Source organism: Paraburkholderia diazotrophica, assembly GCF_038900755.1.
Taxonomy (GTDB): Bacteria; Pseudomonadota; Gammaproteobacteria; order Burkholderiales; family Burkholderiaceae; genus Paraburkholderia; species Paraburkholderia diazotrophica_A.
Map to the genome: position 1 here is coordinate 115,343 of NZ_JBBPEN010000005.1, position 56,275 is coordinate 171,617.

Below are 56,275 nucleotides of genomic sequence, written 5' to 3' on the forward strand. Positions count from 1 at the left end.
ATCGATGCCGAGTTTCGGCGCCGCTTCCAGCGAAGCCGCAAGCAGTTTCCTGCCCAAGCCCTTGCCGCGTGCCGCTTCGTGCAGATAGATGCTGACTTCTGCCGTACGCTGATAGGCTGGACGGCCGTAGAAGTCAGAAAAACTCAACCATCCGATGATGCGCCCCTCGTCTTCGACCACCCACAGCGGACGCTTCTCGGGGCCATGCGCATCGAACCACGCGCGGCGGCTGTCGATGCTAACGGGCTCCAGATCGGCCGTGACCTGCCGCGACGGCACGGTCGAGTTGTAAATGGCGACGATTGCGGGCAGATCGTCGAGCGTAGCGTCGCGGTACTGAAAGGTCATGTCGATATCGTTCAATGAAATGGAACAGGAAGCACGGCGAAACGACTGGCGTGCGCCGCTCCGTGAAGGCTACGCGAACAGGTCGCGATAGCCGAAAAACAGTTCCTCGAACACGAGCCGCGCGTTGAGCGGATGGTTTTCGACGGCGCGCTGCCGCGTGACCGTCCGCATGAAACGCGCGAATGCGTGCGCATCGGCCAGCGACGCGCAGCGCGCGAGCGCCGACGCAGCCGCCGGAAAATAGCGCGGCGTGCCCGCCGTGGACTGCGCGAGCAGATCGTACATCCAGCGCTGCAGCCAGCCGAGCACGAGCGGCACGGGCAGCTTCTGCAGCGTCTCGCCGCACGCGAAAGCATCGCAGTCCGGACCGGCCGCCAGTTGCTTCAGCGTCCAGTCGCGCAGCGGCCGGTTTTCGTCGCTTGCCAGCGCAAGCGCAGTGAGCGGCGCGCCGCCCACTTCCGCGAGCAGGCCCGGCGCATCGTCGATGCCCTGCGCCGCGAGCCAGGCCGTGGCGGCTTCGGGCGAAGGCGTGGTCATCGGCCACTGACGACAGCGGCTGATGATGGTCGGCAGCAGGCGATCGATGCGCGCCGACACCATCAGGAACACGACGCCCGCAGGCGGCTCTTCGAGCGTCTTGAGCAGCGCATTGGCGGCGGCGACGTTCAGCGCCTCCGCGGGATACAGGACGACGACGCGCATGCCGCCGCGATGCGAGCCGACGCCGCAAAAGTCCAGCAGCGCCCGCACCTGCTCGATCTTGATTTCCTTGCTCGGCGCGCGCGTTTTCTTCCCGCCGTCGTCGCCATCGGCCTTGTCGGCTTTTTCCGCTTTTTCATCGGCTGCGGCATTGACGAAGCCCGCTTCGGCTGCAAGCGCCTCGGGCAGCACGATCCGGTAGTCCGGGTGATTCCCTTGGCTGAACCAGTTGCATGCCGCGCACTTGCCGCACGGCTCGCCGTTCGGCAACGCCGATTCGCACAACAGCCCCTGCGCGAGGTGCTGGGCGAAGCGCAGCTTGCCGATTCCGGCTCGCCCGTGAAGCAGCAACGCGTGCGGCCAGTGGGCGCGCAGCTGCTGCAGGCGGGTCCAGTCGTCGGTTTGCCACGGATAAATCATGGTTTGTCTTTTAATTCAGCAGGTTATTGAGACTTTCTTAAGTATCGGCCGAACTTTTTCATCGGCTATACGAAAAACTTATAACGCTTAAAAATCAAAGCGCTGCGATCAATTCGTCAAGTTGTTTCTGAATCTCCGCAATACTGCGCGTCGAGTCGATGATAGCGAATCGATAAGGCGCCTCCTCGGCGCGGCGCAGATATTCGGCGCGCGTGCGCGTAAAGAACGCGTCCGATTCGCTCTCGAAGCGATCCGGCGCGCGCGCAGCGCTGCGACGTTCGCTGGCGGTATCGGGCGGCACGTCGAACAGCACCGTCATGTCCGGCTGGAAACCGCCTTGCACCCAGCGTTCGAGCGTCTCCAGCTTGTCGCGCGGCAGGCCGCGGCCACCGCCCTGATACGCGAACGTTGCATCGGTGAAGCGGTCGGACAGCACCCAGTCGCCGCGCGCGAGCGCCGGCTCGATCACCAGGGCGAGATGCTCGCGACGCGCCGCGAACATCAGCAGCGCCTCGGTTTCGAGATCCATCGGCTGATGCAGCAGGATGTCGCGCAGGGTCTCGCCGAGCTTCGTGCCGCCCGGCTCGCGTGTCATGACGACGGAACGGCCCGCCGCTGCGACCTTCTGCTCGAGCCGGTCGCGGAACCAGCCGAGATGCGTGGTCTTGCCCGCGCCGTCGATGCCCTCGAACGTGATGAATTTGCCCCGCGCCATCATTGCCCTCGAATGTATTTGTCGACGGCCTTGTTGTGATCGCCGAGCGTGTCAGAAAAAATGCTGCTGCCGTCGCCGCGCGAGACGAAATACAGCGCGCTGGTCGGCGCGGGGTTGAGCGCGGCCTGCAGCGACGCGACACCCGGCAGCGCGATCGGCGAAGGCGGCAAACCCATCCGCGTGTAGGTATTGTAGGGAGTGTCCGTCTGCAGATCCTTTTTGCGCAGATGGCCCGCGTAGCTGTCGCCCATTCCGTAGATGACAGTCGGGTCGGTCTGCAGCGGCATGCCCGCGCGCAGACGGTTCGCGAACACGCCCGCGACCATCGCCCGGTCGGACGCCTTGCCGGTTTCCTTTTCGACGATCGACGCCATGGTCAGCGCCTCATACGGCGTCTTGTACGGCAGGCCCGGCGCGCGCCCGGCCCACGCCTCGTCGATGCGCAGCTTCATCAGCCGGTACGCGCGGCGGTAGACGTCGAGATCGCTCGTGTCCTTGTCGAACAGGTAGGTATCGGGGAAGAACAACCCTTCGCCCGTGCCTGTCGGCGTTTCCGGCGCGCCGATTGCTTTCAGGATGTCGGCGTCGGACATGGTCGCCGTGTCGTGCTTCAGCGCCGGATTCGAATCGAGTTCCGAGCGCATGTGCCTGAACGTCCAGCCTTCGATGATCGTCGCGACGTACTCGTTGACGTCGCCGCGCGCGATCTTCTGCAGCACTTCGTACGGCGTGATGCCCTGCTTGAACTCGTAATTGCCCGATTTGAGCGCCGTTTGCAGGCGGAGCACGCGCGTCATGATGACGAAGAGCTCAGGCTCGACGGGTACGCCGCCCCGGTTGAGTTGCGCCGTGACGCTGCGCAGGCTGCTGTGCGGCTTGATCGTGACGTCGAGTTGCGGGTTGGCGAGTTGGACGGGTGTGGTGGCCCAGTGGTACGCGCCGAAGGCCGCGGCGACGGTCAGCATCGCGAGCACGACGCAAGCGATGAGGCATTTCTTCAAGAAGGTCATGAAAACATGGCTGGAGTGAAGCCAATATAATACTTGCTTGCCTCCGCCAAAGTCAGATTTGACTGTTCACCGAATCCATGAACGCACCGCTCGCAGCACCCGGCACTGCTGTCCCCGCTTCTGTTTCGCTTCCCGCGTTCCCGCGACCCGCGCGCGACGAATTCGACGCCGTGCTCTCGCGCGGCGCTTTCATGCCGCTTCCGCAGTTCGGCGTGATCGATGCGAAGGGCGACGACGCCGCTTCCTTCCTGCATTCGCAACTCACCAACGACACGCAGCATCTCGACGCCGCCACCGCGCGCCTCGCCGGCTACTGTTCGCCGAAGGGCCGCCTGCTCGCATCGTTCCTCATGTGGTGCAGCGGCGAGTCGATCCGGATGCTGGTGTCGAAGGACGTGCAGGCCGCCGTGCAAAAGCGTTTGTCGATGTTCGTGCTGCGCGCGAAGGCGAAGCTCTCCGACGCGACGGGCGACACGCTCGCGATCGGCCTCGCCGGTGATGTCCGCGCCGCGCTTTCCGGCGTGTTCGACGCGATTCCGGACGGCGTGCACGTGAAGGTCGACGGCCCGGCGGGCTCGCTCGTGCGCGTGCCGGATGCGGCGGGACGCCTGCGCTACGTGTGGGTCGGCCCGATCGCCGAAGTGCAAGCGCGCCTGCCCGCGCTCGAAGCGAAACTCACGCGCGTGTCGCCTGCCGTGTGGGACTGGCTTGACATCCGCGCGGGCGAGCCGCGCATCACGCAGCGCGTGGCCGAGCAGTTCGTCCCGCAGATGGTCAATTTCGACGTGCTCGGCGGCGTCAATTTCCGCAAGGGGTGCTATCCGGGTCAGGAAGTGGTCGCGCGCAGCCAGTATCGCGGCACGATCAAGCGGCGCATGGCGCTCGCAAACGTCGCGGGCGAAACGGAAAGCGTCGTGCCGGGCGCAGAGCTGTTCCATTCGGACGATCCGGGCCAGCCGTGCGGAATGCTCGTCAATACGGCGGCGGCGCCCGACGGCGGCGTCGATGCGCTCGTCGAGATCAAGCTCGCCGCGCTCGAAAACGGCTCCGTGCATCTGGGCGCGGCGGACGGTCCGGCGCTCGCTTTCCTGCCGTTGCCTTACGCGCTGCCGGCGGAAATCTGAGCCAAAACGATACCCGCATGCTCAACGCGCCGCGCCTTTTTGTTCGGGCGCGGCGTGGTCCCGCCGTGTTCACGCCCCCTCGTTACGTAAACCTTTTCCGATGTGTCTGATCGTGTTCGACTGGCGCCCCGATGCGTCCGACGGGCCGCTGTTCACGCTCGCCGCGAACCGCGACGAATTCCTGAAGCGCACAGCCGAGCCGATGCACTGGTGGGACGACGCACCCGATCTGCTCGCGGGGCGCGATCTCGTCGGCGGCGGCACGTGGCTCGGGATGACGCGCGACGGACGCTTCGCCGCGCTCACCAACTATCGCGCGCCGAGCGAAATGCGCGCCGACGCGCCGACGCGCGGCACGCTGGTCAGCAACTGGCTGTCGAACGGCCACGGGATCGAACGCGGCACGGCGCCGCTGGACTATCTGCAGCAAGTCGCGCAAGACGGCGATATGTACAACGGCTTTAATCTGCTGGTGGGCGACTGGAAGCGGCGCGAACTCGCCTGGTACTGCAACCGCTCGCCCGCCGCGCCGACGCTGCTCGCGCCGGGCACGCACGGCATCTCGAACGCGGTGCTCGACACGCCGTGGCCGAAGCTCGTGCACAAGCGCGCAGAGCTCGCGCAGCTGCTCGCCGGCGACGCGCGCGCGCCACTTGAGACGCTGGTTGGCCTGATGCGCGATCCGCGCGTCGCGCGCGACGACGAACTGCCGGCGACGGGCATTTCGCTCGAGCGCGAACGCGCGCTGTCGGCGGCCTTCATCGATACGCCCGAGTACGGCACGCGGGGCACCACGGCACTGCGGGTGCTTGCGCGGAATACCCGCCTCAGCGTGTCGGCGCTCGAACGCAGCGACGACAACGGTTCGCACCGCGTCGTACGTCCCGGCGATTACGAGCGCTGCTTCACATTCGACATCGCGTAACGCAAAGCCGCGCCAACACGAAGCACGCAGCAAGCAGCACGCGCCCTATTCGACGCCGAACGCGGCGCGCAATGCCGCCGCTGCGTCCGCGTGCGCGCGGGCGACGTCGGGCACGTAGCCGCCCATCTTGAAGAACTCGTGGATCATGCCGGCGTAGCACTTGAACGCGACGGCATTGCCCGCCTCGCGCAGCTTGTGCGCATAGGCCTCGCCTTCGTCGCTCAGCGGATCGTATTCGGCCGTCGCAATCCACGCGGGCGCTACGTGATGAAAATCCGGCGCGCCGCGCGTGCCGTCGAGCGGCGCGAAACGCCAGTCGTGACGATCGTCGTCGTTGCGCACGTATTGTTCGAAGAACCATTGAATCGTGTCGCCCGACAGCAGATAGCCGTCCGACAGACGCTCGTGCGAATCGGTCTGCTGGTGGCCCGTCGTGCCCGGATAGATCAGCAGTTGCAGCGCAAGGGGAATATCCGCGTCTCGCGCGAGCACGGCGCAGACGGTGGCGAGCGTGCCGCCCGCGCTATCGCCGCCGACCGCGATGCGGCGAGCGTCGATGCCGTACAGCGCCGCGTTGTCGTGCAGCCATTCGAGCGCGTCGAACGCATCGTCGACGGCTGTCGGAAACTTGTGCTCCGGCGCGAGCCGGTAATCGACCGACATCACGACGCACTGCGCGTCGCGCGCGAGCATCCGGCAGATCGCATCGTGCGTGTTCACGCTGCCGACCGTGAAACCGCCGCCGTGATAGTAGACGAGCGCAGGCGCGGGGTTCGCCCACTGCGGCTCGGCGGGATGATAGAGACGCACGCGGATCGGCACGCCGTCGCGCATCGGCACGTCGATGTCTTCGACGGAAAACATCGGCGCGGCAGGCACTTCGAGTATCGGCGCGCTCTTTTCGTACGACGCGCGCGCCTGCTGCGCGGTCAGATCGTGATACGCGGGGCGCTTCGCGCGCGCGATCATGTCGAGCACCTGCTCGATCTTCGGGTTCAACGGCATGTTCGGTCGGCGGCGCATCGGCGCCCGTCGGTTGAGTGAGCGCCGTATGATGCCACGCGATGCCACGAAGCGCTTACGTTGCCCATGCCGGTCATGCGCGCGCTAACGGGCTTCCTTGACCTCGGGCTTCAGCGACAGCGGATCGGTCGGATTGCGCTGCTGCTCGATGTCCTCGTGACGCAGCCGCACCGTCGCGAGAATGGCGGGATGCGTGAGGATATAGAAGCGCCGTTCGGCGATCGCGTCGAAGGTCAGGCTCGCGACGTCCGCCGCGCTCAGCTTGCCGGAACGCACGGCGCGCTGTAGCTGCTTGTCGGCGGCGAGTTGCGAGCGCGTCGGTTGCGCACCGTTGCGCAGCGATTCGGGACGCGTGCGCTCGGCGTCCGCGATGCTCGTCGGCACGAATGCGGGACACAGCAGCGAGCAACCGACTTCGCCGCCCGCGTTCTGCAGATCGTGATACAGCGTCTCTGTCAGCGACACGACCGCGTGTTTCGACGCGTTGTAGATGCCCATCGACGGCGGCGACAGCAAACCCGCCACCGACGCCGTATTGACGATATGCGCGGGCTCGTTCTGCGCGAGCATGATCGGCGTAAACACGCGCACGCCATGCGCGACGCCCATTACGTTGACGCCGAACACCCACGCCCAGTCGTTCGCCGAGCTTTCCCACAGAAAGCCGCCCGCGCCGACGCCGGCATTGTTGAAGAGCAGATGGACCTTGCCGAAGGCCGCGAGCGCCGCATCGGCCAGCGCCTGAACCTGCGCGCCATCGGAGACGTCCGTAGGCACCCCGATGACTTCGGCGCCCGATGCGCGCAGCGCGTCGACCGTTTGCGCGAGCGCACCCGCGTCGACATCCGCGAGCGCGAGCCGCATGCCGAGCGACGCGCCCTTTTCCGCGAATGCGCGGCCAAAGCCGCTCGCCGCGCCGGTGATAACGGCAACCTTGCCGTCGAACTGGAACATGCAGACTCCCTTGGTGGACCATTGTGCGCAGTGAGTGCCTGACGATGCCCGCCCTCAGATCAGCTTGACGAGTTGCTTGCCGAAGTTGCGCCCCTTCAGCATGCCGAGAAACGCTTCGGGCGCATTCTCCAGACCGTGCGCGATCGACTCGCGATAATGCAGCTTCTTTTGCGCGACGAGTGCACCTAGTTCCTTCAGCGCAGCGGGCCACACGTCCAGGTGTTCGGTGATGATAAAGCCCTGCACGAGCAGACGCTGCGTGAGGATCAACGACGGATGCTTGAGCGGCACGGGCACGCCGTCGTAACCGGCGATGTAGCCGCACACCGCGATGCGGCCCAACGCGTTCATCCGCGCGAGCGTCGCATCGAGCCCGTCGCCGCCCACGTTCTCGAAGCACCCGTCCACGCCGTTGGGCGTCGCCGCCTTCAGGTCCTGATAGAGATTGCCCGCCTTGTAATCGACGCATGCATCGAAGCCGAGTGTCTCGACGACGTAGCGGCATTTCTCGGCACCGCCCGCAATGCCGACGGCGCGCGCGCCCGCGAGCTTCGCCAGTTGCCCGACGACGCTGCCGACGGCCCCGCTCGCCGCGCTGACGACCACCGTCTCGCCCGCCTTCGGCGCGATGATCCTGTTGAGCCCGTACCAGCCCGTCGCGCCCGGCATGCCGACAGGCCCCAGATACGCGGACAGCGGTACGTGCGTGTCATCGACCTTCTTCAAACCCGCGCCGTCCGATGTGCCGAACTCCTGCCAGCCGAACATGCCGACCACCTTGTCGCCGGGCTTGAACGCCGCGTTCTTCGACTCGACTACTTCGCCCACCGTGCCGCCGATCATCACTTCATTCAACGGCTGCGGCGGCGCGTACGACTTCGCATCGTTCATGCGGCCGCGCATGTACGGATCGAGCGACAGGTAGTGATTGCGCACGCGCACCTCGCCGTCTGCGAGCGGCGCGAGCGGCGTTTCGACGAGCTTGAAATTGTCCGCGGATGCCGCGCCCTGCGGACGCGACACGAGGAGGATCTGACGATTGACTTCGGCCATGACGGTTGTCTCCGTAGTTTTTCGATCATCGATGTAAAAGCGCCGGGCCGCGCGTTCAGCCGTCGCTGGGGCCGGGTCTCGCGGATGGATCGCTGCGCAGCCGCTGCTGCCTGACCTGGCGGCCGACGGCGAGCCGCCGCATGTACTTGAACGTGCCGAGCGCCTTCGCGACGAAGTGGCCTTCGCTGTCGCGAATCTCGCCTTCGCAATAGGCCATCGTGGTCGAGCGATGCAGCACGCGGGCCGTCGCGCGCAGCTCGCTGCTGCCGGGCTGCATGAAGTTCACTTTCATTTCGACGGTGACGACGCCGATGCCGTCTGCGGCGAGACTGCGCGCGGCCATCGCGAGCGCGCAATCGGCGAGCGTCATCGTGATGCCGCCGTGCGCGACGGCCCATGTGTTCAGATGCTCGGGGCGCAACGTCAGCACGACTTCGCTTGCGCCGTCTGTTGCCGACACAAGCTGCGCGCCGAGATGATCGATGAACGGACTCTCGATCATCATTTGATTGGCTTGATGGGTCATCGGTACTCAGATTTCGTAGTCGACGGCCTCGCGCGATTCGCGGATGGGCGCAAGAAACGCCTTCACGAGCTGGTGCGCGGGATGAACCTGATACGCGTCGAGGGCCGCCTTGTCGATGAAGTCGCAAACGAGCACGACGTCGCACGTCGAGTCGAGGCCGGGCGTCGCGATGCCTACGTCGAGACGCACGATGCCCGGCACGGCATCGCGACATGCCTCGAGCTTTTCCTTCAGCAGCAGTGCGTTCCGCTCGCGCGTCGCGCCCTCTGCGGCCTTGAGCTTCCACATCACGATATGACGAATCAAGAGGACCACCTTTGCTGTTGACTGCATGAAAGACGCGTCGTCAGATGATACCCGCACTGTGCGCATGCATGGATCGGGCTGCACGGCATAGGACAAAAGTACATCGGCGCTTGCAATTGGCTCTTTCGGACGCGCCGCGTCGCCTATACTTTTCAGGCAATCAGCCCGGCCGTGCGCAGTATCTGCAAGGCAGTCGCAACGCAGTCGCACCAATCGCACAGCAGTCGACAGCAGCGCGCAACGCGAAACCGGGCATCAACGTTCCGCGGCCTTCCCTCTTCCGGGCGCCCATCCTCTCGGGCCGCGGCCGCCTTGTCTTCCTTTCTCTTTGCGTCTTTATGCACGCATAGAAAACGGCCCGCGCGCCGTGTCGCGTTCGTTCGTCGATCCGTCGCGAACGGCGTCACGGCACACGCGCGGCAGTTCCACTATCGCATCACGAGGACAACATGGCCACTTACATCATGCTCGCCAACTGGACCGATCAGGGCGTGCGCACCGCGAAAGACACGGTCAACCGGGCGCGCGCATTCCGCGAAACCAGCAAGGCGATGGGCGTAACGATCGGCACGGTGAACTGGACGCTGGGCGCATACGACCTGGTGATCTCGTTCGACTCGCCCGACGACGAAACCACGACCCGTCTCGGCCTCGCGCTCGCCGCGCTAGGCAACGTCCGCACGGCGACGCTGCGCGCGTTTGGCGAAGACGAGATGGAGCGAATCGTCGGCGGATTGAAGTAGGCTCGCGACGCGATAGCGAGCCGGAAGGCGTGGCGCTCGGGGTCATCGATCGATGCACGGGCGCTGCGCCGCCTGTCGTGCCGACGCTTGACGTTTGCTTTCGACGTTTGCTTTCGACGTTTGCTTTCGACGTTTGCTTTTGATGCCTGCGATTCGCGTCGGTCGTGCAGACTGCGCTCAGATCCTCGCGCGCGGCAGATGCCATCCATGCGTGGCCGCGACGACGCGTAGCAAGAAGCACGCAACACCACCCGCCAGGCCCGCCATCGCGGGAGACAGCCCCAGGCGACGTGCGATCAGGACGACCACCGCGCCAAAGAACGCCGCCGTAGCGTAGATATCGGCGACGAGCACGGACGGGATGCGCGTGAGAAGCACATCCCGGATGACGCCGCCGCCGACGCCCGTCACGGCGCCCATCAGCGCTGCCACGAACGGTCGGATTCCGAACAGAATCGCCTTCTCGACGCCCGCGACGGCGAACAGCGCCAGCCCCGCCGCGTCGAGCACCATGAGCCAGAACGCCGGAAAGCCTTCGGCGTCGGAATGAAAGAGGAACGTGAGCAGGCCGGCGACGAAGGTCAGCGCCGGATAGCGCCAGTCGCGGATCGCATTGGGCGGCGTCGCGCCGATCAGCAGATCGCGCGTCACGCCGCCGCCCAGCGACGCGACGAATGCGATCACCATCACGCCGAGCAGATCGAGGCCGCTATGCATCGCCGCAACCGCGCCCTCGATCGCGAAGATGAACGTGCCGACGAGATCGGCGGCAAGGACGATGGTTTCCATTTTTGGTTTCATGCGGATCGTTGCAATCGAGATGAGCCGGCGGCATGGCGTCGTTCGTGGGTGCCGTTCATGGAAGCCGCCTTCGGCATCGAGACAGGTCGACGTAAAACGCGGCGCGCGACGGGCGGCGCGATTGTCTCATCGCGGCTGCGATCGGAAAAGCGGGAGCGTCGACGCGCGTCGTACCGCTCGCCGCTTCATTCGCCGTTGCGCCGTGTCGCCGTTGTGTTGTGCCGTTGTGCCGTTGTGCCGTTGTGCCGTGTCGCCGTTGTGCTTGCGCGGGCGCGCCGGCCGCCGTGCGCCCCGCTAGAATTCATCCGATGCACGCCGTTTCGCGTGCTTCCTTGATGAGGTGCATGATCATGGCAATTCACCGCGTCTGGCGCTTCGTTCGCGTGTTGTTCTTCGCCGTCGCGATGCTGCCGGTGGCCGGCTGCGCGGGCATGTTCGGCCATGATCCGTTGCGCGTGAACGTCGCCGGCATCGAGCCGCTCGCAGGCCAGGGCATGGAAATGCGCTTCAGTCTGAAACTGCGCGTGCAGAACCCGAACGACGCGCCCATCGACTACAACGGCGTTTCTGTCGAACTCGATCTCAACGGCAAGCCGTTCGCGAGCGGCGTCAGCGATCAGGCGGGCACCGTGCCGCGTTTCGGCGAAACAGTGATCAGCGTGCCGTTGACGGTGCCCGCGTTCGCCGCGGTGCGTCAGGCGTTCGCCTTCGCCGACAGCGCGCAGTCGGGCAACCTGCCTTACGTGCTGCGCGGACGTCTCGCGGGCGGCATCACGGGCGGCACGCGCTTCATCGATCAAGGCACGCTGTCGCTGCCGATGGGCAATATGAGCGGGCTGTAGCTGTCACGGCGGGTTCGGGTTCGCGCTCGCCCGCCGGTCGGGCCTGACGTCATGTACCGCGCATTCGCCGTTGGCCAAACGGGGTGAATGCGGCGCGAACGCACGGCGATTTGCGACCGATGAGTGCGGTTCAGTGCCGTGAGCCGCTCAGTGATTCGACATGGACGGACCTTGTCCCGGCGTCGCGCCTGAAGGCCTCGGCGCATTGTGTTCCCCTTGTCCCGGGGGCGGCCCGGTTGGACGCGCCACCGCTTGCCCGGGCGGCGGCCCTGGCGGATGCCCACCGCCTTGCGCAGGCGGCGGGCCTTGTGGACGCCCACCGCCCTGAGCGGGCGGCGGTCCGCCCTGCATCTGCGGTTGCTGAGGCCGAGGCCCACCGCCCTGCATCTGCGGCTGCTGTGGCCGGGGTCCGCCGCCCTGCATCGGCGGCTGCCCCGGTTGCGGGCCACCGCCTTGCATCGGCGGCGGGCCACCTTGCGGCGGCCCCGCCCGATGTCCATGTTCGGCGCCAGGCGGCCGCGGACCTTGCTCGGGCGGTGGCGGCTGGTTCGGCGATGGTGGAGGAGGCCGGTTCGCGCCCTGCGGCGGGGGCGGCGGCCGGTGTGGCGGCGGCGGATGATGCTCCCAGCGCGAGCGATCCGGATACCATGGGCGCTCGCGATAGTAATGGTCCCAGTACGTTCCCAGCGAGAACGTGACGAGGGGCAGACCGATCACTGCGCCGTAGTTCATGATGGGGACGCTGTTGCCCTGATACGGATACGTCAGATAGCCGCCATAGACCCAGCCGCGCGCGCCCGCGATCTCGACATCGCACCATGTGTAGCCGCTCACGCAGCCGTAGACAGTCACGGGTTGCCCCGATGGCAATTGCGCGACGACGGGATAGTCCTGTGCCGGTCCCGCGTACAGATAGACGGGCTCGTTCGTGTAAGCCTCCGATTGCGCCGACGCAGCACCCGATGCGATCGACAGCGCCACCGCCTCCGCGACGGCAACGCAAGCAACCCGCATTCGCATGATCCCCCTCCTGTGTCGACCCGAGTTGGCGCTTCAGCGCCTTACTTGGATCCCATGCAAAGCTGTCGACTCGAGTTGGCGCTTCAGCGCCTTACTCGGGTCCCATGCAAAGCTGTCGACTCGAGTTGGCGCTTCAGCGCCTTACTCGGGTCCCATGCAGAGCTGTCGACCAGAACTGGCGCTTCAGCACCTTACCCGGCCCCATGAACCCTCTAGCTCATATAGTTGGAGCCTTAACGCCTTGCTCTGTTCCCAAGCAACGTTGTTTGCGGTCAATTTGGCTGCCCATCTTCGATGATGATGGCCGAAGCCTCCACCACGTATGCATCGTGGACCAGTCCACGCCAGCAGCGCGTCGACGATCGCGAGCGAATCCTGTGCCTGCCTGCAGCATCATTGTTATCGACATGCGTTGCACGACCACTGGCCCAATCGCCGGACGCTCGAAAACACGCAAAAAACATCGACAACAAAAAAAGCCCGCATGCTTTCACACGCGGGCTTTCCAGCAGCCGATTCAACCGCGATCAGGCGATTTCGAACAATCCCGCCGCGCCCTGGCCGCCGCCGATGCACATCGTCACCACGACGAACTTCGCGCCGCGCCGTTTGCCTTCGATCAGCGCATGGCCCGTCAGCCGCGCGCCCGATACGCCGTACGGATGTCCGACGGCGATCGCGCCGCCGTTGACGTTCAGGCGTTCGTTCGGAATACCGAGCTTGTCGCGGCAATACAGCACCTGCACGGCGAACGCTTCGTTCAGTTCCCACAGGCCGATATCGTCGACCTTGAGTCCCGCCTGCTTCAGCAGTTTCGGCACGGCGAATACCGGGCCGATACCCATTTCATCCGGCTCGCAGCCCGCGACCGCGAAGCCGCGGAAAATGCCCAGCGGCTGCAGCCCTTCGCGCTCCGCGATCTTCGCGTTCATCACCACGCACGCCGACGCGCCGTCCGAAAACTGGCTCGCGTTGCCCGCCGTGATCACGCCACCCGGCACCGCCGTGCGGATCTTCGACACGCCTTCGAGCGTCGTGTCCGCGCGAATGCCTTCGTCGGCGGCGATCGTCACTTCCTTCGTGAACATGCGCCCGCTCGCCTTGTCGGCGACACCCGCGAGCACCGTCATCGGCACGATCTCGTCGTTGAAGCGCCCTGCCTCCTGCGCCGCCGCCGCGCGCTGCTGCGACTGCACGCCGTATTCGTCCTGACGCTCCTTCGAAATCGAATAGCGTTTCGCGACGTTTTCGGCCGTCTGCAGCATCGGCCAGTAGACCTCCGGCTTGTGCTCCATCAGCCAGCCTTCGCGCAGCATGTGCAGGTTCATTTCGTTCTGCACGCACGAGATCGACTCGACGCCGCCCGCGACGAACACATCGCCCTCGCCGACCATCACGCGCTGCGCGGCCAAGGCAATCGTCTGCAGCCCCGACGAGCAGAAGCGGTTCACCGTCATGCCGGGCACCGTCACGGGCAGGCCGGCGCGCAGCGCAATCTGCCGCGCGATGTTCGAGCCCGTCGCGCCTTCGGGATTCGCGCAGCCCATGATCACGTCCTCGACGCGCGCCGGGTCGATTTTCGCGCGCTCGACGGCGGCCTTCGTCGCGTGTCCGCCGAGCGTCGCGCCATGCGTCATGTTGAAAGCGCCGCGCCACGATTTGGCAAGACCCGTGCGGGCAGTCGATACGATTACGGCATCAGTCATCTACGTCTCCAACTTTCCAAAAAGTGTGTGAGGTTTGCGTCGTGCGCTGGACGGCGCACGCGGTTCAGGCCAGCACGTCCGTCGATTGCACGCGTTCGGCACCGGCGGCGCGCAGGTCGCGCCATGCGTTGTCGAGCGAACCGTTCAGATCGATCGCGCGGGTCGCGTCTTCGATGACGGCGGCCTCGAAGCCCGCCGCGCGCGCGTCGAGCGCGGACCACGCGACGCAATAGTCGGTGGCCAGCCCGCAGCACCACACGCGCGTCACGCCCGTGTCGCGCAAATAGCCGGCAAGTCCCGTCGGCGTCTTGCTGTCTGCTTCGAGAAACGCCGAGTAGCTGTCGACGTCCGCGTGATGGCCCTTGCGAATCACCGCGCGCGCATGCGGAATGTCGAGACCCGCATGCAGCGCGGCGCCTGGCGTGTCCTGCACGCAATGCGTCGGCCACAGCACCTGCTCGCCATACGGCAGCGTGATCGTCTCGAACGGCTGGCGCCCCGCGTGGTTCGCCGCGAACGAAACATGCGACGGCGGATGCCAGTCCTGCGTCAGCACGACATGGCTGAAACGCCGGGCGAGCCGGTTCACGAGCGGCACGATTTCATCGCCGCGCGCGACCGCGAGCGCGCCACCCGGCATGAAGTCGTTCTGCACGTCGATGACGAGCAGAACTTCGTTGGCACTTTTCATCGCAGTTCCTTCCGCGCTATTGCTGACGCCGTTGCTTCGACGCCGTTGCTTCGACGCCGTTGCTTCGATGCCGTCAGCGGCCAGTCCGCGTTCAGCCGTTGAAGCCGCGCCCTTGCGCCGCGCGTTCGGCGATGCCGGGCGCGATCTGCCAGGCGTCGCCGTTCGCTTGCGTCGCATAACGGCGGATCGCGCGCTCGACGTTGTAGAGCCCGACGGTATCCGCGTAGAGCATCGGACCGCCGCGCCACACCGGGAAGCCGTAGCCCGTCAGATAGACCATGTCGATGTCCGACGCCTTCGACGCAATGCCTTCCTCGAGAATCTTCGCGCCTTCGTTGACGAGCGCGAACACGAGACGCTCGACGATCTCATCGTCGGAAATCTTGCGGCGCTCGACGCCGAGTTCCTTCGAATACGCGACGATCATCTCGTCGATCTGCTTCGACGGATACGCGTTGCGGTCGCCCGCCTGGTAGTCGTACCAGCCGCCGCCCGTCTTCTGCCCGAAGCGGCCCGTCTCGCACAGGCGGTCGGCGATCTTCGAATAGTGCATTTCAGGACGTTCCTGATAACGCCGCTTGCGAATCGCCCAGCCGATATCGTTGCCCGCCAGATCGCTCATGCGGAACGGGCCCATCGCGAAGCCGAATTTCTCGATCGCCTTGTCGACCTGAGCGGGCAGCGCGCCTTCTTCGAGCATGAAGAGCGCCTGACGGATGTACTGCTCGATCATCCGGTTGCCGATGAAGCCATCGCACACGCCCGAGACGACCGCCGTCTTCTTGATTTTCTTCGCGACCTTCATCACGGTGGCGAGCACGTCCTTCGCGGTCTCCTTGCCGCGCACCACTTCGAGCAGCTTCATCACGTTCGCGGGGCTGAAGAAGTGCATGCCGACCACGTCCTGCGGACGCTTCGTGAACGCAGCGATCTTGTTCAGATCGAGCGTCGACGTATTCGACGCGAGGATCGCGCCCGGTTTCGCGATTTCGTCGAGCCGTCCGAACACCTGCTCTTTCACGCCAAGCTCTTCGAACACGGCTTCGATGATCAGATCGGCGTCCTTGAGATCGTCATACGACAGCGTCGGCGTGATCAGTGCCATCCGCGCTTCGAGCGATTCCATCGTCAGCTTGCCTTTCTTGACAGTCGTCTCGTAGTTCTTGCGGATCGTCGCGAGGCCGCGATCGAGCGCTTCCTGCTTCGTTTCGAGCAGCATCACGGGCAGGCCGGCGTTGACGAAATTCATCGCGATGCCGCCACCCATCGTGCCCGCGCCGATCACGGCCACTTTCCTGATATCGCGCGCGGGCGTATCGGACGGCACGTCGGGAATCTTGCTCGCCGCGCGCTCGCCGAAGAACGCGTGACGCAGCGCCTTGCTTTCGGGCGTCTGCACGAGCGCGAGAAAGCATTCGCGCTCGACTTTCATGCCTTGTTCGAAGCCCTTCAGTACGCCCGCTTCGATCGCGTCGATACACTTGTGCGGCGCCGGGAACTGCTTCGCGACGGCCGCGACGCTGTTGCGCGCAAACTGGATGAAACCCGCCGCATTCGGATGCTCGATCTTGCGGTCGCGGATCTTCGGATGCGGGCCGCTTTGCGCGCCGACCTTGCGCGCAAACGCGAGCGCGCCTTCAAGCAGATCGCCTTCGACCAGCTCATCGAACAGACCCGTGCCCGCAAGCTTCTCCGACATCACAGGCGTACCCGACACGATCATGTTGAGCGCCGCTTCCAGCCCCAATGCGCGCGGCAGACGCTGCGTGCCGCCCGCGCCCGGCAGAATGCCGAGCTTCACTTCGGGCAAGGCGATCTGCGCGCCGGGCACCGCAACGCGATAGTGCGCGCCGAGCGCGAGCTCCAGCCCGCCGCCCATCGCGACGCTGTGAATCGCGGCGACAACCGGCTTCGCGCTGCCTTCGACGGCCTTGATGACCGTCATCAGCGTCGGCTCCTGCAGCGCTTTCGGCGTGTTGAATTCGGTGATGTCGGCGCCGCCCGAGAACGCTTTGCCCGCGCCCGTCAGCACGATCGCCTTGATGGCGGGATCGTGCTGCGCGCGGTCGATGCCTTCGATGATGCCCGTGCGCGTCGACAGGCCGAGGCCGTTGACGGGGGGATTGTTCAGTGTGATGACGGCAACGCCGTCGTGTGTCGTGTAGTCCACTGCCATCTGCCTGCCTCCATGCCATGCGGCCGCGATTCGGGTACGCGGCCATGATCGGAACATGCGAACCATTGTCCGCCGTTTTAACGTTCCTTAACGATAGCAGGCAGAATACACAAAAAAGCACGCTCGTTCAATTCGTGAGATGCGCCTTTTCTGTGGGGGTAAACCCGGCTCTACGACGGATCGCTTTTCTCGCGCGCTTCGTCGTCGAACGGGCAGTTTTCGATTGCGAGCGCGGACGGCAGCACGTGATCGCGAAACCGTTCGCGCAGCTTGAGCTTTTGCAGTTTGCCCGTTGCCGTGTGCGGCAGTTCATCGACGAATACGACGTCATCGGGAATCCACCATTTCGCGATCTTGCCTTCGTAGAACGCGAGCAGTTCGTCGCGCGTCACGCCGGCATCGGGGCGCTTCACGACGACGAGCAGCGGCCGCTCCGTCCACTTCGGATGCGCACATGCAATACACGCCGCCTCTGCGACGGCGGGGTGCGCGATCGCGATGTTCTCGACGTCGATCGAGCTGATCCATTCGCCGCCCGACTTGATCACGTCCTTGCTGCGGTCGGTGATGTTGAGGAAGCTGTCCTTGTCGATCGTCGCGACGTCGCCCGTCGGGAACCAGCCGTCGACGAGCGGCGATGCTTCGCCGCGGAAATACCGGTCGATCACCCACGGCCCGCGCACGTGCAGATCGCCGAACGCGACGCCGTCCCACGGCAGTTCGCGGCCGTCGTCGCCGACGATCTTCATGTCGACGCCGTACATCGCGTGCCCCTGCTTTTCGCGCAGCTTGCGCTGCTCGTCAGGCGAGCGCTGCGACTGCTCCCACGTGAGCTTGGACAGTGTGCCGAGCGGCGACATCTCCGTCATGCCCCACGCGTGGATCACCTCGACGCCATACGTGTCCTGGAACATCCTGATCATCGCGGGCGGGCACGCGGAACCGCCGATCACCGTGCGCTCCAGCGACGAAAACCGCACGCCCGCTTCGCGCACGTGATTCAGCAGCCCGAGCCAAACGGTGGGCACGCCCGCCGAATAGGTGACGCGCTCGGCCTCCATCAGCTCATACAGCGACTTGCCGTCGAGATCCTTGCCCGGAAACACGAGCTTCGCGCCCGTCAGCGGCGCGGCGTGCGGAATGCCCCATGCGTTCACATGGAACATCGGCACGACGGGCAGCACGCAATCGCGCGCGGACAAACCCATCGCATCCGGCAGCGACGCGCCGAACGCATGCAGCACCGACGAACGATGCGAGTACAGCGCGCCCTTCGGATTGCCCGTCGTGCCCGAGGTATAGCAAAGGTTGGACGCGCAACGTTCGTCGATGAGCGGCCAGTCGAAGTTGCCGTCATGCTGCGCGAGCAGCGCTTCGTAGCTCGATGCGGCCGTCGACATGCGCGGCATGTGCGCCTCGTCCGTCATCGCGATCCAGCCGCGCACGTTCGGACACTGCGGCGCCAGCGCATCGACGAGCGGCGCGAACGTGATATCGAACAGCACGTAGCGGTCATCCGCGTGATTGATGATCCACGCGATCTGATCGGGAAAGAGGCGCGGATTGATCGTGTGACATACGGCGCCGAAGCCCGTCGTGCCGTAATACGCTTCCAGGTGCCGGTAGCCGTTCCATGCGAGCGTGCCGATCCGGTCGCCCATTTCGACGCCGAGCGCGATCAGCGCCTGCGCCAGCTGCTTCGCGCGCTTCTCGCAGTCGCGGTACGTGTAGCGATGCACGTCGCCCTCGATGCGCTTCGACACGATCTCCGTCGTGCCGAAGTGGCGTGACGCATGCGCGAGCAACGAAGAAACCGTCAGCGGCACGTCCATCATCTGTCCATAGAGCGGCGTCGTCATACGCGGGTGTCTCCCAGTTTGTGTATTCGTTCGAGTGCGTAACCGCGGCCGCGCCGTCGAATGACGAGGCATTCGATATGCGCCGCAGACGTGCGCCCTGCAGCGCGGCAGGCGCGCAATTACAATATCGGTTAATAAAGAGGCGCTCAACATGTCGTTTTCCCCATGCAATAAAGGGCTATCCGCCGGCTTGGCCGGTCCCATGTCGACGGCGGCAGGCACCATCGACAACCAGCGTGAAGGCGGCTTCGCAGCACTCGGCACCGTCTTTCTGACCCGTTTGCCCGCGGCGCCGTTGCCTGCGCCGTATGTCGTCGGCTTCGCGCCCGATGTCGCGGCCATGCTCGGCTTCGATCCCGCGCTCGCCGGCACGCCGGGCTTCGCGGAATTCTTCTCGGGCAACACCACGCGCGACTGGCCGTCCGACTCGCTGCCGTATGCATCGGTGTATTCGGGGCATCAGTTCGGCGTGTGGGCCGGTCAGCTCGGCGATGGCCGCGCGCTCACGCTCGGTGAAGTCGAGCACGCGGGCGAGCGGTTCGAGCTGCAACTGAAGGGCGGCGGACGCACGCCCTATTCGCGCATGGGAGACGGCCGCGCGGTGCTGCGCTCGTCGATCCGCGAATATCTGTGCTCTGAGGCGATGCATCACCTGGGCATTCCGACGACGCGCGCGCTTTGCGTGACGGGCTCCGATCAGCCCGTGCGCCGCGAAGAAATGGAAACGGCGGCCGTGGTCACGCGCGTGTCGCCGAGCTTCGTGCGCTTCGGGCATTTCGAGCACTTCTACGCGAACGACCGCGTCGATGCGTTGCGCGCGCTCGCCGATCACGTGATCGACCGCTTCTATCCGTCGTGCAGGCAAGCCGAAGACCCGTATCTCGCGCTGCTGAGCGAAGCCGTGCTGTCGACGGCCGATCTGATCGCGCAATGGCAGGCCGTCGGCTTCTGCCACGGCGTGATGAATACCGACAACATGTCGATCCTCGGTCTCACGATCGACTATGGTCCGTTCGGCTTCATGGATGGCTTCGACGCGAATCACATCTGCAATCACTCGGATTCGCAGGGCCGCTACGCGTACCGGATGCAGCCGCAAATCGCGTACTGGAACCTCTTCTGTCTCGCGCAAGGGCTGCTACCGCTGTTCGGTGAGCGTTACGACGAAGCGCAGCGCAGCGAGCGCGCGGTGCAGGATGCGCAGCGCGTGCTCGAAGGCTTCAAGGCGCGTTTCGCGCCCGCGCTCGAAGCGCGGATGCGCGCGAAAGTCGGCCTCGAAACCGAACGCGAAGGCGACGATGCGCTCGTCAACAAGCTGTTCGAGATCATGCATGCGAATCGCGCGGACTTCACGCTGACGTTCCGCAATCTGTCCAGGCTGTCGAAGCACGATGCGAGCGGCGATGCGCCCGTGCGCGACCTGTTTCTCGATCGCGCAGCGTTCGACGCATGGGCGAGCGACTATCGCGCGCGCCTGTCACATGAAACGCGCGACGACGCCGCGCGCGCCGAAGCGATGAACCGCGTGAACCCGAAATACGTGCTGCGCAATCATCTGGCCGAAACGGCGATCCAGAAGGCGAAGGAAAAGGATTTCTCCGAAGTCGAGCGCCTTGCGAACGTGCTGCGCCATCCGTTCGACGAGCAGCCCGAATACGACGCGTATGCACGGCTGCCGCCCGATTGGGCTTCGTCGCTGGAAGTCAGCTGCTCGTCGTGACGGCCGGCTTGCGCGACTGCATCAACCGGCCTGCGTTACAATTCGAGCCCAGATAGCGTCGCTCGCGTTGCGCTTTTTCCTGTATGCGCGCGAGCGCGGGCCCATGCACGCAGTCGCGGACAAGATCGACGGCAAGCGTTTTTCGGACTGCCCGGACTGGCCTTTGCCGCCATCACGTCACGTCACCCGAAACGATCACCGACTGCGCGCATAGTGCGCCCCACTTTCCCCGGATTCCGCCCCGACAATGAAATTCCTGTTCGATCTGTTCCCGATCATCCTGTTCTTCGTTGCGTACAAGGTGTGGGGCATTTTCACGGCGACGGCCGTCGCGATCGCCGCCACGCTGGTGCAGATCGCCTGGGTCGCGTTCCGTCACCGGAAGGTCGATCCGATGCTGTGGGTGAGCCTCGGGGTCGTCACCGTGTTCGGCGGCGCGACACTCGTGCTGCACAACGACACCTTCATCAAGTGGAAGCCGACCGTGCTCTACTGGGCGTTCTCGGTCGTGCTGGTCGTATCGGCGATCGCGTTCAACAAGAATCTGATCGAAGCGATGATGGGCAAGCAGATCGAGTTGCCGCATCGCGTGTGGGGGCAGCTGAATATCGTGTGGGCCGTGTTTTTCGTGCTGCTCGGCATCCTCAATCTGTTCGTCGCGTACAACTTTTCCACCGATGCGTGGGTCAACTTCAAACTGTTCGGCGCTACCGGCTGCCTTGTCGTGTTCATTGTCGGGCAAAGCCTGTGGCTGTCGAAGTATATGAAGGAAGAGTGACATGAGCGACGACGTTTCACCTGACGTATTCCTTCGAGCGAGCGCCGCCGAGCGCATCGCGCTGATCGAGTCGCGCATCGCGGCCGCGCTCGCGCCCGTCGATTCGATTACCGTGCGCGACGACAGCGCGCAGCATGCGGGCCACGCCGGCGCGTCGGCGGGCGGCCATTACGCGGTGACGATCGTGGCAGCCGCGTTCGCCGGCAAGGCGCGCGTGGCGCGACATCGCATGGTGTATGATGCGCTGGCCGATGCCATGCAACGCGGCATTCACGCTCTCGCCATCACGGCTTACACGCCAGAAGAATTCAATTTGCTGTCCCGTTAGGAAACTTCCGATGACCTTGAAAAAAACCCGCTATTGGGTCTTGCTGGCTGCTTGCGCGGCCGCGCCTGCATTCGCACAGAACATCGCCGTCGTAAACGGCACGCCGATTCCCAAATCGCGTGCCGATGCGCTGATCCAGCAACTCGTGCAGCAGGGTCAACAGGATTCGCCGAAGCTGCAACAGGCCGTGCGCGAAGAACTGGTGAACCGCGAAATCCTGATGCAGGAAGCGGTCCGCGAAGGCATTCCGTCGAAGCCCGACGTCAAGGCGCAAGTCGCCGTCGCGCAACAGACGGTCGTGCTGCGCGCGCTGATCGAAAACTATCTGAAGCAGAACCAGCCGTCTGACGCCGAAGTCAAGGCGAAATACGACGAACTGGTCAAGCAGATCGGCGGCAAGGAATATCACCTGCACCACATCCTCGTCGACAACGAGCAGCAGGCGAAGGATCTGATCGCGAAGATCAAGGGCGGCGCGAGCTTCGAAGACCTCGCGAAGCAATACTCGAAGGACCCGGGCTCGGGCAAGAACGGCGGCGACCTCGACTGGTCGGACCCGAAGGCTTACGTTCCGGAATTCGCCGATGCCGCACAAAAGCTGCAAAAAGGCCAGATGACGGATACGCCGGTGCATACGCAGTTCGGATGGCACATCATCCGCGTCGACGACGTGCGCGAAACGCCGCCGCCGCCGTTCGAGCAGGTGAAGAAGCAGATCATGCAGCAGATGCAGCAGGAAAAGCTGCAAGCGTTCGAAGAGGACCTCCGCTCGAAGGCGAAGATTCAGTAAGCGCTCGCCGTCTTGCTTGCTGGCAGTGTTCGCTGTCAGCCGGATGTGGAAAAGTGGAAAAGCCGCCCTCGGGCGGCTTTTCTCTTTCATGGTCGACGCGCGATCAGCAGGCTTGCATCGTCGTGAACGTAGCGGCAAAACAAGGGCGCGCGCGGTTCGACCTTCTCACCGGTCAAACCGCGCGATCGAACAGCGCCCCGCTACCTCAGCCCAGCCACTTGCGCGCGTTCTGGAACACGCGCATCCATGGGCTGCCATCCGTCGCGCTGTCCTTCCACGCGTGCGGATGCCAGCTCATCTGCACATTGCGATGCACGCGCTCCGTGTGGGGCATCAGCACCGTGAAGCGGCCGTCCGGCGTCGTGACGGACGTGATGCCGGCAGGCGAGCCGTTCGGGTTGAACGGATACTGCTCGGTCGGCTGGCCGCGGTGATCGACATAGCGCATCGCGACGGCGACACGCGACGCATCGCCCTGCTGCGAGAAGTCCGCGAAGCCCTCGCCGTGCGCGACGGCGACGGGAATGCGCGAGCCTTCCATGCCGGCGAAGAAGATCGATGGCGACGACTGCACTTCGACCAGCGAGAAGCGCGCTTCGAATTTCTCCGACTTGTTGCGCGTGAACTTCGGCCATGCGTCCGCGCCGGGGATCATCGACGCGAGGCTGCTCATCATCTGGCAACCATTGCAGATGCCGAGCGCGAACGTGTCGCTGCGGCCGAAGAACGCTGCGAACATATCGGCCAGTTGCGCATTGAAGCGGATCGTCTTCGCCCAGCCTTCGCCCGCGCCCAGCACGTCGCCATATGAGAAGCCGCCGCACGCGACAGCGCCCGCGAAGTCGGCGAGCGTCGCGCGGCCCGACAGCAGGTCGCTCATATGCACGTCGTGCGCATCGAAGCCCGCGCGGTCGAATGCATACGCGGTTTCGAGGTGCGAGTTCACGCCCTGCTCGCGCAGGATCGCGACACGCGGACGCGCGCCCTTGCCGATGAACGGCGCAGCGACGTCTTCAACGGGATCGAACGACAGATGCGGCTGGATGCCGGGGTCCGACGCATCGAGCAGCGCATCGAACTCGGCATCGGCGCACGCGGGGTTGTCGCGCAGACGCGAGATGCGCCAGCTCACTTCGCTCCACGTGCGATGCAGTTCGGTGCGCGGCGCTTCGTAGATCTTCTTCGCGTCGCGCCAGATTTCGATCGTGTCGCGCTCGTTCGGCTTGCCGATCACATGCGAGCACGCCGACAAGCCATGCTCGCGCAGCGCGCCGAGCACGGCGTCGCGATCGGCGGCGCGCACCTGAACCACCGCGCCGATTTCTTCGTTGAAGAGCGCGCGGATCGTGCGATCTTCGCGACGGCCGCTCGTCTGCTTCGCCCAGTCCTTCGCGTCGCCGTAGTCGAATTCGTGATCGGGATCGAGCGTCAGCATGTCGACGTTCACCGACACGCCCACGTGACCCGCGAACGCCATTTCGCAGACGGTCGCCCACAGGCCGCCGTCCGAGCGGTCGTGGTACGCGAGCAGCTTGCCGTCCGCGTTGAGCGACTGGATCGCCGCGAAGAAGCGCTTCAGGTCTTCGGGATCGTCGACGTCGGGCACCTTGTCGCCGGCCTGCTGCGTGACCTGCGCGAGGATGCTGCCGCCCAGGCGCTGCTTGCCGCGGCCAAGGTCGATCGCGATCAGCACGGTGTCGCCTGCTTCCTTGTGGCTCTGTAGCTGCGGCGTCAGATGACGGCGCACGTCTTCGACGGGCGCGAACGCCGAGATGATCAGCGACACAGGCGCGATCACTTCCTTCTCGACGCCGCCGTCGGCCCACTTCGTGCGCATCGACAGCGAATCCTTGCCGACGGGAATGCCGATGCCGAGCGCCGGGCACAGCTCCATGCCGATCGCCTTCACCGTGTCGTACAGCGCGGCATCTTCGCCAGGGCTGCCGCACGCGGCCATCCAGTTCGCCGACAGCTTCAGCCTGTCCAGCGAAGCAATCGGCGCCGACGCGATGTTCGTCACCGCCTCGCCGACGGCCATGCGGCCCGACGCGGGCGCGTCGATCACCGCGAGCGGCGTGCGCTCGGCCATCGTCATCGCCTCGCCACGGAAGCCCGCGTAATCGACCGTCGTGATCGCGCAATCGGCGACGGGCACCTGCCACGGACCGACCATCTGGTCGCGCGCCGTCGTGCCGCCCACCGAGCGGTCGCCGATCGTGATCAGGAACGACTTGCTCGCCACCGTCGGATGACGCAGCACGTTGATCGCCGCCTCGTGCAGCGCGAGATGCGTGACATCGACGGGCGGCAGCGGCGTCGATGTGCGCTTCACGTCGCGGTGCATGCGCGGCGGCTTGCCGAGCAGCACTTCCATCGGCATGTCGACGGGCTGGTGCGCGTTGTCGTTCGCGTTGTCCGTGTCGATCAGCTTCAGCTGACGCTCGGCCGTGGCCGTGCCGACCACCGCGAACGGGCAGCGCTCGCGGTCGCAGATCGCGGCGAATTCTTCGAGGCGCGCAGGCGGAATCGCCAGCACGTAACGCTCTTGCGCTTCGTTCGACCAGATTTCGCGCGGCGACAGGCCGCTTTCTTCGAGCTGCACCTTGCGCAGTTCGAAAAGCGCGCCCTTGTCCGCGCCGTCGACCAGTTCAGGAAACGCATTCGACAGGCCGCCCGCGCCGACGTCGTGGATGCTCAGGATCGGATTGCCCTCGCCCATCTGCCAGCACGCGTTGATCACTTCCTGCGCGCGCCGCTCGATTTCCGGGTTGCCGCGCTGGACCGAATCGAAGTCGAGCTCCGCCGTGTTGGTACCCGTCGCCATCGAGCTGGCCGCGCCGCCGCCCATGCCGATGCGCATGCCCGGACCGCCGATCTGGATCAGCAGCGAGCCCGCGGGCAGATCGTGCTTGTGCGTGTGCTGATCCGAGATGTTGCCGAGGCCGCCCGCGATCATGATCGGCTTGTGATAGCCGCGGACGCGGCCCGCGACGTTCTGCTCGTAGGTGCGGAAATAGCCGCCGAGGTTCGGACGGCCGAATTCGTTGTTGAACGCGGCGCCGCCGAGCGGCCCGTCGATCATGATCTGCAGCGGCGATGCGATGCGGTCGGGACGGCCATACGTGTCGAACTGGTCGGCGCTGTTGCGATGGCCGACGGGCTGCGTGGCGTCGCGGGCGTTTTCCCACGGCTCGCGGGCATCGGGCAGATCGAGGTTCGACACCGTGAAGCCCGTCAGGCCAGCCTTCGGACGCGCGCCCCGGCCCGTCGCGCCTTCGTCGCGGATTTCGCCGCCCGCGCCCGTCGCGGCGCCCGGGAACGGCGAGATGGCCGTCGGGTGGTTGTGCGTCTCGACCTTCATCAGCGTGTGCGTCATTTCGACGTGGCGGCCATAACGTTCGCCGGGTTCGCCCGGCTCGCCGTCGCTCGCCGCCTTGCGCGGGAACCAGCGCTCGGCCATGCCGCCCTGCATGATCGACGAGTTGTCAGAGTACGCGACGATCGTGCCTTGCGGGTTCAGCTTCTCGGTGTTGCGGATCATGTTGAACAGCGACATGTCCTGCGCTTCGCCGTCAATCGTCCAGCTCGCGTTGAAGATCTTGTGGCGGCAGTGCTCGCTGTTGGCCTGGGCGAACATCATCAGTTCGACGTCGGTCGGGTTGCGGCCGAGCTTCGTGAACGCATCGACGAGATAGTCGATTTCGTCGTCGGCAAGCGCGAGGCCGAGTTCCGCGTTCGCCTTTTCCAGCGCCTTGCGGCCGTCCGTCAGCACGGCGACTGTCTGCAGCGGCTTGGCGGGCAGCTCGTCGAACAGGTGCATTGCGTGATCGCGCGACGGCGCGACGCTTTCCGTCATCCGGTCATGCAGCGCGGCGGCGACGGCGGCGCGCGCCTCGTCCGACAACGCCTTCTTGCCGCCCAGCAGGCCGCCCTTCAGCACAACCGTGTATTCGATGCCTCGCTCGATGCGCCGCACGTGCGTGAGGCCGCAGTGATGCGCGATATCCGTGGCCTTGCTCGCCCACGGCGACACCGTGCCGAAGCGCGGCACCACGAGAAAGCTATCGACAGCGCCTTTGTCCTTGCCCGCGTCGAACGGGTCGCCGTAGTGCATCAGCGCTTCGATCTTCGCACTATCTTCCGTGGAAAGCGGCGTCTGCGCGTTCACGAAGTGCAGATACTGGCCGCGCACGCCGACGATGTTGGCGTCGATGCGCGACAACGTATCGAGCAGGCGGGTTTGACGGAAATCGGAAAGGGCCGAAGCGCCGGGGAAACACGAGAAGTGGGCCATGGACTTGACGTTGCGTCGATCGGTTGCGTCGCCGGATGCCGCGTGCGATTGCTTTCACAATTGCTCGGACAGTCGCGCGTGGAGGCGACGTGAGGCGTAAGGAAGTCCGGGATTATAACCCGGGAAGGCCCGGCAGACCTGACCTGGGTGGCGCGCCTGACACGCTCTGGACGTGTTTGCACCACCGGCGCGCGGCGCCTGGGCGGCGCACGGCCATTTCGGGATGCGTTCCCGTCGGATTGTGGTAGGCGTCGCGCGGTTTCGCCGGGAGCACCGCGCAAACGCGGACATTGTGCCTATCCCGACGGCACGATGCCGGGCGACTCGTTTGACTGCTATCATTCCGCCTTTCATCAGATCGGCGCAGCATGGGCAGCCATTCACGCTGCGCCGCATGTCACGCATACGGAATACGCCTGGCCTCACGCGCGCCCCGGGCAACTCGAATTAACCATGGATGTCATTGTCATCGGCGGCGGGATCGTCGGCGTCGCCACCGCCTACCAGCTTCGCGCGGCGGGTCATCGCGTGTGCGTCGTCGAGCGGCACGCGACCGTCGCGCAAGGCGCCACGTATGGCCACGGCGGCACGCTGCTGCCCACTCCCTTCGACGTCTGGTTCGGCCCGACCTTCATGCAGCATCGCCAGGCGGCGAAAAGCGGCGTGATCAGAAAAACGGGCTTCAACGGTCCGGTTCGCGAATTCATTCGCAAACTCTCCACGCTCGCGGAGCCCGACGCGTTCAAGAAGCAGTTTGCGCTGCTGCGTCCGCTGATCGAATCGGCGCGCGAGTCGCTCGCCGACATCGAACATCACTTCAACCTCGAATTCGAGCAGTCGAAGGGGCAGTTGTACCTCGTGCGCAGCGCGCAGGACTGGGAGCTGACGGAGCCGGCGCTCGAACTGCTGCGGCAATTCGAAGTGCCGCACCACGTGCTGAGCCCGCAGGAATGCCAGAACATCGAGCATTCGATTCCGCTCGAACCGCACTTCGCGGGCGGCGTGCTGATCGAGGACGAAGGCACGGCGAACTGCCCGCTGTTCGCGAAGCTCATCAAGCAGACGCTCGATGCGCAAGGCGGCGTGCAGTTCCAGTGCGGCCGCGAAGTGACAGGCATCCGGCTCGACAACCAGCGCGCGGCCGTCGAGCTGGCGCCCGCGAACGGCGAATCGACACATTCTTCTCGCGAGGTCGACGTGATCAGCGCGGATGCCGTCGTCGTGGCGGCGGGTGCCGGCAGCCTCGCGCTGCTGGAGAAGCTCGGGCTCAGGCTGTCGCTGCATCCGCTGCGTCTGCACAATCTCGTCGCGCCGATCGCACGCGAGGAGTTCGCGCCGCATACGACGGTGATCGATGCCGTCAAGCGCATCACGATCACGCGAAGCAATCACCGGCTGCGCATCGCGGGCGGCGCGGTGCTGCAAAGTGCGAGCCAGACGAAGCAGCCGCTGCCTGAACCGCTGACCAAAGAAGCGCTCGCCCTGCTCGGCCAGGCGACGCACGACTGGGTGCCGGGCTCCGCGCGCATTTCGGCGGCGCTGCCCTGGGAAGGCGCGAAGCTGTTGTCGCCGGACGGCTTGCCCGTGACGGGCAACGCGATGCATCCGCGCCTCTTCGTGAACGCCGGGCATGGCCCCGTTGGTTGGGGCCTCGCGTTCGGCACGGGCAAGCTGATCGCAAACCTCGTGTCGGGTGCGCCGTCCGAACTGCCGCCCGATACGATCGCAGCGCTTCGCCCCGAACGCTTCGGCGAATAATAGGGGCGGTCATTCGTCCTATGCCATTGCGCGTGCTGGCATCGGCACGCGCAATGCCACTACCATGAACGTATCCCGTCGCTGTCGACGCTCCCCACGTTCCGCCAGGCTGCCATGACCGATGCCACCGTGCCTGTTTCGCATTCGATCCTCGTCAATCCTCACGACCGGCCGCTCGCGCTGTTGAGCGTGGCCGAACTGCGCGCGCTCGAAAAGAGCGCCGAAGCCGCCTTGCCCCCTCACACGCTGATGGGCCGCGCGGGGCATGCTGCTGCCCGTTTCCTGCTCGAACAGTTTGCGCATGACGGTTCCGTCGATGCGCGCCATCCGGTGTGGCTCGTCGCGGGCCCCGGCAACAATGGCGGCGACGCGCTCGTCGTCGCGGTGGAGCTGCAGCGGGCGGGCGTCGCGGTGGAAGTCTGCATGCCCGTCGACGTCAAGCCCGACGACGCCCGCTGGGCGTTGGCCGAAGCGCGTGCGGCGGGCGTGCCGATTTCGGGCGCGGTGCCCGCCTCGCTGGACGGCTACGGCTGGCTCGTCGACGGGATGTTCGGCATCGGGCTCGCGCGGCCGCTGCAAGGCGTTTACGCGTCGATTGCACAACAGCTGTCGGCACGCGCGAGGACGCATGGCCGCGTCCTCGCGCTCGATGTGCCGAGCGGGCTCGACAGCGACACAGGCAATGTCGTCGAAGGCGGCGTCGCCGTGCGCGCCACGCATACCGTCACGTTCATCGGCGCGAAGCCGGGGCTTTTCATGGCGTTCGGGCGCGATCTTGCGGGCGAGGTGACGGTTGCGCCCATCGGCGTCGAAGCGCCTCGTGAGCCCGGTGCCCGGCTGAATGCGCCCGCCCTCTTCGTTCCGCATTTCCCGCCGCGCGATTACTCGACGCACAAAGGCACGTTCGGCACCATTGCTGTGGTGGGCGGCGACACGGGCATGTGCGGCGCGCCGATCCTCGCGGCGCGCGCGGCGCTATACGCGGGCGCGGGCAAGGTGCATGTCGCGTTTCTCGGCGCCGGTGGCCCGCCGTACGATCCGCCGCACCCCGAACTGATGCTGCATCCCCTCGACGATCTGCCGCTGGATCAGATGGACGCGTTGTCGATCGGCTGCGGGATGGGCAAGCGCGAGCGGGCCGTCGAGGTGCTGCGCAACGTGCTGCCGCTCGATCTGCCCAAGCTCTTCGACGCCGATGCGCTCAACCTCATCGCTACGCACGGCGATCTGGCTGATGCCGTGAAGCAGCGCGGCACATCCAGGACGGAACCAACGACGGGATCGGCGGCCGATCCGTGCGTGCTGACGCCCCATCCGCTCGAAGCCGCGCGCCTGCTCGGCACGGACGCGAAAACCGTGCAGAGCGACCGCCTCGGGGCCGCGCGCGCGCTCGCCGCACACTACTCGAGCGTCGTCGTGCTGAAAGGCACAGGCACGGTGATCGCAGCGGCCGATGGCCGCGTCGCCGTCAACCCGACAGGCAATGCGGCGCTGGCGACAGGCGGCACGGGCGATGTGCTCGGCGGACTGATCGGCGCGCTGCTCGCGCAGCGTCTGCCTCGCTATGAAGCGGCGCTCGCGGGCGTCTATCTGCACGGTCTCGCCGCCGACGCGCTCACGGCCCGAGGCGAAGGCCCGGCAGGACTGACAGCGGGCGAACTCGCGCCGATGGTGCGCAAGCTGCTGAACAGACTCGTGTATCCGCGACGGGACTGATCGCTTGCTGGTGTGTGCTCCGGCGTCCCGCGCATGCGTCCGCGAAACGTCCCGCTCATGCTCCCCTTTATCTGGCGTACCGGCCCCATGCATGCCGGCTGTCATCCGGGACCGCTATACTGATTGACTGCGTCGATCGGCCGGCCTTCGGCCACGACGTGAACTGCAGACGCCCGCTGACGGGGCACGAGGCGCGCCGCCGCGCATCCGGCGACCGTACCGCTCAGCCGACTGCGCGTCTGCAGATCCCTCCCGGCACGCACGATGCGCGGCCGGCCATTCGTTTTCCTTCGTTAGACGGACGGTTATGACTCTCAACTCGCTCCCCGCCTGGAACTCGCTGCAAACACACTACGGACAGATTCGCGATGCGCGGCTGCGCGACTGGTTTGCACCCGAGAACGATCCCGCGCCGACGCGCGCCGAACGATTCACCCTTACCGGCGGCGGTCTTGCAGCCGACTTTTCGAAGAACCGCATCACCGATGAAACGCTGCAACTGCTCGTGCAACTCGCGCGCGAAGCGGACGTCGAAAAGCGCCGCGACGCGATGTTCGCCGGCGACATCGTCAATCCGACGGAAGGACGCGCGGTGCTCCATACGGCGCTGCGCGCGAGCAGCCCGACGGCGCCGTTCTACGGCAAGGTGCAGGCCGAGCGCGCAAAGATGGCCGCTTTCGCCGACAAGGTCCGAAACGGCGACTGGAAGGGATACACGGGCAAGCGCATCCGCCATATCGTGAACATCGGCATCGGCGGATCGGACCTCGGGCCGAAGATGGTCGTGCACGCGCTGCATCACCTTGCGACACCGGACATCTCGACCCACTTCGTCTCGAACGTCGATGGCGCGGATCTCTATCGGGTGCTCACACAGATCGATCCCGAAGAGACGCTCGCGATCATCGTCTCGAAGACTTTCACGACGCTCGAAACGATGACCAACGCCAATTCGCTGCGCGACTGGTTCATCGAAAAGGGCTGCCCGCAAAACGAACTGGCGAAGCACTTCGTCGGCGTGTCGGCGAATCCGGCAGAGGTCGTCAAGTTCGGCATCGCCCAGAACAATGTGTTCGAGATGTGGGACTGGGTGGGCGGACGCTATTCGCTGTGGTCGGCAGTCGGTCTGTCGATCATGATCGCGATCGGCCCGAAGCAGTTCGACGAACTGCTCGCGGGCGCCAACGACATGGACGAGCATTTCCGCAGCGCGCCGCTCGAGCGCAATCTGCCCGTGCTGATGGGCATGATCGGCATCTGGTATCGCAACTTCTTCGGCTCGCAGAGCTATCTGGTCGCGCCGTATTCGGAAGCGCTGCACTTCCTGCCGTCCTACCTGCAGCAGCTCGAAATGGAAAGCAATGGCAAGCAGGCATGTCTGGACGGCTCGTTCGTCAGCTACGACACCTCGGCCGTCACATGGGGCGAGCCCGGCACGAACGGCCAGCACGCGTTCTTCCAGATGCTGCACCAGGGGCCGACCATCGTCCCGATCGACTTCGTCGCGGTGCTGACGCCCGAGCATCCGCTGGCCTCGCATCATCCCAAGCTGCTCGCAAACTGTTTCGCGCAGAGCGAAGCGTTGATGCTCGGCCGCACGCGTGAAGAAGCGGAGAAGGTCGCGGGCCCGGACAAGCCCGAGCTCGTGCCGCACATCATGTTTCCCGGCAATCGTCCGACCACGACGCTGCTCGTCGACGCCCTCACCGCCCGCGCGCTCGGCGCGCTGATCGCGCTGTACGAACACAAGGTGCTGGTGCAAGGCACCGTGTGGAACATCAACTCGTTCGATCAGTGGGGCGTCGAGCTGGGCAAGATTCTCGGCAAGGTCGTCGAGGCCGATCTCAATGCGGCGAGCATCGATGAGACGAAGCACGATTCGTCGACATCGGCGTTGATCGCGCGCGCGCGTTCCGCGTTGAAGCGCTGATCAAGCATCGCCAGTTCACACACACGCAAACAGGCCTTTGATCTCAAAGGCCTGTTTTGCTTTTACGCCTCAGACGACGCACATTCGAAGCCGTCGCGGCCCGCGCTCAGATCAGGCGCCCTGCTTCGATCGTTATCGTCGTATCGCAGCGGCGCGCCAGTTCGACGTCGTGCGTGACCAGCACGAGCGTCGCGCCGTTTGCCCGATTCATCTCGAACATCAGATCGATGACGGCGTGCCCCGTCGCGGCATCGAGACTGCCCGTCGGTTCGTCGGCGAAAAGAATGGCGGGGTGCGTCGCGAACGCGCGCGCCAGCGCCACGCGCTGCTGTTCGCCGCCCGAAAGCAGCTTCGGATAGTGACGCATCCGCTCGCCGAGCCCGACTTGCGTGAGCAGCGTCCGCGCGCGCGCGTTGACGTCGCGTGGCGACAGACCGCCTTGCAGTTCGAGCGGAAGCGTGACGTTTTCGAGCGCCGTCAGATGCGGCATCAACTGGAACGACTGGAATACGAAGCCGACCGAACCGTTGCGCAGCGCGGCGCGGCCGTCTTCGTCGAGTTCCGTCAGTTCGCGGCCGAGCAGACGAACCGACCCCGACGTCGCGCTGTCCAATCCGGCGAGCAGTCCAAGCAGCGTAGACTTGCCCGAGCCCGATGCCCCGACGATCGCGACGCGGCTGCTGGCTCGAATCGACAGGTCGATGTTATCGAGAATCGACAACTCGCCTGTCGCGTCCCTAACCCTCTTGCACAAACCCCGCACTTCGATGACTGGATCGGTTTTCTTTCGCATGGTGAAGCGTAGGTTGAAACTGCGCGCCGCTGCGTCGATCGCGGCAGGTATTTGCGTCGCCTTCGCCGCGACGTTTTGCGCATACGCCCAAGCTGCCAACAGCGCAAACGCCGGCGCTAACTCCGCTGCCACGGCGACGGCCGCAGCTACGAATACGCAGCAGTCGAAGCCGACGATCGTCGTGCTCGGCGACAGCATCTCGGCCGAATACGGGCTGCCTCGCGACACCGGCTGGGTTTCGCTGATGCGTCAGCGTTTGTCGAGTGAGCGGATCGATTATAACGTTGCGAATGCGAGCATCAGCGGCGACACCACGAGCGGCGGACGCGCGCGCCTGCCCGCGTTGATACAGCGTCTCAAGCCCGCCATCGTGATCGTCGAACTCGGCGCCAACGACGCGCTGCGCGGTGTCCCGCTCGGCACGACCGAGGACAATCTTCGCACGATCATCAAGGAAGCCCAGCAGAGTCACGCGAAAGTCCTGCTGATTGGCATGTACGTGCCGCCCAACTACGGCCTCGACTACACGCAAAAGTTCCACGGCCTCTACGGCGAGCTGGCGAAGCAGTTGCGCGTGCCGCTCGTCCCGTTTCTTCTCGCCGGAATCGAAAACAAGCCGGACATGTTTCAGTCGGATCAGATCCATCCGACGCAACAGGCACAGCCCCTGCTCCTCGACAACGTGTGGCCGGCGCTGAAGCCGCTGCTCCACACCACGTCCCAATGAACGCGCGTCCGCTCATGCCGGACCGTGAAGGCGCGCCGACAACTCGTCTCGAATAATGGGAAACGTGATCAGGCACGGTCATCGCAAGAGCACGCCTGATTTCGACTACCGGCTCGACTCGAGCGATTTCTGGAAGGAGATAACGTGAAATACTTACCGCTTGTCGCTATGGCTGTCGCCATTTCCGCTTGCGCCGCGCAGCCCGCCGGCGTGCAGTCCGTCGGTACCAGCCAGCAGCCACCAAGGGCTGTCGGCCAATGCATCGCGAAGAAGTGGGCGGACAAATCGCAGCAGCAGGTCGTGGCACAAGATACATTGGCCAACGACCAGGCGCTGGACGTCTACGTCCCCGGTCAGCAGCCGCCGAACGGCGCCGCCGCGATTGTGCGTCCGAACTACCGGGGCACGGGCACGTGGGTCGGGTTCCGCGCCGCGGGCGGCGCAGGCAGCGATGCTACGAGCGATATCAGCGCCTGCCTCTAACGCCCTCGCGCCGCTCGCCGCGAAACAAAAAAGCCCCGCATGTGCGGGGCTTTTTGCTGTCCACATGAAGCCATATGGAACGGCTCCATGCATCCATCGAAGCGGGCTTACTCGCCCGACTGCCCGCTTTCTAGCGAGCCGTACATCTTCACCTTCGAGCGCTCGCGCAGCGCGTCCAGATAGGCCTCCGCTTCAGCTTGCGCGTTCACCGATGCGATCTGCTGCTGAGCAGCCGCGAGACGCTTCGAGTCGGTCGGAGCCGGCGGAACCACGGCGTTCACGCGATAGATCACGTAGCCGTCGGCACCGAGATCGACACCGACGTAAGCCGGCAACTTTTGGGCATCGGCCTTGTAAATTGCACCCAATGCGGCAGCCGGCACGCCCTGCGCAGCGTTGCGCGACACCTTCAGCGAGGACGAGAAGCCGTCTGTCGACTTCGACTTCTGCAGATCGGCGAGCTTCGCTTCGCCTTCCTTGCGGGCCAGCTCGGCGGCCTGCTGTACGACGAGCTTCTGACGCACGGCATCCTTGATCGCGGCGAGCGCGGGCACGGCGGCCGGCTTGTAGTCGGTCACGTGCGCGGCGATCAGCGTGTTGCTGCCGACGTCGATGGCCTGCGTGTTGTTGCGATCCTTCACCGAATCGTTCGCAAAGACGGCAGCGAGGAACTTCGCGCTGTTCAGCGGGCTATCCGGCGGCAGCGCGGTGTTGGCCTTCGGCGTGACCGTCGCGGTCTGGATCTGCAGCTTGTACTTGTCCGCGGCCGGCTGCAGGCTCTTCGCCTGTTCGTAGACGGTCGACGTGAAGCCTTCCGAATCGTCGCTGAATGCCTTGGCCGCAAGCTGCATCTTCAGGTCCTTCGCAATCGAGTCCTTCACTTCGTCGAAGGGCTTCGTCACCGACGGCTTCACGTCCGTCACCTTGACGATGTGATAACCGAAGTCCGACTGGATCAGATCGCTGATCTCGTCCTTCTTCATCTTGAAGACGGCATCGTCGAACGCCTTGCCGCCCGCGATCATGCCCGGGCCGAAATAGCCGAGGTCGCCGCCCTTCGACGCCGAACCCGGATCTTGCGAATCCTGCTGCGCGAGCTGCGCGAACTGATCAGGATGCGCCTTGACCTGTGCGAGGATCTGTTGCGCTTTCTGCTTCGCCTTGTCCTTGTCGGCAGCACTCGCATCCTTCGGCGCCGCGATCAGGATGTGGCTCGCGCGCACTTCGGCCGTCGTGCGGAAGTGCGCGATGTTGTCGTCGTAGTACTTCTTGAGGTCCGCGTCGCTCGGATTCGTCGACGCAGCGAGCGTGGCCGGCGACATCACAAGGTACTGGATCGTCGCCGTCGCGGGCGTCGCAAAGTCATTGCTGTGCGCGTCGTAGTACGCCTGGATTTGCGCGTCGGTCGGCTGCACCTTCGACTCGTACTCCTTCGCGTGGAATGCGAGACCCTGCACTTCGCGCTGCTGCTCGGCGAGTTCGGTCAGATGCTGGGCGAGCGTCTTCGGCGTGAACGCCGTTTGCGTGATCACGGCCGGCAACTGCTGCATCGCCATGCTGTAGCGGATCTGCTCCTGGTATTGATCGGGCGTGAGGCCCTGCATCGCGAGGAGTTCTTTGTATTTGTTGAGGTCGATCGAGCCGTCGGGGTTCTTCAACGAACCGATCACGGGGTCGGCGAGCAGCGCGCGGCGCAGTGCATCGTCGGAGACCGTCAGATGCAGGCGTTGCGTTTCGTCGGCGAGCACGCGCTGTTGAATCAGGCCGTCGAGCATGTCCTTGCGGCGCTCCGGCGTGTCGAATACCTTCGAGTCGAACTGGGCGCCGAGCATCTGACGCGCGCGGTCCATCTGCTGGCGCCACGCGTTGTCAAATTCGCCGCGCGTGATCTTGTGGCCGTTGACGCTCGCGACATTCGAGCTCTCGTCAAAGAAACCGCGGAAGCCCTGGATACCCACAAAGCCCAAGCCCGGCAGAATGACCAGGATGAGCATGAACATCATCAGACGTTGGTGATTGCGGAAGAAATCGAGCATGCTTGAAGAGGCAATAGTCAGTGCCAAAAACGGAACGCCCGATAGTACAACAGCGGGCAATAAAAAAGGCGAACCGGAGTTCGCCTTTCTAGGATACTGGCGGAGTGGACGGGACTCGAACCCGCGACCCCCGGCGTGACAGGCCGGTATTCTAACCGACTGAACTACCACTCCTTTTGCTGCATATGCCGCAGCGTGTCACTCCAATCTGGAACTGGTGGGTGCTGAGAGGCTCGAACTCCCGACCTACGCCTTGTAAGGGCGCCGCTCTACCAACTGAGCTAAGCACCCGCTCCGAGATTGCCGCCGCCTAGTTGCTCATGCCGATTTACACCGGTAGTTTCATCAAGCAGCGAGCCCATTAGTTTAACGCATCCTTCAGCGCTTTGCCAGGCCTAAATTTCGGGACCTTGGCCGCCTTGATCTTGATCGCCGCGCCCGTGCGCGGATTGCGGCCCGTGCGAGCCGTGCGCTTGCCGACGGCGAACGTGCCGAAACCGACCAGCGTGACCGAACCGCCCTTTTTCAACGTGCCTTTGACGCCACCGATCACGGCATCCAGCGCACGGCCCGCTGCCGCTTTCGAAATGTCGGCTTGCTGTGCGATGTGATCGATTAATTCCGTTTTATTCATTTAAAGCCCCCGAGTGTGTAGTTGGGCAATCATGAAAGCGCTTAAGCGCCCGGTTATCTGCGGCACGGCATATTTTGCCGGCCACTCATTAGAATGGGCCGAAACCCTTGTGTCAAGCGGGGTTGGGCCTGATTCGAAGGGTACGTCGAAGGCTTGTCGATGACAAAATCTTGCAAAGAGACCGATGCAGATGCAACTAATCCGGCCGGTTAACAACGGTATTTGGGAGAGCCCACACGAAAAAACGTTTGCGCACTTTCTTCGGCATATGGAAATAAAAAACCCGCGGATCAAGCCGCGGGTTTTTGCTTGCTGACAGCGCCGGCTGCCGCCGGCTAATCAGGGTGCTTAGTGCTTCACGACATCGCTGGCGCCGGCATCCTTCGATTCGCCGACGGGCGCAGCCGCCTTCGGCTCTTCTTCAGGCAACGGCGACGGCACGCGTTCGAGCGCCAGCTCGAGGACCTTGTCGATCCAGCGAACAGGGACGATTTCGATTGCGTTCTTCACGTTGTCCGGAATCTCCGTCAGATCCTTGACGTTTTCTTCCGGAATCAGCACGAGCTTGATGCCGCCGCGATGCGCTGCCAGCAGCTTTTCCTTCAGCCCGCCGATCGGCAGCACTTCGCCGCGCAGCGTGATTTCGCCCGTCATCGCGACATCTGCGCGCACGGGAATGCCCGTGAGCACCGACACCAGCGCCGTCGTCATCGCAATACCGGCGGACGGACCGTCCTTCGGCGTCGCGCCTTCCGGCACGTGGATGTGGATGTCCTGCTTCTCGAACGCTTCATCCTTGATGCCCAGGCGGCGCGAGCGCGAGCGCACCACCGAACGCGCGGCTTCAACGGATTCCTTCATCACGTCGCCGAGCGAACCCGTGCGGATCACGTTGCCCTTGCCCGGCATCACGGCTGCTTCGATCGTCAGCAGATCGCCGCCGACTTCCGTCCACGCGAGGCCCGTGACCTGACCGATCTGGTTTTCCTTCGCGGCCAGACCGAAGTCGTACTTGCGCACGCCGAGGAACGTGTCGAGGTTGTTGCCGTCGACCGTGACCACGTTGTCTGCCTTCTTCAACAGAAGCATCTTCACGACCTTGCGGCAGATCTTCGACACTTCGCGCTCGAGCGAACGCACGCCCGCTTCACGCGTGTAGTAGCGGATGATGTCGCGGATTGCGGCTTCCGTGACTTCGATCTCGCCAGCCTTGAGGCCGTTGTTCTTCTTCTGCTTCGGCAGCAGATAACGTTGCGCGATGCTGACCTTCTCGTCTTCCGTATAACCCGACAGGCGGATCACTTCCATCCGGTCGAGCAGCGGCGGCGGAATGTTCAGCGAGTTCGACGTCGCGACGAACATCACATCCGACAGGTCGAAGTCGACTTCGACATAGTGGTCGGCGAACGTGTGGTTCTGTTCCGGATCGAGCACTTCGAGCAACGCCGACGACGGATCGCCGCGGAAATCCATGCCCATCTTGTCGACTTCGTCGAGCAGGAACAGCGGATTGCGCACGCCGACCTTGGTCAGGCTCTGCAGGATTTTGCCCGGCATCGAACCGATGTACGTACGACGGTGGCCGCGAATCTCAGCTTCGTCACGCACGCCGCCCAGCGCCATGCGCACGAACTTGCGGTTCGTTGCACGCGCAATCGACTGGCCCAGCGACGTCTTGCCGACGCCCGGCGGCCCCACGAGGCACAGGATCGGCGCCTTCACCTTGTCCACGCGCTGTTGGACCGCGAGGTATTCGAGAATGCGTTCCTTGACCTTTTCGAGTCCGAAGTGGTCTTCGTCCAGCACACGTTCCGCATTCGACAGGTCGTTGTTGACCTTGCTCTTCTTGCGCCACGGCAGGCCGATCAGCGTATCGATGTAGTTGCGCACGACCGTCGCTTCCGCAGACATCGGCGACATCAGCTTGAGCTTCTTCAGCTCGGCGTCGGCCTTCTTCTTCGCTTCCTTCGGCATGCGAGCGGCCGTGATGCGCTTCTCGAGTTCTTCGAGATCGGCGCCCTCTTCGCCTTCGCCCAGTTCCTTCTGGATCGCCTTGACCTGTTCGTTCAGGTAGTACTCGCGCTGGCTCTTCTCCATCTGACGCTTGACGCGTCCACGGATGCGCTTTTCGACCTGCAGGATGTCGATCTCAGCTTCGAGTTGCGCGAGCAGATGCTCGAGGCGCTCGATGACCGGGAACATTTCGAGGATCTGCTGCTTCTGGTCGAGCTTGAGCGGCAGGTGCGCGGCGATGGTATCGGCGAGACGACCGGCTTCGTCGATGCCCGACAGTGACGTCAGAATTTCCGGCGGGATCTTCTTGTTCAGCTTCACGTACTGGTCGAACTGCGACACGATCGCGCGGCGCAGCGCTTCCGTTTCGGCACTGTCGGCGTGGTCGGGCTCGAGCGGCATGACTTCGCACGAGAATTGCGTTTCCTGCTCTTCGACCGTCAGCGTTTTCGCGCGCTGAAGGCCTTCGACCAGTACCTTCACGGTGCCGTCGGGCAGCTTCAGCATTTGCAGGATGTTGGCGACACACCCTACTTCATACATGTCTTTTTCGGTCGGCTCATCTTTGGCCGCCGTCTTCTGCGCGACAAGCATGATGTGCTTGCCGCCTTCCATCGCGGCTTCCAACGCCTTGATTGACTTAGGGCGACCCACGAAGAGCGGAATCACCATGTGCGGGAAAACGACTACATCGCGCAGCGGGAGCAGCGGAAGTGTGACGCGTTCCGGCGGGAGGAGTTGGGTTCCTGACATTTCATTTCCCCATGAGTGGAATCAGTTTGTTCGGTAGTTGAGGCCGCATAAAACGATTGCAAGCCTTCGCGTGTGGGAAAAGTTCAGTGACTCCAGAAAAACATTCCGTCCTGACGACACGATAAACGAAAAAAGCCGTTCACGCGCCATGAACGGCTTTTTTTCAACAGTCGGGAAGCCGATCAATTCGAGCCCGCCACCTTCGGAGCGTCTTCGTAGATCAATAGCGGCTTTCCGTCACCATCAATGACATTGTCGTCAATAATGACTTTGCTGACGCCCTTCATTGCCGGCAGTTCGTACATGACGTCGAGCAACGCCTGTTCCAGAATCGAGCGCAAGCCACGTGCCCCCGTCTTACGGCGGATCGCCTTGCGCGCAACGGCCTGCAACGCAGCCGGACGGATTTCCAGCTCGACGCGCTCCATGTTGAACAGTTTGTGGTACTGCTTCACGAGCGCATTCTTCGGTTCGACCAGAATCTTCATCAGCGCGGCTTCATCGAGCTTGCCGAGCGTCGCCACGACGGGCAGACGGCCGATCAGTTCTGGAATCAGGCCGAATTTGATGAGATCTTCCGGTTCGACTTCGCGCAGCACCTCGCCCGCGTCGCGGTCCTGCTTGCTCTTGACACTCGCGCCGAAACCGATCCCCGTTTTTTCCGTACGATCGACGATGACTTTTTCGAGACCATCGAACGCGCCGCCGCAAATGAACAGGATGTTGGTCGTGTCGACCTGGATGAAATCCTGGTTCGGATGCTTACGGCCACCTTGCGGCGGTACCGACGCCATCGTGCCCTCGACCAGCTTCAGCAGCGCCTGTTGCACGCCTTCACCGGACACGTCGCGGGTGATCGACGGGTTATCCGATTTGCGGCTGATCTTGTCGATTTCGTCGATGTAGACGATGCCGCGCTGGGCCTTGTCGACCTCGTAATTGCAGTTTTGCAGCAGCTTCTGAATGATGTTTTCGACATCTTCGCCGACGTAGCCGGCTTCCGTCAGCGTGGTCGCGTCGGCGATCACGAACGGGACGTTCAGAAGACGCGCAAGCGTCTGCGCGAGCAGCGTCTTGCCGGAGCCCGTCGGGCCGATCAGCAGGATGTTGCTCTTCGACAACTCGACATCGTCCTTCTTGTCGAGATGCTTGAGACGCTTGTAGTGGTTGTACACCGCGACCGCGAGAATTTTCTTCGCGCGTTCCTGCCCGATCACGTATTGATCGAGGATTTCGCGGATTTCCTGAGGACTCGGCAGATCGGACTTAGACAGGCCTGTCTCCAGACCCGCGCCCGCTGCTTCGTCGCGAATGATCTCGTTGCAAAGGTCGATACATTCATCGCAAATGAATACCGACGGGCCAGCAATCAGCTTTTTGACTTCATGCTGACTCTTACCGCAGAACGAGCAATACAACAGCTTTTCGCTGTTAGAACCTTTTTTGTCCGCCATAGATGTGTGAGCCTCCGGACACTCGAATGACATGATACGCCGTTTGCCCACCCCGTTCAGTTCGGGGTAGGACGGATGCGCAAAAGCTGTGACGGCGTTTGCCGCAGGCGTTCAGACGGGTCTTATTATTTCACAAGGTTTTGCGCCGGCGCTCTTCCCCCAATTTGAAGGAAAAGCGCCCCGGATCAGTCATGTTTCAGCGAATTTTTACGGACGCTTATGCAGGACCTGATCGACGAGACCATACGCCTGCGCGTCGTCGCCCGACATGAAATTATCGCGGTCCGTGTCGCGCTGGATGCGTTCGACGGGTTGACCGGTGTGATGCGACAGCAACTGGTTCAGACGCTCCTTCAGGTACAGGATTTCGCGTGCCTGAATTTCGATGTCCGATGCCTGGCCGCGTGCGCCGCCCAGCGGCTGGTGGATCATCACGCGCGCATTCGGCAGCGCAAAACGCTTGCCCTTCGCGCCCGCCGCGAGCAGGAACGCGCCCATGCTAGCCGCAAGACCCATGCACAGCGTCGAAACGTCCGGCTTGATGAACTGCATCGTGTCGTAGATCGCCATGCCTGCCGACACCGAGCCACCCGGGCTATTGATGTAGAAGCTGATGTCCTTGTCCGGGTTTTCGCTTTCGAGGAACAGCAACTGCGCGATCACGAGGTTCGCCGTCTGATCGTTCACTTCGCCGACCAGGAAAACCACGCGCTCCTTCAGCAGGCGCGAGTAGATGTCGTAAGAACGTTCGCCGCGACCGCTCGTTTCAACGACGATCGGCACGAGGCCGAGCGCTTGCGCTTCGAGATCCCGATCCCGTGATGACTGGGAGGTCAACGTGTCCAGCATTTGAGCGCGAAAGGTCATGCAATGGATCCTTGTCAGGAAATGTTCTGATAACCGGTTCTGGACAATTGGGTGCGGCCGCGCACTTCTTCAAGTGCGAAAACCGCCGACAAGCGTTCTTTTAGCATGAATCGGCCATCGGTACGGTTTCTCCGCACGTAAAAACGGCGTGCGGGCCGTCGCTCGGACAGCCGGCACGCCGTTGCAGCGATGCTTAAGCTTGCGCGGTCGCGCTTGCCAGCTCTTCGAAGCTCACTTCCTTGTCCGTCACCTTCGCCTTGCTCAGCACGAAATCGACGACGTTGGATTCAACGACATACGCTTCCATCTCGGCAAGGCGTTGCTGGTTCGAATAATACCAGCGGACGACTTCCTTCGGGTCTTCGTAGCTCTTCGCGAATTCGTCGACTTCCGCGCGAATCTGCTCGGGCTTCGCCTGCAGCTCATTGGCCTTCACCAGCTCGGCCAGCACGAGGCCCAGCTTCACGCGGCGCTCGGCCTGCTCGGCGAACATTTCGGCGGGAATCGGTGCGTCCTTCGCGTTCGGCACGCCGCGCTGCGCCAGGTCCTGGCGCGCCATTTCGACGAGGCGCTGCTGGTCCTGCTCGATCAGCGCCTTCGGCACGTCGAGTTCGGAGATCTTCAGCAGTGCATCCATTACCTGGTTCTTCACGACAGCCTGCGTGCGACGCTTTGCTTCGCGCTCGAGGTTGTCCTTGATTTCATTGCGCATCTTCGTCAGATCGCCGTCTTCGATGCCGAGCGACTTGGCGAACTCGCCGTCGATTTCCGGCAGATGCGGCCACTCGATCTTCTTCATCGTGATCGTGAATTGCGCAGTCTTGCCGGCGACTTCCTTGCCGTGATAGTCCTCGGGGAAGTTCAGGTCGAATTCCTTCGACTCGCCGACCTTCAGGCCGAGCGCTGCCTTTTCGAATTCCGGCAGCATGCGGCCTTCACCCAGGACAAACGCGAAGTCGTCCGCGCTGCCTCCCTGGAATGCTTCGCCGTCGATCTTGCCGACGAAGTCGACCGTCACGCGGTCGCCGTCCTTCGCTGTCGTATCCGCGCCGCCGTCGCCATGCTCTCCGGCTTCGCCGCGAGCGTGGAAGTGCACGCGCTGCTTGCGCAGGATGTCCAGCGTGCGGTCGATTTCCGCGTCGCTGATCGTGGTCTTCGTGCGCTCGATTTCAGCCGTCGCCACATCGCCCAGCTTCACTTCCGGGTAAACCTCGAACGTGGCGTCGAATGCGTAGGCGCCTTCCGCAGCATCCGCCTTCGGGCTGAAGCTCGGCTGGCCAGCGACGCGCAGGTTCTCCGCGCGGCTGATGTCGAAGAACTCCTTGCCAACCTTGTCGCTCAGCACTTCGGCTTCCACCTGACCCGCATACTGCTGCGTCACCATCTTGAGCGGCACCTTGCCCGGGCGGAAACCCGGCATGCGCACGTTCTTCGCGAGTTGACGGATACGCGCGTCCACTTCCTTCTGCACGGTGTCCTTCGGCAGGGAAATCGTCACGCGGCGTTCGAGCTTGCCGAGGTTTTCAACAACGTTAGCCATGGCTTCAATCGTCCTAAAATTATTCGAGCGAATCAGTTATCTTGTCTGCGCCGCCTGTCGATGTCCGCTTTGCGTCTTGCGCCCGACACTGCGTTTTGCATTCGCTTTAGCGCAGGGTCGCCGCGTCGCTTCGCTCACTCACGTGTGACATCGATCGCGTGCCTCTCGCCGCGGGCTGCGAGGCCGCCGGCAGCACAGTTTGGGTCAGAGAGCCAAATATTCTAGCAAACTATTTGCACGCCTAGCCGCGATTCGCAGTTTCGCGGATTTCGAGCGGCTTGCGCACTCCGATCTGACCTGTAGCGCAGAACGACGCATGCGCTTTTGCCTCATCCTGACGCGCGCCGCATCTGTGAAGCAAAGTCAATTCTGCCTATACCTTCCGGTATATTCAGTCGCGCTCCGCATGCTGATAAGCTTCACCACAACCCGACACGTTGCTGCACGCGCAGAGGCGTTCCGGCCGCTCTACATCGCATCGCGTGATCGCGTCGATGGCTTCCATTCCAATTCAACAGAGACACCATGCCGAATACGCTGCCCGCGCCCATCGTCGTCATTGCACCCGACTCATTCAAAGGTTCGTTGTCCGCCGAGCAGGTCGCGCAGTCCATCGCGACGGGCATCTTGCGCGCGCGAGCCGATGCGACCATCCGCGTCTGCGCGATGGCGGACGGCGGCGAAGGCACGCTCGACGCGATGCTCACGCGCGGCGGCGAGCGCCGCATGCTCACGGTGCGCGGCGCCGCGGGCCTGTCGCGCGAAGCCGCAACGGGGCTCCTCGCCGATGGCAGCGCGATCATCGAAACGGCGGAGATTGTCGGCATTACAGATCCCGTCGGTATGGGTGTCGCCGTCGAAAAGCGCAGCACGCGCGGCATGGGCGAAGCGATCCGCTCGCTGCTCGACGCGGGCGTGCGGCGCTTCTTCATCGCGCTGGGCGGCAGCAGCACGAACGACGGCGGCTCCGGTTTGCTGGTCGGCCTCGGACTCAAGCTGTTCGACGCCCAAGGACATGAGCTCGACCCGACGCCCGAACAGCTTGCGCAACTGGCGCGCGTCGACGCATCGGGGCTCGATGCGCGTCTGCGAGAAACCGCCTTCATCGGCATGTCGGACGTCGACAATCCGCTGACGGGCGACCATGGCGCTACGGCAATCTTTGGTCCGCAGAAAGGCGCGACGCCGGAGCAGGTCGCGATCATCGACGCTGCCCTCGCGCGCTTCGCCGACCTCGTCGAACCGGCGATGAATCGTGTCGCGCGCAACGAGCCTGGCGCCGGTGCCGCGGGCGGCCTCGGCTTCGCGCTGCATATGCTAGGCGCCGACTTCGAGCCGGGCGCTGAAGTGGTTGCGCGCGAGATCGCTCTCGATGCGGCGCTCGAAGGCGCCAACTGGCTAATCACGGGCGAAGGCCGCTCCGACGTGCAGACGCTGCATGGCAAGGCGCCGTTCATCGCCTGCCGCCATGCGCGTGCGGCGGGCGTGCCGGCCACGCTGCTATCGGGTGCAGTCGATCCTGCCGCGTTGCCGAAACTCGCCGAGCACTTCAGCGGGTGCTTCTCGCCGGCTCCCGGTCCCATCACGCTCGAAGTGGCGATCCGCGACGCGGCCATCCTTCTCGCGAACGAAGCCGAGCAGATGACGCGACTAAGGTATGGCCCGCGTTGACCGCGCGAGCGGATGCAGCAACAATCACATCGCGGGACTGCATCCACTCACAACAGGAAGACCATGAAGGCCTCCGATAAAGCCGGACTCGAACAGTTTCTGACGTACCGTCTGCACGTGCTGAATAAACTTTCCGAGCGTGGCATCAGCGAACGGTATATGGCCAAGCTCGACGTGACGCTGCCCGAAGCGCGCGTGATTGCCTCGGTCGGATCATTCGGGCCTTTCTCGATCATGGACCTCGCGCGCCACGCGAACCTCGACAAGAGTCAGGCGAGCCGCGCAGCAGAAGCGTTGATCAGACAAGGACTCGTGCAACGCGAAGCGAGCGCGCAGGATGGCCGTGTCGTGCTCGTCTCGTTGACGACGGAAGGCCGCGCTCTGTATCGCAAGATCATGCCCATCGCGCGCAAGTGGAACAGCGATCTGTTCGACTGCCTCGACGATCGCCAAAAGATCGCGCTCAGCGAGGCGCTCGACAAGGTGATCGAAAGCGCGATCGCGCGAAACGCCGAATAGCAGCTTGACGAAGCACTCCCGTCAGACCACGCGTTCAAGCCTGTCGATCGACGGCGCATTGGCTGCGCCGTTGACTTCGCCGTTTCATAATTCCTTAAACACTCATTCACAAGCCATTGGGCCTGCATGCGTGTCGGATGGCGCTGCCTTCGCGCACGCACTGAACATGGGTCGATTCTGAAATCGCCAGGAAAGGATCGATCCTCTTCATCCAGCCGGCCAGCCAGGATTCGCAACCACGCGCACAGAGGAGCGCATTCTGAGTCGACGCCCGAACATCTCGTGCGGCCGCGCCCGCATAGAAGTTTTCTAGCCGCGCTTGAGACGAACAGGCAGCGGTGAGGCCCGCAGTCGTATGCAAGTGCATCACCCGATGTGCATCGCGCAGTGCGCGATAGATGACGATCGCGGAGCGCCTGAACAGCCGGTCGAATCCACAGAATACTCAGCGTTCTAGCCAGCATGTCATCCCCGACGCCCATCGCCTTTTCGCGGGCATCGGTCATTTCACGGACCGCGCGCATCGCCTCAAAACAGCGCGATGATCTCGTTGCACCCGCAACCGGATGCCAGGACCTGCGACGAAACGCCCTGTAAATGCAGTGCAAAACGCGTTGCATAGCACCGAGGCTGAAGGAAATCGTAATGCTGGCTTGCTACGATGACGGCTCGCTTTTTCTCTGACCTCGAGGATCGAAAAATGAAGAAGGTTGTTCTGGCGCTGATCGCCGCAGCCGCTGGTTTTGCCGGCATGTCGTCGGCATTCGCGTATGACCATCATCATCCCGTGTGCCACAAGGTACGCGTGCATCATCACTGGGAGAAGCGCTGCCACTAAGCAGCGGCGAACCGTCAGTGTGATGGCCGATGCCCCGCCCTCGTGCGGGGTTTTTTGTGCGCGTCGATTTCGAGTGCAAAGTGTGGTGGTGCTCGATGAGCGTCGCGCGCGGTCTTGCGGCGAAATGCGCATCGCTGAGCGCGCGGTGCAAAAACAAAAACCCCGCTGGTCAGCGACGAGCGGGGTTTCTATAGGGTGCTGCGTAAAAGAAGTGGTGCGACGAAGGGGACTCGAACCCCTACAATTTATTGTAGATAAAGGCTCTGTTCGGCGATGCTGGCAAAATGCTGGCAATAGAAAAGCCCGCCGAAGCGGGCCTCATTCACTTCAAGCGGGCAATCGCTGCGGCGTATACCTGACTGCGCTCTCGCTTTCCCACCGACACTACAATCACCGTCACAGTGCTATCGACCACCTGATACACCATCCGATAGCCAATTGCGGCGAGTTTGATCTTGTAGCAATCCGGCATCGTGCTTAGACGCGCCGATTCGACTCGCGGATTATCCAGCCTCTCGGCCAGTTTGCGCTTGAACTGCGCGCGCACCGTGTTGTCTAGCTTCTCCCACTCTTTCAACGCAGGTTCAAGAAACTGCAGCTTATAGGTCTTCAAAATTTACGCTCACGGCTTTTTCGCCGCTTCGCGCCCTGACGATCTCCGCCAGCTCGATGTCTTCGAGTCTGTCGCAGATCCGCTCCCACTCGTCGGCGGGAATCAGGTACGCGACCGGCTTATTACGATTAAGCACCGCGACCGGCCCTTCAGCTTGCTCGATTGTTGCGGTCGGATTGACCTTGAGTTCGCTGATGCCAATCGAGGTGCGGGCAAGGATGCTTTCCATGGCTCGTTCGGTCGTTCAATCAGTCAATGAGTTACTTCTACGAGACCAAACAGTAGGTCTTTTATTTGGTCATGTCAAGCACGCTTGACGATACTGTATAAAAACACAGTATTATGGCCGCATGAACACCCTTCAATCCGATCACCCGGAAGACATTCATTCGTTCCTTTGGCACAGCAACCAGCTTGCGCGCGGACGCGTGTCGACGGTGGACACCGGCTACGCCAACCTGTCGCAGGAACTGCCTGGCGGCGGCTGGGCGGTCGGTGCGCTCATTGAAGTGCTCACCCAACACCCGGCCTCGGGCGAGATGCGGCTGCTCGCGCCGGCGCTCGCCGCGCTCCAGGCACAGAAGGCAATGACGTTCCTCGCCGAGGCCGATGGCCCGGTCTTCGTCAACCTGACGACGCGTAAGCGGTTCACAGGGCCGCCGCAAATCTGGAAGGTATGGCAGACCGCGCTGAAGCGCGCGGGCGTGCGCTATCGCCGGCCCTATCAGACGCATCACACGTACGCGTCAATGATGCTCTCAGCGGGTGAACACCGATGTGGGTGGCGAACCAGATGGGGCACGCGGACTGGACAATGATCGCGCGCGTGCATGGCCGTTGGATGCCTTCGGCAGACACCGAAGCGGGCAATAAGGCGGTGGAGAAGTTCGCCGCCGAATACGGGGAACAAAATGGCGGTGATGCACGGAAAGCTCCTTGAGTCCGCTGGACTTAGTCAGGTTCCGATTTTGACCGCACGTCGTGGCATTTACTTTTTGATGAAGCGCGGCCAGATTCAATACATCGGCAACACCGAGGACATCTACCGTCGGCTCGCGCAGCACATCAACATCAAGGAATTCGACGATGTCATGTTTCTGCCGACCGACCTACATCCGCTCCAGGCGTATGAAGACGCCTGCATTCGGATATTCAAGCCACCCCTCAATCACGACCGGGACAAGCGACCGCTGAACATCGATGTCATCATGCTGAGGCACCTGATCCCGCATTACCGGTACAGCCAGACTTATGATCGACTGCGTAAATTGGTGGAAGCGAACCATCCGGGAAATGCTGTCAAATTCCCCGGCAAATGCGGGTGAAAACTGGCAAAAACAGGCTAGTTTTTTAACAGCCCAAAAAACCCAAAAAAAGACTTATAAATGTTTGATTGTATTGGGTTTGATTGATTTTCAATGGTGCGAGGAAGGGGACTCGAACCCCTACACCCTTGCGGGCGTCAGGACCTAAACCTGGTGCGTCTACCAATTTCGCCATCCTCGCAGCCGGGTGTTGCCGCAAACCTGCGGCGCCCGATATTTCGCCAGCGGCCGAACGCCGCTTTTTTCACCGCAATGTCATTCGCGCGGAGGACTCTGAACGTGCCGGAACCGACTCGCCGAGCCGCGAACGTCTGCATTGAAAATGCGCGCCCGAAAGCGTAAGCGCGAGATTCTAACCGATTGGTCTGCGCTTGTCTGCATCTGTCGAATGCCGTCGATGCTACAATTTTCGGCCTTTCGCGCACAGCCGTGTGCGCCCGCATTCCCCAAGCGAATCCCGTGAATTTCGACGAATATTGCCTGCAAAAAGCAGCGCCTCCCGGTTCGAGCACTTACTACGCGCTGCGCCAGGCGCCCGTCGCGCGGCAACGGCTGCTTACTGCACTGTTTGCGCTGCGCCGCGAGTTTGAAGAAACGGTGAAGGAAACCACCGACCCGACCGTCGGCCGCACGAAACTCGCCTGGTGGCAAAAGGAAGCGGCCGCGCTCGCCGCCGGTGAGCCGACGCATCCCGTATCGCAAGCGCTTGCCGCGCATTTGCCCGACGTGCAGGCCGAGTACCCGGCGCTGCAAGCGATGATCGCCGGCTTCGAGATGGATCTCGACCAGGCCCGCTACCTCGACTACCCGAATCTGCGTCGCTATATGGCTGGCGTCGGTGGCACGTTCGCGTCGGTGGTTGCGCGAGCGACGGCGCGCGATCCGTCGCAGGCGTCGTCGTGGGCCGCGCCGCTCGGCGAGGCGCTGATGCTCGCGCAGATCGTCGTGGAACTCGGCAACGACGCGCGCCACGGACGCATCTACATCCCCATCGACGAAATGCAGCGCTACAACGTGACGGCTGCCGATCTGATCAACCGTAAATACACGGACGCGTTCACGGAACTGATGCGCTTTCAGACCACGCGCGCCCGCGATGCGATTCGAGGGGCGCTCGACGGTCTGCCCGCGGGCGAGCGTCATTCGCAGAGCACGCTGCGCGCGTTGGCGGCGTTGGCGCTGGCGCTGCTCGAAGAAATCGAGCGCGACGGTTATCACGTGCTGCATCAACGCATCGCGCTCACGCCGATCCGCAAGCTGTGGGTCGCGTGGCGAGCGGCACGCAAGCATTGACATCGACGCGTATCAGGCACGCAGCAACGGCAGCGGCTTCACGTCGTCCTGCAAGATGTCTCGTGCGTCGAGCGCCCAGAACGGGCCGAGCACGGTTGCGTACAGCCGTCTGAAGTCGATCTCGACGGGCAATTGGCCTGTGGCGTCGAGTCGCGCGAGATCGGGAGGCTGTCCGTGCAGGCCTCCCCTCACCCGTCCGCCCATCACGAAGTGCGCGGCAGCGCCGCCATGTTCGGTACCGCGCACCATGTTCTCGCGCGCGGACCGGCCGAACTCCGAGTACGTGACGATCAGCGTATCGTTCCAGCCGCCGAGCCGCGTGAGTTCCGCGTGAAGCATCGCGCAACCCTGCGCGAATTCTTCGAGCAGCGCCGCGTGGCGTTCGGGCTGATTGGCGTGCGTGTCAAAACCATCGAGCGTCACGCGGATTGCGCTGTACGAACCCGGCTTCGTACTGACAAGCGCGGTGCGCAACACGGCGTCAATCGAATCGAGAAATGTGGCGGGACGCGATGGCGGTGCGATAGAGGCATCGAAGGCGCTATCTGTCGCGCGATCATCTTCGGCGAGATCCATGTTGCTTCGATTGAGGCAAGGCGCATCGTCTGCCTTAAGGACATGCGCCCATGCGCCGGGCGAAGCGTGAGCAAACGATAAACCCGCAAACGGTCCCGCCTCGACGTTGCAGAATGCAGCAGCCGAAGCGCGGACCTGCTGCGCCCTCCACTGCGCGAATGCGCGAGCCAGCCAGCCGTCTCGCCGATATACGTCGGCGCGCGAGCCCGTGTCCCAGATTTCCGTCGACCGGAAATGCGACGGGCTCGCCTGCGCGCAGCCGACGCCTTGCACGACGGCCAGTTGCCCGCTGCGCCACGACGGCAACAGCGGACGCAGCGACGGATGCAGCGCCATGCGCGCGTCGAGCGCGATTACCCGATCGCGCGGGATGGCGATGTGTCCGCGCAGCGCGTAGTAAGCGGGATCGGCAAACGGCACGACGGTATTCAATCCGTCGTTTCCGCCCTTCAGTTCGATCAGGATAAGCAGCTTCCCGCGACGGCCCGCGGCCGTTGCGCACGCATGCGGTTGCGGCGCTATGCCGCTCGTGGGAACAGGCGTACCGAACGCGCGGGACATCGACAGCGCAGCGCCCGTTGCAGCCGCCATCGAAAGAAACTCGCGTCGTTTCATCCACGCCTCGCAAGAGGTATCGCGTGTGCTTCGCCAATGGCGCAACCGGCGCGCAGCCTGTGTAAGGCAAAAACCCGTCAGCGCTTGTACAGCTCGCGTACGGCGTCTTCGATGTGCTGCCGCAGCAGACGTCTTTCTTCCGGCGTCATATGCCCGTCACGCCGCCGTTGATCGAGATCGGGCGGCACGGCGGTTGCGCGAACGATGGCATCGGATGCGGGACGATCGGCGTTGGGATTGCGCGGTTGACGCACGGTGCGCATGTGCGGACGCTGGACTGGGCGCGACTCGGTTGTACGTTCCGTCGAAGATTCGGCATGGGCGGAGACGGGACCCGCAGCGCTCACGAACACGATCGCAACTGCCACTGCGATCACGCTCAGGCGCATGTTCGGCCAGACCCCTCCCTTCATCTTGTTCCCTTCGTGGCGCGGCAACCGGCAACCTCAGATACGTGTAATGACTCCGGCTTGAAGACCGGGCGCAAGAGCCTTATTCGAGTGAAGTATCTACCGAACTGGCGCAAACAGTAAAGGAGTGTAAGCGCCAAGGCTTTACGTCGTGCCACGGGCCCGGTAAATTTTGTAACTGACTGTTACGTGATAATTAGTGCAAACTCGCACCCTATTCTAATCGCGCTAAGATGCCGACCATGGAAACCAAAAACCCTTCGAAAATCCTCGTCGTCGACGACGACCCGCGTCTGCGTGATCTGCTGCGCCGTTATCTCGGCGAGCAGGGCTTTAACGTTTATGTTGCCGAGAACGCACCCTCGATGAACAAGCTGTGGGTGCGCGAGCGTTTCGATCTGCTGGTGCTCGACCTGATGCTGCCGGGCGAAGACGGTCTGTCGATCTGCCGCCGCCTGCGCGGCAGCAACGATCGCACGCCGATCATCATGCTCACCGCCAAGGGTGAAGATGTCGATCGCATCGTCGGCCTTGAAATGGGCGCCGACGACTATCTGCCTAAGCCGTTCAATCCGCGTGAGCTCGTCGCGCGCATTCACGCGGTGCTGCGCCGCCAGTCGCCGTCCGAGTTGCCGGGCGCGCCGTCCGAGACGTCCGAAGTGTTCGAGTTCGGCGAGTTCGCGCTGAACCTCGCGACGCGCACGCTCACCAAAGCCGGCCAGGAAATCCCGCTGACCACAGGCGAATTCTCCGTGCTCAAGGTGTTCGCGCGCCATCCGCGTCAGCCGCTGTCGCGTGAAAAACTGATGGAGCTTGCGCGCGGCCGCGAGTACGAAGTGTTCGACCGCAGCCTCGACGTGCAGATTTCGCGTCTGCGCAAGCTGATCGAGCCCGATCCGGGCAGCCCGCGTTTCATCCAGACAGTCTGGGGTCTGGGCTATGTCTTCATCCCCGACGGCGCAGCCTAAGCCTGCCGTTGCAGTTCCCTCTTCTCGTCGACAAGAAGGTCGCATGCGGATCGACCGGCGCCTCCTGACGCTCGCGTTCGGCGGCCTTTTCTGGCGCACGTTCCTGCTGATCGCGCTGCTGATCGCGGTCAGTCTCGCCGCATGGTTCCAGAGCTTTCGCGTGATCGAGCGCGAGCCACGTGCACAGCGCGTGGCGCTGCAGCTCGTCGCGATCGTGAAGCTCACGCGCACCGCGCTCCTCTATTCCGATCCCGATCTGCGGCGCGCGCTGCTGCAGGACCTGGAAAGCAACGAGGGCGTGCGCGTGTATCCGCGCGAAACGACGGACAAATACAAGCTGCAGCCCGACGAGTCGCTCAATCGGCTGATCGAGCATGACATACGCGGACGGCTCGGCGACGACACGATCATCGCGCAGTCCGTCAACGACATTCCGGGCGTATGGATCAGCTTCAAGATCGACGACGACGATTACTGGGTCGCGCTCGACCGCGATCAGCTGGATAACGTGACGGGCCTGCAATGGGCCGGCTGGGGGATATTCGCGCTCGCGCTATCGCTGTTCGGCGCGGCATTCATCACTAGTCTGGTGAACAGGCCGTTCGCGCGGCTGGCGCTAGCCGCGCGCAAGGTCGGATCGGGCCAGGCGCCCGAGAAACTGCCCGAGCGCGGCATGGGCGTCGCCGCGGAAACGAACCGAAGCTTCAACCAGATGGTGCAGGACCTGGAGCAACTCGAAGCCGACCGCGCGCTGATGCTCGCCGGCATTTCGCACGACCTGCGCACGCCGCTTGCGCGTCTGCGTCTTGAAACCGAAATGAGCCCTTCGGATCAGACGACCAAGGACGCGATGATCGACGACATCGAGCAGATGGACATGATCATCGGACGCTTCCTCGATTACGCGCGCCCCGTTCAGAGAAATCCGGAGCCGGTCGATCTTTCCGTGATCGCGGGTGAGCTGGCCGCGCGCATGTCGAACGAAGACGGCATGCGGCTGGTCACGCGGCTTGCTCCTTCTGCTGTGATTGAGGCGGACGAGACGGACATCCGGCGAGTCGTAGGCAATCTGATCGAGAACGCCCGCAAATATGGCCTGTCTGAGGACGACGGCATTCCGCGCGTGATTCTCGAGACACGCGTCTCGCATTCGCGGGTCGAACTGTCGGTCGTCGATGAAGGTCCGGGCATTCCCGAGGACCAGCTCGCACTCGTCACGCGGCCTTTCTATCGCGTGAATACGGCGCGGACGCAGGCCAACGGCACGGGCCTCGGCATGGCGATCGTGCAGCGGCTCGTCGGCCGGTATCGCGGCGCATTGCGGCTGCGCAATCGTACGCCGCTGCCCGGCCTTGAAGTGACGATCGAGTTTCCGCTCGCCAGGAGCGTCTGACGCCCCGTCCGACGCTGTTTCAGCACGCCTCTGCCGGAGGGCAGCCGACGACGCCGCGAGCTGTTTTCCCCTGTCGCTTTTTGGGCAAAAGCTGTTCCCGAAAACGGTGCAAAACGCTCTTTCCAATATGGGCTATCGGCGTCTTCGAGAAAATCTATCCGAATTGTTAGATAAAAACTATTGATACGATCGTTTAATAGAGTTATAGTTTAGGCTGTGTAACGCGTTCGTTACAGCCAGCAGGTAGTTTGAGCAGGTTGTCTTCGAATCTCATTTGCCAATTCACAAAGGAGCAAGCGCATGAAAACTGTCGGCGATAAACTCGAAGCTTTCACCGTCACCGCTGCGAAGCCGGGTTTCAATAACCACGAAGAAAACGGCGTGTCGGCGTTCGAAGAAATCACCGAATCGTCGTTCCCGGGCAAGTGGAAGATCATCTATTTCTACCCGAAGGACTTCACGTTTGTTTGCCCGACGGAAATCGTCGAGTTCGGCAAGCTGCAGAAGGACTTCGAAGAGCGTGACGCCGTTCTGCTGGGCGGCAGCGTGGACAACGAATTCGTCAAGCTCGCATGGCGCCGCGAGCACAAGGACCTGAACAAGCTGAACCACTACGCGTTCGGCGACGTGAAGGGCGAACTGATCGACCAGCTCGGCGTGCGCGACAAGGAAGCAGGCGTTGCGCTGCGCGCGACGTTCATCGTCGATCCGGACAACACGATCCAGCACGTTTCGGTGAACAACCTGAACGTCGGCCGTAATCCGGAAGAAGTCCTGCGTATTCTGGACGGTCTGCAAACGGACGAGCTGTGCCCGTGCAACCGCGTCGTCGGCGGCGCAACGCTGTAAGCACGTGCAGTCGAAAGCCCGCTACGCTTGAAAAGGCCAGCGGGCTTTTTTATCGGCAAAATGATAGGAGATATCAATGGAATTCATCGCAGCGATTAAGGAACACATTCCCGACTACGCCAAAGACATTCGCCTGAATCTCGATGGCACGATTGCGCGCTCGTCGCTGGAAGGCAACGATGCCGTCGGCGTCGCGCTGGCGGCCGCGTTCGCTGCGAAGAGCCCGAAGATCGTCGCCGCGATCCGCGAAGCGGGCGTGCTGTCGCCGGAAGAAGTTAACGGCGCGCTGACGGCTGCCGCGCTGATGGGCATGAACAACGTCTGGTATCCGTACGTCGAGATGACGGGCAACGCCGATCTGAAATCGCAGCCGGCCGGCTTGCGGATGAACGCTTACGCGTCGCACGGCGGCGTCGACAAGCGCCGCTTCGAGATGTACGCGCTTGCCGCGTCGATCATCGGCAAGTGTCATTTCTGCGTGAAGTCGCACTTCGATACGCTGATCAACGAAGGCATGAGCTCGACGCAACTGCGCGACGTGGGCCGTATCGCGTCGGTGATCAACGCGGCTGCGCAAGTGATCGTCGCCGAAGGCAAGTAACCGCACGCGAGCCATAAGCGCTTGCGCATGAAAAAACGCCACGCGATGCGTGGCGTTAGCCTTTCTGCGTGTGGTTGCGATGTACGGCTGCGCGCGACTTTTCGACGTACGCGCGATCAACCCAGGCTCAACCGCGCAGCAGCAGCACAGCGGCTTGCGCTTCGATCCCCTCGCCTCGTCCGAGATAGCCGAGCTTCTCGTTGGTCTTCGCCTTCACGTTGACGCGCTCGACGGGCAGGCTCAGGTCTTCCGCGATATTCGCGCGCATCCCGTCGATATGCGGCGCGAGCTTCGGCGCCTGCGCGATCACCGTGCTGTCGACGTTCTGGATCGCGAAGCCCGCCTTCGCAATGCGCGCCGCGCACTCGCGCAGCAGCACGCGGCTGTTCGCGCCTTTGAACTCGGTCGCGGTATCGGGAAAGTGGCGGCCGATATCGCCGAGCGCGGCGGCGCCGAAAAGCGCATCGGTGATCGCATGCAGCAGCACGTCCGCATCCGAGTGGCCGAGCAGCCCGCGCTCGTACGGAATCGTCACGCCGCCGATGATGAGCGGCCGTCCGGGCACCATTGCGTGAACGTCGTAGCCTTGTCCGATTCTCAAATCCATATGCGTGGGGTTCCGTGATGTCGTGAAAGCGTTACTGCGATGAAGCGCAATCGGCCGATCGGCACGCGCCGCTCAGCCCGCCGTGGCGCGACCGAGAACCGCCTCGGCCAGATCGAAGTCTTCGGGATACGTGACCTTGAAATTGCGCAAGCTGCCCTGCACGAGTTTCGGCGCATGGCCGGACCATTCGATTGCGCTCGCTTCGTCGGTGAGATCGTGGCCGTCGCTTTGCGCGCGCAAGATCGCCTCGCGCAGCATGCCGATGCGGAACATCTGCGGCGTCTGCGCCTGCCACAGGCCGTCGCGCGGCTCGGTGTGATCGATGCGATTGTCGGTGCCGCGCGCGACGCGCTTGAGCGTATCCGCGACGGGCAGCGCCATGATGCCGCCCACGGCGTCGTCCTTGAGCACGCTCACGAGCGCACGGATCAGCACGGGCGTG

General features: G+C 63.6%; 52 protein-coding genes and 3 tRNA genes (2 of these 55 cut by a window edge). 23 read left to right on the forward strand and 32 right to left on the reverse strand.

All coding sequences use genetic code 11. The annotated features are described in order from the left end of the window. From AABE10_RS17450 to mltG, 4 genes are all read right to left on the reverse strand, one after another. A protein-coding gene (locus tag AABE10_RS17450; protein ID WP_342934532.1) for an N-acetyltransferase family protein crosses the window boundary here: on the reverse strand, window positions 1–348 show its 5' portion. Its footprint begins 159 nt before the window's first position; 348 of the gene's 507 nt are visible here — the first part of the coding sequence; its start codon is at window positions 346–348; the stop codon falls past the left edge of the window. Window positions 349–417: 69 nt separating this feature from the next. Beyond that, the gene (locus AABE10_RS17455; protein ID WP_342934533.1) at window positions 418–1,467 is read right to left on the reverse strand and encodes a DNA polymerase III subunit delta'; all 1,050 of its coding nucleotides are present in this window, start codon (window positions 1,465–1,467) and stop codon (window positions 418–420) included. 94 nt (window positions 1,468–1,561) lie between these two features. Then, window positions 1,562–2,182 (reverse strand): dTMP kinase, encoded by a 621-nt coding sequence (gene tmk, locus AABE10_RS17460; RefSeq protein WP_342934534.1) that lies wholly within the window; start codon window positions 2,180–2,182, stop codon window positions 1,562–1,564. Next, window positions 2,182–3,192, reverse strand: coding sequence for an endolytic transglycosylase MltG (mltG, locus tag AABE10_RS17465; RefSeq protein WP_342934535.1), 1,011 nt, complete (start codon window positions 3,190–3,192; stop codon window positions 2,182–2,184). Before mltG ends, tmk begins: the two co-directional genes overlap by 1 nt. Before the next feature lie 77 nt (window positions 3,193–3,269). On the opposite strand from mltG, the gene AABE10_RS17470 reads away from it, so the two are divergent. Beyond that, a complete protein-coding gene (locus AABE10_RS17470) occupies window positions 3,270–4,316 on the forward strand; it encodes a folate-binding protein (RefSeq protein WP_342934536.1) in 1,047 nt (348 codons plus the stop codon). Window positions 4,317–4,416: 100 nt separating this feature from the next. Then, the gene (locus tag AABE10_RS17475) at window positions 4,417–5,241 is read left to right on the forward strand and encodes an NRDE family protein (RefSeq protein WP_342934537.1); all 825 of its coding nucleotides are present in this window, start codon (window positions 4,417–4,419) and stop codon (window positions 5,239–5,241) included. 45 nt (window positions 5,242–5,286) lie between these two features. On the opposite strand, the gene AABE10_RS17480 is transcribed toward AABE10_RS17475, so the two are convergent. The 5 genes from AABE10_RS17480 to AABE10_RS17500 all read right to left on the reverse strand — a co-directional run bounded on the left by AABE10_RS17480 (window position 5,287) and on the right by AABE10_RS17500 (window position 9,103). Beyond that, window positions 5,287–6,246, reverse strand: coding sequence for an alpha/beta hydrolase (locus AABE10_RS17480; protein ID WP_342934897.1), 960 nt, complete (start codon window positions 6,244–6,246; stop codon window positions 5,287–5,289). Between the two features lie 102 nt (window positions 6,247–6,348). Beyond that, the gene (locus tag AABE10_RS17485) at window positions 6,349–7,218 is read right to left on the reverse strand and encodes an SDR family oxidoreductase (RefSeq protein ID WP_342934538.1); all 870 of its coding nucleotides are present in this window, start codon (window positions 7,216–7,218) and stop codon (window positions 6,349–6,351) included. Between the two features lie 54 nt (window positions 7,219–7,272). Continuing rightward, on the reverse strand, window positions 7,273–8,271 hold the full coding sequence (locus AABE10_RS17490) for an NADP-dependent oxidoreductase (protein WP_342934539.1): 999 nt from the start codon (window positions 8,269–8,271) through the stop codon (window positions 7,273–7,275). Window positions 8,272–8,326: 55 nt separating this feature from the next. Next, window positions 8,327–8,773: a PaaI family thioesterase gene (locus AABE10_RS17495; RefSeq protein WP_428983354.1), complete on the reverse strand. Its 447-nt coding sequence runs from the start codon at window positions 8,771–8,773 to the stop codon at window positions 8,327–8,329. Between the two features lie 30 nt (window positions 8,774–8,803). Further along, window positions 8,804–9,103, reverse strand: coding sequence for a Dabb family protein (locus tag AABE10_RS17500; RefSeq protein WP_342934541.1), 300 nt, complete (start codon window positions 9,101–9,103; stop codon window positions 8,804–8,806). A 449-nt stretch (window positions 9,104–9,552) separates the two neighbouring features. On the opposite strand from AABE10_RS17500, the gene AABE10_RS17505 reads away from it, so the two are divergent. After that, a complete protein-coding gene (locus AABE10_RS17505) occupies window positions 9,553–9,846 on the forward strand; it encodes a GYD domain-containing protein (RefSeq protein ID WP_152764762.1) in 294 nt (97 codons plus the stop codon). A gap of 177 nt (window positions 9,847–10,023) precedes the next feature. On the opposite strand, the gene AABE10_RS17510 is transcribed toward AABE10_RS17505, so the two are convergent. Then, entirely contained in the window at window positions 10,024–10,647 is a 624-nt protein-coding gene (locus tag AABE10_RS17510; RefSeq protein ID WP_342934542.1) for a trimeric intracellular cation channel family protein, read from the reverse strand. Between the two features lie 350 nt (window positions 10,648–10,997). On the opposite strand from AABE10_RS17510, the gene AABE10_RS17515 reads away from it, so the two are divergent. Then, window positions 10,998–11,489 (forward strand): LEA type 2 family protein, encoded by a 492-nt coding sequence (locus tag AABE10_RS17515; protein WP_342934543.1) that lies wholly within the window; start codon window positions 10,998–11,000, stop codon window positions 11,487–11,489. Between the two features lie 147 nt (window positions 11,490–11,636). Here AABE10_RS17515 and AABE10_RS17520 read toward each other — a convergent pair whose 3' ends face one another. The 5 genes from AABE10_RS17520 to AABE10_RS17540 all read right to left on the reverse strand — a co-directional run bounded on the left by AABE10_RS17520 (window position 11,637) and on the right by AABE10_RS17540 (window position 18,941). Then, on the reverse strand, window positions 11,637–12,509 hold the full coding sequence (locus tag AABE10_RS17520; RefSeq protein ID WP_342934544.1) for an SH3 domain-containing protein: 873 nt from the start codon (window positions 12,507–12,509) through the stop codon (window positions 11,637–11,639). Window positions 12,510–13,036: 527 nt separating this feature from the next. Beyond that, a complete protein-coding gene (locus AABE10_RS17525; RefSeq protein WP_342934545.1) occupies window positions 13,037–14,215 on the reverse strand; it encodes an acetyl-CoA C-acyltransferase in 1,179 nt (392 codons plus the stop codon). 64 nt (window positions 14,216–14,279) lie between these two features. Continuing rightward, window positions 14,280–14,906, reverse strand: a complete 627-nt coding sequence (gene pncA / locus AABE10_RS17530; RefSeq protein WP_342934546.1) for a bifunctional nicotinamidase/pyrazinamidase — start codon at window positions 14,904–14,906, stop codon at window positions 14,280–14,282. 91 nt (window positions 14,907–14,997) lie between these two features. Further along, on the reverse strand, window positions 14,998–17,082 hold the full coding sequence (locus tag AABE10_RS17535) for a 3-hydroxyacyl-CoA dehydrogenase NAD-binding domain-containing protein (RefSeq protein ID WP_342934547.1): 2,085 nt from the start codon (window positions 17,080–17,082) through the stop codon (window positions 14,998–15,000). A gap of 170 nt (window positions 17,083–17,252) precedes the next feature. Next, window positions 17,253–18,941 carry a 3-(methylthio)propionyl-CoA ligase gene (locus AABE10_RS17540; protein ID WP_342934548.1) on the reverse strand — a complete coding sequence of 563 codons (1,689 nt, stop codon included), beginning with the start codon at window positions 18,939–18,941 and terminating at the stop codon, window positions 17,253–17,255. A gap of 151 nt (window positions 18,942–19,092) precedes the next feature. Between AABE10_RS17540 and AABE10_RS17545 the strand changes: the two genes are divergently transcribed. The 4 genes from AABE10_RS17545 to AABE10_RS17560 all read left to right on the forward strand — a co-directional run bounded on the left by AABE10_RS17545 (window position 19,093) and on the right by AABE10_RS17560 (window position 22,557). Next, the gene (locus AABE10_RS17545; RefSeq protein ID WP_342934549.1) at window positions 19,093–20,661 is read left to right on the forward strand and encodes a protein adenylyltransferase SelO; all 1,569 of its coding nucleotides are present in this window, start codon (window positions 19,093–19,095) and stop codon (window positions 20,659–20,661) included. Window positions 20,662–20,908: 247 nt separating this feature from the next. Then, on the forward strand, window positions 20,909–21,439 hold the full coding sequence (locus tag AABE10_RS17550) for a septation protein A (protein WP_342934550.1): 531 nt from the start codon (window positions 20,909–20,911) through the stop codon (window positions 21,437–21,439). 1 nt (window position 21,440) lies between these two features. Further along, the gene (locus tag AABE10_RS17555; protein WP_342934551.1) at window positions 21,441–21,767 is read left to right on the forward strand and encodes a BolA family protein; all 327 of its coding nucleotides are present in this window, start codon (window positions 21,441–21,443) and stop codon (window positions 21,765–21,767) included. A 10-nt stretch (window positions 21,768–21,777) separates the two neighbouring features. Next, the gene (locus AABE10_RS17560) at window positions 21,778–22,557 is read left to right on the forward strand and encodes a peptidylprolyl isomerase (protein ID WP_342934552.1); all 780 of its coding nucleotides are present in this window, start codon (window positions 21,778–21,780) and stop codon (window positions 22,555–22,557) included. A 205-nt stretch (window positions 22,558–22,762) separates the two neighbouring features. On the opposite strand, the gene purL is transcribed toward AABE10_RS17560, so the two are convergent. Next, window positions 22,763–26,851, reverse strand: a complete 4,089-nt coding sequence (gene purL, locus AABE10_RS17565) for a phosphoribosylformylglycinamidine synthase (protein ID WP_342934553.1) — start codon at window positions 26,849–26,851, stop codon at window positions 22,763–22,765. Between the two features lie 453 nt (window positions 26,852–27,304). Between purL and AABE10_RS17570 the strand changes: the two genes are divergently transcribed. From AABE10_RS17570 to pgi, 3 genes are all read left to right on the forward strand, one after another. Beyond that, window positions 27,305–28,609 (forward strand): NAD(P)/FAD-dependent oxidoreductase, encoded by a 1,305-nt coding sequence (locus AABE10_RS17570; RefSeq protein ID WP_342934554.1) that lies wholly within the window; start codon window positions 27,305–27,307, stop codon window positions 28,607–28,609. A gap of 114 nt (window positions 28,610–28,723) precedes the next feature. Next, entirely contained in the window at window positions 28,724–30,325 is a 1,602-nt protein-coding gene (locus AABE10_RS17575; RefSeq protein ID WP_342934555.1) for an NAD(P)H-hydrate dehydratase, read from the forward strand. Window positions 30,326–30,632: 307 nt separating this feature from the next. Further along, window positions 30,633–32,255 carry a glucose-6-phosphate isomerase gene (pgi, locus tag AABE10_RS17580; RefSeq protein WP_342934556.1) on the forward strand — a complete coding sequence of 541 codons (1,623 nt, stop codon included), beginning with the start codon at window positions 30,633–30,635 and terminating at the stop codon, window positions 32,253–32,255. A 106-nt stretch (window positions 32,256–32,361) separates the two neighbouring features. Here pgi and AABE10_RS17585 read toward each other — a convergent pair whose 3' ends face one another. Continuing rightward, window positions 32,362–33,048 (reverse strand): ABC transporter ATP-binding protein, encoded by a 687-nt coding sequence (locus AABE10_RS17585; RefSeq protein ID WP_342934557.1) that lies wholly within the window; start codon window positions 33,046–33,048, stop codon window positions 32,362–32,364. 1 nt (window position 33,049) lies between these two features. Between AABE10_RS17585 and AABE10_RS17590 the strand changes: the two genes are divergently transcribed. Then, window positions 33,050–33,775 (forward strand): arylesterase, encoded by a 726-nt coding sequence (locus tag AABE10_RS17590; RefSeq protein WP_428983355.1) that lies wholly within the window; start codon window positions 33,050–33,052, stop codon window positions 33,773–33,775. Window positions 33,776–33,919: 144 nt separating this feature from the next. Further along, window positions 33,920–34,258 carry a hypothetical protein gene (locus AABE10_RS17595; protein WP_090862253.1) on the forward strand — a complete coding sequence of 113 codons (339 nt, stop codon included), beginning with the start codon at window positions 33,920–33,922 and terminating at the stop codon, window positions 34,256–34,258. Between the two features lie 107 nt (window positions 34,259–34,365). Here AABE10_RS17595 and AABE10_RS17600 read toward each other — a convergent pair whose 3' ends face one another. From AABE10_RS17600 to tig, 8 genes are all read right to left on the reverse strand, one after another. Next, entirely contained in the window at window positions 34,366–36,321 is a 1,956-nt protein-coding gene (locus AABE10_RS17600) for a SurA N-terminal domain-containing protein (protein WP_342934559.1), read from the reverse strand. A gap of 70 nt (window positions 36,322–36,391) precedes the next feature. Beyond that, window positions 36,392–36,468, reverse strand: a tRNA-Asp gene (locus tag AABE10_RS17605). 41 nt (window positions 36,469–36,509) lie between these two features. Next, window positions 36,510–36,585: transfer RNA gene (locus AABE10_RS17610), tRNA-Val, on the reverse strand. Window positions 36,586–36,655: 70 nt separating this feature from the next. Further along, window positions 36,656–36,928 (reverse strand): HU family DNA-binding protein, encoded by a 273-nt coding sequence (locus tag AABE10_RS17615; RefSeq protein ID WP_007585907.1) that lies wholly within the window; start codon window positions 36,926–36,928, stop codon window positions 36,656–36,658. Between the two features lie 348 nt (window positions 36,929–37,276). Next, complete coding sequence (gene lon / locus AABE10_RS17620) at window positions 37,277–39,694, reverse strand: endopeptidase La (protein WP_342934560.1); 2,418 nt, start codon at window positions 39,692–39,694, stop codon at window positions 37,277–37,279. 182 nt (window positions 39,695–39,876) lie between these two features. After that, a complete protein-coding gene (clpX, locus tag AABE10_RS17625) occupies window positions 39,877–41,148 on the reverse strand; it encodes an ATP-dependent Clp protease ATP-binding subunit ClpX (protein ID WP_342934561.1) in 1,272 nt (423 codons plus the stop codon). 207 nt (window positions 41,149–41,355) lie between these two features. Next, entirely contained in the window at window positions 41,356–42,015 is a 660-nt protein-coding gene (clpP, locus tag AABE10_RS17630) for an ATP-dependent Clp endopeptidase proteolytic subunit ClpP (protein WP_007585897.1), read from the reverse strand. A 193-nt stretch (window positions 42,016–42,208) separates the two neighbouring features. Then, window positions 42,209–43,555 (reverse strand): trigger factor, encoded by a 1,347-nt coding sequence (tig, locus tag AABE10_RS17635; RefSeq protein ID WP_342934562.1) that lies wholly within the window; start codon window positions 43,553–43,555, stop codon window positions 42,209–42,211. A 525-nt stretch (window positions 43,556–44,080) separates the two neighbouring features. Here tig and AABE10_RS17640 point away from each other — a divergent pair. From AABE10_RS17640 to AABE10_RS17650, 3 genes are all read left to right on the forward strand, one after another. Further along, a complete protein-coding gene (locus AABE10_RS17640; RefSeq protein WP_342934563.1) occupies window positions 44,081–45,226 on the forward strand; it encodes a glycerate kinase in 1,146 nt (381 codons plus the stop codon). 63 nt (window positions 45,227–45,289) lie between these two features. After that, a complete protein-coding gene (locus AABE10_RS17645; protein ID WP_342934564.1) occupies window positions 45,290–45,745 on the forward strand; it encodes a MarR family transcriptional regulator in 456 nt (151 codons plus the stop codon). 700 nt (window positions 45,746–46,445) lie between these two features. Continuing rightward, a complete protein-coding gene (locus tag AABE10_RS17650; RefSeq protein WP_342934565.1) occupies window positions 46,446–46,583 on the forward strand; it encodes a hypothetical protein in 138 nt (45 codons plus the stop codon). A gap of 322 nt (window positions 46,584–46,905) precedes the next feature. Here the strand turns inward: AABE10_RS17650 and AABE10_RS17655 are convergent, their stop codons facing one another. Further along, on the reverse strand, window positions 46,906–47,196 hold the full coding sequence (locus AABE10_RS17655) for a type II toxin-antitoxin system RelE/ParE family toxin (protein WP_342934566.1): 291 nt from the start codon (window positions 47,194–47,196) through the stop codon (window positions 46,906–46,908). Further along, window positions 47,183–47,425 (reverse strand): type II toxin-antitoxin system Phd/YefM family antitoxin, encoded by a 243-nt coding sequence (locus AABE10_RS17660; RefSeq protein ID WP_342934567.1) that lies wholly within the window; start codon window positions 47,423–47,425, stop codon window positions 47,183–47,185. The genes AABE10_RS17655 and AABE10_RS17660 overlap by 14 nt, the downstream gene beginning before the upstream one ends. Window positions 47,426–47,546: 121 nt before the next feature. Between AABE10_RS17660 and AABE10_RS17665 the strand changes: the two genes are divergently transcribed. Together AABE10_RS17665 and AABE10_RS17670 are read left to right on the forward strand one after the other, a co-directional pair. Next, window positions 47,547–48,014, forward strand: a complete 468-nt coding sequence (locus AABE10_RS17665; RefSeq protein WP_342934568.1) for a hypothetical protein — start codon at window positions 47,547–47,549, stop codon at window positions 48,012–48,014. 93 nt (window positions 48,015–48,107) lie between these two features. Then, window positions 48,108–48,521, forward strand: a complete 414-nt coding sequence (locus AABE10_RS17670; RefSeq protein WP_342934569.1) for a hypothetical protein — start codon at window positions 48,108–48,110, stop codon at window positions 48,519–48,521. Window positions 48,522–48,615: 94 nt separating this feature from the next. On the opposite strand, the gene AABE10_RS17675 is transcribed toward AABE10_RS17670, so the two are convergent. Continuing rightward, window positions 48,616–48,702, reverse strand: a tRNA-Leu gene (locus tag AABE10_RS17675). 278 nt (window positions 48,703–48,980) lie between these two features. Between AABE10_RS17675 and AABE10_RS17680 the strand changes: the two genes are divergently transcribed. Beyond that, entirely contained in the window at window positions 48,981–49,814 is an 834-nt protein-coding gene (locus AABE10_RS17680) for a squalene/phytoene synthase family protein (RefSeq protein WP_342934570.1), read from the forward strand. A 12-nt stretch (window positions 49,815–49,826) separates the two neighbouring features. Here AABE10_RS17680 and AABE10_RS17685 read toward each other — a convergent pair whose 3' ends face one another. Then, window positions 49,827–51,005 carry a DUF1501 domain-containing protein gene (locus AABE10_RS17685; RefSeq protein WP_342934571.1) on the reverse strand — a complete coding sequence of 393 codons (1,179 nt, stop codon included), beginning with the start codon at window positions 51,003–51,005 and terminating at the stop codon, window positions 49,827–49,829. A gap of 77 nt (window positions 51,006–51,082) precedes the next feature. After that, on the reverse strand, window positions 51,083–51,418 hold the full coding sequence (locus tag AABE10_RS17690) for a hypothetical protein (RefSeq protein ID WP_342934572.1): 336 nt from the start codon (window positions 51,416–51,418) through the stop codon (window positions 51,083–51,085). A 230-nt stretch (window positions 51,419–51,648) separates the two neighbouring features. Between AABE10_RS17690 and ompR the strand changes: the two genes are divergently transcribed. From ompR to AABE10_RS17710, 4 genes are all read left to right on the forward strand, one after another. After that, window positions 51,649–52,383, forward strand: coding sequence for a two-component system response regulator OmpR (gene ompR / locus AABE10_RS17695; protein ID WP_007585880.1), 735 nt, complete (start codon window positions 51,649–51,651; stop codon window positions 52,381–52,383). A 43-nt stretch (window positions 52,384–52,426) separates the two neighbouring features. After that, entirely contained in the window at window positions 52,427–53,776 is a 1,350-nt protein-coding gene (locus tag AABE10_RS17700) for an ATP-binding protein (RefSeq protein ID WP_342934573.1), read from the forward strand. Between the two features lie 300 nt (window positions 53,777–54,076). Beyond that, window positions 54,077–54,625: a peroxiredoxin gene (locus AABE10_RS17705; protein WP_342934574.1), complete on the forward strand. Its 549-nt coding sequence runs from the start codon at window positions 54,077–54,079 to the stop codon at window positions 54,623–54,625. A gap of 76 nt (window positions 54,626–54,701) precedes the next feature. Beyond that, window positions 54,702–55,226: a carboxymuconolactone decarboxylase family protein gene (locus tag AABE10_RS17710; RefSeq protein ID WP_342934575.1), complete on the forward strand. Its 525-nt coding sequence runs from the start codon at window positions 54,702–54,704 to the stop codon at window positions 55,224–55,226. Window positions 55,227–55,353: 127 nt separating this feature from the next. Here AABE10_RS17710 and ispF read toward each other — a convergent pair whose 3' ends face one another. Next, window positions 55,354–55,833, reverse strand: coding sequence for a 2-C-methyl-D-erythritol 2,4-cyclodiphosphate synthase (gene ispF / locus AABE10_RS17715; protein ID WP_342934576.1), 480 nt, complete (start codon window positions 55,831–55,833; stop codon window positions 55,354–55,356). Between the two features lie 72 nt (window positions 55,834–55,905). Then, window positions 55,906–56,275 carry the 3' portion of a 2-C-methyl-D-erythritol 4-phosphate cytidylyltransferase gene (ispD, locus tag AABE10_RS17720; RefSeq protein ID WP_342934577.1) on the reverse strand. 341 nt of this gene lie beyond the right edge of the window, so 370 of the gene's 711 nt are visible here — the last part of the coding sequence; its start codon lies off the right edge, out of view — the gene reads right to left on this strand; the stop codon is at window positions 55,906–55,908.

Bases quoted from the DNA above. Each gene is read 5' to 3' on its own strand.
- AABE10_RS17455 (WP_342934533.1), bottom strand. From the start codon at position 1,467: ATGATTTATCCGTGGCAAACCGACGACTGGACCCGCCTGCAGCAGCTG.
- tmk (WP_342934534.1), bottom strand. From the start codon at position 2,182: ATGGCGCGGGGCAAATTCATCACGTTCGAGGGCATCGACGGCGCGGGC.
- mltG (WP_342934535.1), bottom strand. From the start codon at position 3,192: ATGACCTTCTTGAAGAAATGCCTCATCGCTTGCGTCGTGCTCGCGATG.
- AABE10_RS17470 (WP_342934536.1), top strand. From the start codon at position 3,270: ATGAACGCACCGCTCGCAGCACCCGGCACTGCTGTCCCCGCTTCTGTT.
- AABE10_RS17475 (WP_342934537.1), top strand. From the start codon at position 4,417: ATGTGTCTGATCGTGTTCGACTGGCGCCCCGATGCGTCCGACGGGCCG.
- AABE10_RS17480 (WP_342934897.1), bottom strand. From the start codon at position 6,246: ATGCCGTTGAACCCGAAGATCGAGCAGGTGCTCGACATGATCGCGCGC.
- AABE10_RS17485 (WP_342934538.1), bottom strand. From the start codon at position 7,218: ATGTTCCAGTTCGACGGCAAGGTTGCCGTTATCACCGGCGCGGCGAGC.
- AABE10_RS17490 (WP_342934539.1), bottom strand. From the start codon at position 8,271: ATGGCCGAAGTCAATCGTCAGATCCTCCTCGTGTCGCGTCCGCAGGGC.
- AABE10_RS17495 (WP_428983354.1), bottom strand. From the start codon at position 8,773: ATGATCGAGAGTCCGTTCATCGATCATCTCGGCGCGCAGCTTGTGTCG.
- AABE10_RS17505 (WP_152764762.1), top strand. From the start codon at position 9,553: ATGGCCACTTACATCATGCTCGCCAACTGGACCGATCAGGGCGTGCGC.
- AABE10_RS17510 (WP_342934542.1), bottom strand. From the start codon at position 10,647: ATGAAACCAAAAATGGAAACCATCGTCCTTGCCGCCGATCTCGTCGGC.
- AABE10_RS17515 (WP_342934543.1), top strand. From the start codon at position 10,998: ATGGCAATTCACCGCGTCTGGCGCTTCGTTCGCGTGTTGTTCTTCGCC.
- AABE10_RS17520 (WP_342934544.1), bottom strand. From the start codon at position 12,509: ATGCGAATGCGGGTTGCTTGCGTTGCCGTCGCGGAGGCGGTGGCGCTG.
- AABE10_RS17525 (WP_342934545.1), bottom strand. From the start codon at position 14,215: ATGACTGATGCCGTAATCGTATCGACTGCCCGCACGGGTCTTGCCAAA.
- pncA (WP_342934546.1), bottom strand. From the start codon at position 14,906: ATGAAAAGTGCCAACGAAGTTCTGCTCGTCATCGACGTGCAGAACGAC.
- AABE10_RS17535 (WP_342934547.1), bottom strand. From the start codon at position 17,082: ATGGCAGTGGACTACACGACACACGACGGCGTTGCCGTCATCACACTG.
- AABE10_RS17540 (WP_342934548.1), bottom strand. From the start codon at position 18,941: ATGACGACGCCGCTCTATGGACAGATGATGGACGTGCCGCTGACGGTT.
- AABE10_RS17545 (WP_342934549.1), top strand. From the start codon at position 19,093: ATGTCGTTTTCCCCATGCAATAAAGGGCTATCCGCCGGCTTGGCCGGT.
- AABE10_RS17550 (WP_342934550.1), top strand. From the start codon at position 20,909: ATGAAATTCCTGTTCGATCTGTTCCCGATCATCCTGTTCTTCGTTGCG.
- AABE10_RS17555 (WP_342934551.1), top strand. From the start codon at position 21,441: ATGAGCGACGACGTTTCACCTGACGTATTCCTTCGAGCGAGCGCCGCC.
- AABE10_RS17560 (WP_342934552.1), top strand. From the start codon at position 21,778: ATGACCTTGAAAAAAACCCGCTATTGGGTCTTGCTGGCTGCTTGCGCG.
- purL (WP_342934553.1), bottom strand. From the start codon at position 26,851: ATGGCCCACTTCTCGTGTTTCCCCGGCGCTTCGGCCCTTTCCGATTTC.
- AABE10_RS17570 (WP_342934554.1), top strand. From the start codon at position 27,305: ATGGATGTCATTGTCATCGGCGGCGGGATCGTCGGCGTCGCCACCGCC.
- AABE10_RS17575 (WP_342934555.1), top strand. From the start codon at position 28,724: ATGACCGATGCCACCGTGCCTGTTTCGCATTCGATCCTCGTCAATCCT.
- pgi (WP_342934556.1), top strand. From the start codon at position 30,633: ATGACTCTCAACTCGCTCCCCGCCTGGAACTCGCTGCAAACACACTAC.
- AABE10_RS17585 (WP_342934557.1), bottom strand. From the start codon at position 33,048: ATGCGAAAGAAAACCGATCCAGTCATCGAAGTGCGGGGTTTGTGCAAG.
- AABE10_RS17615 (WP_007585907.1), bottom strand. From the start codon at position 36,928: ATGAATAAAACGGAATTAATCGATCACATCGCACAGCAAGCCGACATT.
- lon (WP_342934560.1), bottom strand. From the start codon at position 39,694: ATGTCAGGAACCCAACTCCTCCCGCCGGAACGCGTCACACTTCCGCTG.
- clpX (WP_342934561.1), bottom strand. From the start codon at position 41,148: ATGGCGGACAAAAAAGGTTCTAACAGCGAAAAGCTGTTGTATTGCTCG.
- clpP (WP_007585897.1), bottom strand. From the start codon at position 42,015: ATGACCTTTCGCGCTCAAATGCTGGACACGTTGACCTCCCAGTCATCA.
- tig (WP_342934562.1), bottom strand. From the start codon at position 43,555: ATGGCTAACGTTGTTGAAAACCTCGGCAAGCTCGAACGCCGCGTGACG.
- AABE10_RS17640 (WP_342934563.1), top strand. From the start codon at position 44,081: ATGCCGAATACGCTGCCCGCGCCCATCGTCGTCATTGCACCCGACTCA.
- AABE10_RS17645 (WP_342934564.1), top strand. From the start codon at position 45,290: ATGAAGGCCTCCGATAAAGCCGGACTCGAACAGTTTCTGACGTACCGT.
- AABE10_RS17650 (WP_342934565.1), top strand. From the start codon at position 46,446: ATGAAGAAGGTTGTTCTGGCGCTGATCGCCGCAGCCGCTGGTTTTGCC.
- AABE10_RS17660 (WP_342934567.1), bottom strand. From the start codon at position 47,425: ATGGAAAGCATCCTTGCCCGCACCTCGATTGGCATCAGCGAACTCAAG.
- AABE10_RS17665 (WP_342934568.1), top strand. From the start codon at position 47,547: ATGAACACCCTTCAATCCGATCACCCGGAAGACATTCATTCGTTCCTT.
- AABE10_RS17670 (WP_342934569.1), top strand. From the start codon at position 48,108: ATGGCGGTGATGCACGGAAAGCTCCTTGAGTCCGCTGGACTTAGTCAG.
- AABE10_RS17685 (WP_342934571.1), bottom strand. From the start codon at position 51,005: ATGAAACGACGCGAGTTTCTTTCGATGGCGGCTGCAACGGGCGCTGCG.
- AABE10_RS17690 (WP_342934572.1), bottom strand. From the start codon at position 51,418: ATGAAGGGAGGGGTCTGGCCGAACATGCGCCTGAGCGTGATCGCAGTG.
- ompR (WP_007585880.1), top strand. From the start codon at position 51,649: ATGCCGACCATGGAAACCAAAAACCCTTCGAAAATCCTCGTCGTCGAC.
- AABE10_RS17700 (WP_342934573.1), top strand. From the start codon at position 52,427: ATGCGGATCGACCGGCGCCTCCTGACGCTCGCGTTCGGCGGCCTTTTC.
- AABE10_RS17705 (WP_342934574.1), top strand. From the start codon at position 54,077: ATGAAAACTGTCGGCGATAAACTCGAAGCTTTCACCGTCACCGCTGCG.
- AABE10_RS17710 (WP_342934575.1), top strand. From the start codon at position 54,702: ATGGAATTCATCGCAGCGATTAAGGAACACATTCCCGACTACGCCAAA.
- ispF (WP_342934576.1), bottom strand. From the start codon at position 55,833: ATGGATTTGAGAATCGGACAAGGCTACGACGTTCACGCAATGGTGCCC.